At 73.8% G+C, this 54,772-nt stretch carries 51 protein-coding genes, 2 pseudogenes and 1 riboswitch; of the genes and pseudogenes, 26 read left to right on the top strand and 27 right to left on the bottom strand.

Going from position 1 to position 54,772, the window contains the following annotated elements; all coding sequences use genetic code 11:
- Nucleotides 1-208: 208 nt before the first annotated feature.
- Both prcB and BLW85_RS35335 read right to left on the bottom strand, forming a co-directional pair.
- On the bottom strand, nt 209-1,063 hold the full coding sequence (gene prcB / locus BLW85_RS35340; RefSeq protein ID WP_074996331.1) for a proteasome subunit beta: 855 nt from the start codon (nt 1,061-1,063) through the stop codon (nt 209-211).
- Between the two features lie 79 nt (nt 1,064-1,142).
- The gene (locus BLW85_RS35335; protein WP_079172533.1) at nt 1,143-2,666 is read right to left on the bottom strand and encodes a hypothetical protein; all 1,524 of its coding nucleotides are present in this window, start codon (nt 2,664-2,666) and stop codon (nt 1,143-1,145) included.
- Nucleotides 2,667-2,820: 154 nt separating this feature from the next.
- Between BLW85_RS35335 and BLW85_RS35330 the strand changes: the two genes are divergently transcribed.
- The gene (locus BLW85_RS35330; protein WP_071828551.1) at nt 2,821-3,192 is read left to right on the top strand and encodes a BlaI/MecI/CopY family transcriptional regulator; all 372 of its coding nucleotides are present in this window, start codon (nt 2,821-2,823) and stop codon (nt 3,190-3,192) included.
- A 51-nt stretch (nt 3,193-3,243) separates the two neighbouring features.
- Here the strand turns inward: BLW85_RS35330 and BLW85_RS35325 are convergent, their stop codons facing one another.
- A complete protein-coding gene (locus BLW85_RS35325; RefSeq protein ID WP_074995419.1) occupies nt 3,244-5,598 on the bottom strand; it encodes a glycoside hydrolase family 65 protein in 2,355 nt (784 codons plus the stop codon).
- Complete coding sequence (locus BLW85_RS35320; protein WP_074995416.1) at nt 5,595-6,335, bottom strand: beta-phosphoglucomutase family hydrolase; 741 nt, start codon at nt 6,333-6,335, stop codon at nt 5,595-5,597. Before BLW85_RS35320 ends, BLW85_RS35325 begins: the two co-directional genes overlap by 4 nt.
- Before the next feature lie 86 nt (nt 6,336-6,421).
- On the opposite strand from BLW85_RS35320, the gene BLW85_RS35315 reads away from it, so the two are divergent.
- From BLW85_RS35315 to BLW85_RS35295, 5 genes are all read left to right on the top strand, one after another.
- A complete protein-coding gene (locus BLW85_RS35315) occupies nt 6,422-7,084 on the top strand; it encodes a nucleoside/nucleotide kinase family protein (protein ID WP_074995413.1) in 663 nt (220 codons plus the stop codon).
- 77 nt (nt 7,085-7,161) lie between these two features.
- Nucleotides 7,162-8,079: a MurR/RpiR family transcriptional regulator gene (locus tag BLW85_RS35310; RefSeq protein WP_074995410.1), complete on the top strand. Its 918-nt coding sequence runs from the start codon at nt 7,162-7,164 to the stop codon at nt 8,077-8,079.
- Between the two features lie 338 nt (nt 8,080-8,417).
- Nucleotides 8,418-8,795 (top strand): hypothetical protein, encoded by a 378-nt coding sequence (locus BLW85_RS35305; RefSeq protein WP_107409236.1) that lies wholly within the window; start codon nt 8,418-8,420, stop codon nt 8,793-8,795.
- Between the two features lie 61 nt (nt 8,796-8,856).
- Complete coding sequence (locus BLW85_RS35300; RefSeq protein ID WP_079172532.1) at nt 8,857-11,310, top strand: SpoIIE family protein phosphatase; 2,454 nt, start codon at nt 8,857-8,859, stop codon at nt 11,308-11,310.
- Nucleotides 11,311-11,453: 143 nt separating this feature from the next.
- Nucleotides 11,454-12,194, top strand: coding sequence for a class I SAM-dependent methyltransferase (locus BLW85_RS35295; RefSeq protein WP_074995404.1), 741 nt, complete (start codon nt 11,454-11,456; stop codon nt 12,192-12,194).
- 25 nt (nt 12,195-12,219) lie between these two features.
- Here BLW85_RS35295 and BLW85_RS35290 read toward each other — a convergent pair whose 3' ends face one another.
- Complete coding sequence (locus BLW85_RS35290; RefSeq protein WP_070023358.1) at nt 12,220-12,702, bottom strand: flavin reductase family protein; 483 nt, start codon at nt 12,700-12,702, stop codon at nt 12,220-12,222.
- Nucleotides 12,703-12,959: 257 nt separating this feature from the next.
- Between BLW85_RS35290 and BLW85_RS35285 the strand changes: the two are divergent.
- Nucleotides 12,960-15,381, top strand: a pseudogene (locus BLW85_RS35285) (polysaccharide lyase 8 family protein).
- Here BLW85_RS35285 and BLW85_RS35280 read toward each other — a convergent pair.
- Nucleotides 15,368-16,210 carry an ATP-grasp domain-containing protein gene (locus BLW85_RS35280; RefSeq protein WP_074995402.1) on the bottom strand — a complete coding sequence of 281 codons (843 nt, stop codon included), beginning with the start codon at nt 16,208-16,210 and terminating at the stop codon, nt 15,368-15,370. The pseudogene BLW85_RS35285 and the gene BLW85_RS35280 overlap by 14 nt on opposite strands.
- A 474-nt stretch (nt 16,211-16,684) precedes the next feature.
- Here BLW85_RS35280 and BLW85_RS35275 point away from each other — a divergent pair, with 474 nt between their 5' ends.
- On the top strand, nt 16,685-17,758 hold the full coding sequence (locus tag BLW85_RS35275) for a CaiB/BaiF CoA transferase family protein (RefSeq protein ID WP_425275378.1): 1,074 nt from the start codon (nt 16,685-16,687) through the stop codon (nt 17,756-17,758).
- 43 nt (nt 17,759-17,801) lie between these two features.
- On the opposite strand, the gene BLW85_RS35270 is transcribed toward BLW85_RS35275, so the two are convergent.
- Entirely contained in the window at nt 17,802-18,917 is a 1,116-nt protein-coding gene (locus tag BLW85_RS35270) for a substrate-binding domain-containing protein (RefSeq protein WP_074995397.1), read from the bottom strand.
- Between the two features lie 183 nt (nt 18,918-19,100).
- On the opposite strand from BLW85_RS35270, the gene BLW85_RS35265 reads away from it, so the two are divergent.
- From BLW85_RS35265 to BLW85_RS38960, 3 genes are all read left to right on the top strand, one after another.
- Nucleotides 19,101-19,853: a TetR family transcriptional regulator gene (locus tag BLW85_RS35265; RefSeq protein ID WP_070023353.1), complete on the top strand. Its 753-nt coding sequence runs from the start codon at nt 19,101-19,103 to the stop codon at nt 19,851-19,853.
- A 167-nt stretch (nt 19,854-20,020) separates the two neighbouring features.
- The gene (locus tag BLW85_RS35260; protein WP_070023352.1) at nt 20,021-20,437 is read left to right on the top strand and encodes a Zn-ribbon domain-containing OB-fold protein; all 417 of its coding nucleotides are present in this window, start codon (nt 20,021-20,023) and stop codon (nt 20,435-20,437) included.
- 169 nt (nt 20,438-20,606) lie between these two features.
- Entirely contained in the window at nt 20,607-23,390 is a 2,784-nt protein-coding gene (locus tag BLW85_RS38960; protein WP_208624936.1) for an alpha/beta hydrolase, read from the top strand.
- A gap of 70 nt (nt 23,391-23,460) precedes the next feature.
- Here BLW85_RS38960 and BLW85_RS35250 read toward each other — a convergent pair whose 3' ends face one another.
- On the bottom strand, nt 23,461-23,850 hold the full coding sequence (locus BLW85_RS35250; RefSeq protein ID WP_070023350.1) for a PPOX class F420-dependent oxidoreductase: 390 nt from the start codon (nt 23,848-23,850) through the stop codon (nt 23,461-23,463).
- Between the two features lie 45 nt (nt 23,851-23,895).
- Nucleotides 23,896-25,074: a MalY/PatB family protein gene (locus BLW85_RS35245; protein WP_074995394.1), complete on the bottom strand. Its 1,179-nt coding sequence runs from the start codon at nt 25,072-25,074 to the stop codon at nt 23,896-23,898.
- Between the two features lie 174 nt (nt 25,075-25,248).
- Here BLW85_RS35245 and BLW85_RS35240 point away from each other — a divergent pair, with 174 nt between their 5' ends.
- A complete protein-coding gene (locus tag BLW85_RS35240; RefSeq protein ID WP_070023348.1) occupies nt 25,249-26,079 on the top strand; it encodes an SAM-dependent methyltransferase in 831 nt (276 codons plus the stop codon).
- Between the two features lie 54 nt (nt 26,080-26,133).
- Here BLW85_RS35240 and BLW85_RS35235 read toward each other — a convergent pair whose 3' ends face one another.
- The 3 genes from BLW85_RS35235 to BLW85_RS35225 all read right to left on the bottom strand — a co-directional run bounded on the left by BLW85_RS35235 (nt 26,134) and on the right by BLW85_RS35225 (nt 27,977).
- Nucleotides 26,134-26,319, bottom strand: a complete 186-nt coding sequence (locus tag BLW85_RS35235; RefSeq protein WP_070023347.1) for a hypothetical protein — start codon at nt 26,317-26,319, stop codon at nt 26,134-26,136.
- Nucleotides 26,320-26,526: 207 nt separating this feature from the next.
- Nucleotides 26,527-27,228, bottom strand: a complete 702-nt coding sequence (locus BLW85_RS35230) for a L,D-transpeptidase family protein (protein ID WP_070023346.1) — start codon at nt 27,226-27,228, stop codon at nt 26,527-26,529.
- 116 nt (nt 27,229-27,344) lie between these two features.
- On the bottom strand, nt 27,345-27,977 hold the full coding sequence (locus BLW85_RS35225) for a maleylpyruvate isomerase family mycothiol-dependent enzyme (RefSeq protein ID WP_070023345.1): 633 nt from the start codon (nt 27,975-27,977) through the stop codon (nt 27,345-27,347).
- 70 nt (nt 27,978-28,047) lie between these two features.
- Here BLW85_RS35225 and BLW85_RS35220 point away from each other — a divergent pair, with 70 nt between their 5' ends.
- Nucleotides 28,048-28,950, top strand: a complete 903-nt coding sequence (locus BLW85_RS35220) for a LysR family transcriptional regulator (RefSeq protein WP_074995391.1) — start codon at nt 28,048-28,050, stop codon at nt 28,948-28,950.
- A 101-nt stretch (nt 28,951-29,051) separates the two neighbouring features.
- On the opposite strand, the gene BLW85_RS35215 is transcribed toward BLW85_RS35220, so the two are convergent.
- The 4 genes from BLW85_RS35215 to BLW85_RS35200 form a co-directional block, all read right to left on the bottom strand.
- The gene (locus tag BLW85_RS35215; RefSeq protein ID WP_074995389.1) at nt 29,052-29,846 is read right to left on the bottom strand and encodes an SDR family NAD(P)-dependent oxidoreductase; all 795 of its coding nucleotides are present in this window, start codon (nt 29,844-29,846) and stop codon (nt 29,052-29,054) included.
- A gap of 69 nt (nt 29,847-29,915) precedes the next feature.
- Nucleotides 29,916-30,830 carry an SDR family oxidoreductase gene (locus BLW85_RS35210; RefSeq protein ID WP_070023342.1) on the bottom strand — a complete coding sequence of 305 codons (915 nt, stop codon included), beginning with the start codon at nt 30,828-30,830 and terminating at the stop codon, nt 29,916-29,918.
- A gap of 145 nt (nt 30,831-30,975) precedes the next feature.
- Entirely contained in the window at nt 30,976-31,605 is a 630-nt protein-coding gene (locus BLW85_RS35205; RefSeq protein ID WP_074995386.1) for an MBL fold metallo-hydrolase, read from the bottom strand.
- Complete coding sequence (locus BLW85_RS35200; RefSeq protein WP_070023340.1) at nt 31,605-32,693, bottom strand: S-(hydroxymethyl)mycothiol dehydrogenase; 1,089 nt, start codon at nt 32,691-32,693, stop codon at nt 31,605-31,607. Before BLW85_RS35200 ends, BLW85_RS35205 begins: the two co-directional genes overlap by 1 nt.
- A gap of 226 nt (nt 32,694-32,919) precedes the next feature.
- On the opposite strand from BLW85_RS35200, the gene BLW85_RS35195 reads away from it, so the two are divergent.
- On the top strand, nt 32,920-33,693 hold the full coding sequence (locus BLW85_RS35195) for an acyltransferase domain-containing protein (protein WP_074995384.1): 774 nt from the start codon (nt 32,920-32,922) through the stop codon (nt 33,691-33,693).
- A gap of 23 nt (nt 33,694-33,716) precedes the next feature.
- On the opposite strand, the gene BLW85_RS35190 is transcribed toward BLW85_RS35195, so the two are convergent.
- Nucleotides 33,717-34,022 (bottom strand): hypothetical protein, encoded by a 306-nt coding sequence (locus tag BLW85_RS35190; RefSeq protein WP_070023338.1) that lies wholly within the window; start codon nt 34,020-34,022, stop codon nt 33,717-33,719.
- Nucleotides 34,023-34,194: 172 nt separating this feature from the next.
- Here BLW85_RS35190 and BLW85_RS35185 point away from each other — a divergent pair, with 172 nt between their 5' ends.
- Both BLW85_RS35185 and BLW85_RS35180 read left to right on the top strand, forming a co-directional pair.
- The gene (locus tag BLW85_RS35185) at nt 34,195-34,560 is read left to right on the top strand and encodes a nuclear transport factor 2 family protein (protein WP_074995381.1); all 366 of its coding nucleotides are present in this window, start codon (nt 34,195-34,197) and stop codon (nt 34,558-34,560) included.
- 223 nt (nt 34,561-34,783) lie between these two features.
- A riboswitch (ZMP/ZTP riboswitch) is annotated at nt 34,784-34,864 on the top strand.
- Nucleotides 34,865-34,889: 25 nt separating this feature from the next.
- Nucleotides 34,890-35,750: a bifunctional 5,10-methylenetetrahydrofolate dehydrogenase/5,10-methenyltetrahydrofolate cyclohydrolase gene (locus BLW85_RS35180; RefSeq protein WP_074995379.1), complete on the top strand. Its 861-nt coding sequence runs from the start codon at nt 34,890-34,892 to the stop codon at nt 35,748-35,750.
- Between the two features lie 97 nt (nt 35,751-35,847).
- Here the strand turns inward: BLW85_RS35180 and BLW85_RS35175 are convergent, their stop codons facing one another.
- Nucleotides 35,848-36,873, bottom strand: coding sequence for an alcohol dehydrogenase (locus BLW85_RS35175; RefSeq protein WP_070023335.1), 1,026 nt, complete (start codon nt 36,871-36,873; stop codon nt 35,848-35,850).
- Between the two features lie 270 nt (nt 36,874-37,143).
- Here BLW85_RS35175 and BLW85_RS35170 point away from each other — a divergent pair, with 270 nt between their 5' ends.
- The 6 genes and pseudogenes from BLW85_RS35170 to BLW85_RS35145 form a co-directional block, all read left to right on the top strand.
- Entirely contained in the window at nt 37,144-37,674 is a 531-nt protein-coding gene (locus BLW85_RS35170) for a (2Fe-2S)-binding protein (RefSeq protein ID WP_074995377.1), read from the top strand.
- A complete protein-coding gene (locus tag BLW85_RS35165; protein ID WP_074995375.1) occupies nt 37,671-40,046 on the top strand; it encodes a xanthine dehydrogenase family protein molybdopterin-binding subunit in 2,376 nt (791 codons plus the stop codon). The genes BLW85_RS35170 and BLW85_RS35165 overlap by 4 nt, the downstream gene beginning before the upstream one ends.
- Nucleotides 40,043-40,897 (top strand): FAD binding domain-containing protein, encoded by an 855-nt coding sequence (locus tag BLW85_RS35160; protein ID WP_074996329.1) that lies wholly within the window; start codon nt 40,043-40,045, stop codon nt 40,895-40,897. The genes BLW85_RS35165 and BLW85_RS35160 overlap by 4 nt, the downstream gene beginning before the upstream one ends.
- 15 nt (nt 40,898-40,912) lie before the next feature.
- A complete protein-coding gene (locus tag BLW85_RS35155) occupies nt 40,913-41,788 on the top strand; it encodes an AAA family ATPase (protein WP_074995372.1) in 876 nt (291 codons plus the stop codon).
- Between the two features lie 3 nt (nt 41,789-41,791).
- Complete coding sequence (locus BLW85_RS35150; protein WP_074995369.1) at nt 41,792-42,970, top strand: vWA domain-containing protein; 1,179 nt, start codon at nt 41,792-41,794, stop codon at nt 42,968-42,970.
- 25 nt (nt 42,971-42,995) lie between these two features.
- Nucleotides 42,996-43,619: pseudogene (locus BLW85_RS35145) on the top strand (SRPBCC family protein); the annotation flags it as partial.
- Nucleotides 43,620-43,671: 52 nt separating this feature from the next.
- Here the strand turns inward: BLW85_RS35145 and BLW85_RS35140 are convergent.
- The 8 genes from BLW85_RS35140 to BLW85_RS35110 all read right to left on the bottom strand — a co-directional run bounded on the left by BLW85_RS35140 (nt 43,672) and on the right by BLW85_RS35110 (nt 49,807).
- A complete protein-coding gene (locus tag BLW85_RS35140) occupies nt 43,672-44,262 on the bottom strand; it encodes a GNAT family N-acetyltransferase (RefSeq protein WP_070023329.1) in 591 nt (196 codons plus the stop codon).
- Between the two features lie 23 nt (nt 44,263-44,285).
- Nucleotides 44,286-44,786, bottom strand: a complete 501-nt coding sequence (locus BLW85_RS35135) for a metallophosphoesterase family protein (protein WP_074995367.1) — start codon at nt 44,784-44,786, stop codon at nt 44,286-44,288.
- A 93-nt stretch (nt 44,787-44,879) separates the two neighbouring features.
- Entirely contained in the window at nt 44,880-45,773 is an 894-nt protein-coding gene (locus BLW85_RS35130) for a hypothetical protein (RefSeq protein WP_070023327.1), read from the bottom strand.
- Between the two features lie 94 nt (nt 45,774-45,867).
- Complete coding sequence (locus BLW85_RS35125) at nt 45,868-46,872, bottom strand: peptidoglycan-binding protein (RefSeq protein ID WP_074995365.1); 1,005 nt, start codon at nt 46,870-46,872, stop codon at nt 45,868-45,870.
- A 1-nt stretch (nt 46,873) separates the two neighbouring features.
- Entirely contained in the window at nt 46,874-47,020 is a 147-nt protein-coding gene (locus BLW85_RS39645; RefSeq protein ID WP_167381457.1) for a hypothetical protein, read from the bottom strand.
- A gap of 287 nt (nt 47,021-47,307) precedes the next feature.
- Nucleotides 47,308-48,315: a MarR family transcriptional regulator gene (locus tag BLW85_RS35120; protein ID WP_074995362.1), complete on the bottom strand. Its 1,008-nt coding sequence runs from the start codon at nt 48,313-48,315 to the stop codon at nt 47,308-47,310.
- 134 nt (nt 48,316-48,449) lie between these two features.
- Nucleotides 48,450-48,794 carry a GNAT family N-acetyltransferase gene (locus tag BLW85_RS35115; protein ID WP_070023324.1) on the bottom strand — a complete coding sequence of 115 codons (345 nt, stop codon included), beginning with the start codon at nt 48,792-48,794 and terminating at the stop codon, nt 48,450-48,452.
- Complete coding sequence (locus BLW85_RS35110; RefSeq protein ID WP_074995359.1) at nt 48,791-49,807, bottom strand: pirin family protein; 1,017 nt, start codon at nt 49,805-49,807, stop codon at nt 48,791-48,793. Before BLW85_RS35110 ends, BLW85_RS35115 begins: the two co-directional genes overlap by 4 nt.
- A 115-nt stretch (nt 49,808-49,922) precedes the next feature.
- Here BLW85_RS35110 and BLW85_RS35105 point away from each other — a divergent pair, with 115 nt between their 5' ends.
- The 4 genes from BLW85_RS35105 to BLW85_RS35090 all read left to right on the top strand — a co-directional run bounded on the left by BLW85_RS35105 (nt 49,923) and on the right by BLW85_RS35090 (nt 53,571).
- Nucleotides 49,923-50,408, top strand: coding sequence for a carboxymuconolactone decarboxylase family protein (locus tag BLW85_RS35105; RefSeq protein WP_074995356.1), 486 nt, complete (start codon nt 49,923-49,925; stop codon nt 50,406-50,408).
- A gap of 189 nt (nt 50,409-50,597) precedes the next feature.
- Nucleotides 50,598-51,215 (top strand): NAD(P)H:quinone oxidoreductase, encoded by a 618-nt coding sequence (wrbA, locus tag BLW85_RS35100; protein WP_070023441.1) that lies wholly within the window; start codon nt 50,598-50,600, stop codon nt 51,213-51,215.
- A gap of 191 nt (nt 51,216-51,406) precedes the next feature.
- Nucleotides 51,407-52,990: an MFS transporter gene (locus tag BLW85_RS35095; protein ID WP_079172530.1), complete on the top strand. Its 1,584-nt coding sequence runs from the start codon at nt 51,407-51,409 to the stop codon at nt 52,988-52,990.
- Nucleotides 52,987-53,571: a TetR/AcrR family transcriptional regulator gene (locus BLW85_RS35090; protein ID WP_079172529.1), complete on the top strand. Its 585-nt coding sequence runs from the start codon at nt 52,987-52,989 to the stop codon at nt 53,569-53,571. The genes BLW85_RS35095 and BLW85_RS35090 overlap by 4 nt, the downstream gene beginning before the upstream one ends.
- 38 nt (nt 53,572-53,609) lie before the next feature.
- Here BLW85_RS35090 and BLW85_RS35085 read toward each other — a convergent pair whose 3' ends face one another.
- Nucleotides 53,610-54,620, bottom strand: coding sequence for an SDR family oxidoreductase (locus BLW85_RS35085; RefSeq protein ID WP_074995351.1), 1,011 nt, complete (start codon nt 54,618-54,620; stop codon nt 53,610-53,612).
- Nucleotides 54,621-54,772 lie beyond the last annotated feature (152 nt).

Genomic DNA, 54,772 nt, shown 5'->3' with positions numbered 1-54,772 from the left:
TCGGCGGACGAGGCGCCGGCCCGGCCCACACCGCCGTCGCCCTGTCGTCGCCAGGAGACGGTGGCATGCGGCCCTCCCCCGAGCCCGTGCGTGCCCCGTGCCTCATCCGCCGTACGGCAATCTAGACGGCGGTGCCGCCCGCGTTCATTGCCCGGAGCAGGAAGTGTTCGGGGTTTGTTCGTTGCCGTTCGAATGTCGCCCGGGGGAGCTACGGCTCGACGTGCGGACCGTCCGGGCGGCCCGCGCGCTGGCCCACCATCTCCCGGCTCAGCTCCTCGGTCTGCGACTGCGGCATCCGTTCGAAGCCGTCCTCGGTGATGAACGAAATGATCGGGAAGATGCGGCGGTTGAGGTCGGGGCCGCCGGTGGCCGAGTCGTCGTCGGCGGCGTCGTACAGCGCGTGCAGCGCGGCGAGCGCGGCCTCGCGGCGCGGCAGGCCCGGCCGGTAGAGCTTCTTCAACGCGCCGCGGGCGTACGGGGATCCGGAGCCCTCCGCGTGGAAGCCGCGCTTCTCGTACAGGCCGCCGACCGCGTCGTAGGCGAAGATGCGGCCGCCCTCCCCCGTCGGCGCGGTCAGGTCGTAGCCCGCGAGCAGGGGGACGACGACGAGGCCCTGCATGGCCTGGGCGAGGTTCTGCCGGATCATGGCCGCGAGACGCGTGGCCTTCGCGGCGAGGGTCATCGGCGTGCCCTCGATCTTCTCGAAGTGGGTCAGCTCGACCTGGTAGAGCCGCACCATGTCGAGGGCGAGTCCGACGGTGCCGGCGAAGGCGACGGCGGTGTGCTCGTCGGCGGGGTGGACCTTCTCCAGATCGCGCTGGGCGATCAGGTTGCCCATGGTGGCCCGGCGGTCCCCGGCGATCAGCACGCCGTCGGCGTAGGTGAGGGCGAGCACGGTGGTGCCGTGCGGGAACCGGCCGGGGGCCGCGCTCGTCCCGGCGGGCAGCGGGGACACGGTGGGCAGCAGGCCCGGCCGGTGCGCGGCCAGGAACTCGGTGAAGGACGAACCCCCGGGCGTGAAGAACGCCTCGTCCGGCAGCCCCGCGGTGTCGTTCCCCGTCATCTGCTTCCCCTCCGTCGGCACGCGGTCTCCTCCGTTCCTACCTCGCCGGACGCACCGGAAACCCCACGGGGCGACGCCGTCACACACCGCTGCCCGGCAGCGTGTAGTACAGCCGCCGGCCCTCGGCCGGGACCCAGGCCCAGTCGCGGGCGTAGGCGGGCGGCCGGGCGCCTTCGGGAACCAGCGTGGCCGCCGGAATGCGCCGGGCGGTGCGGGCGATGGCGTCGGCGGTCGAGTTGGCGTTGGGTCCGCTGGTCGCGGCCGAGGCGCAGCCGGCGTAGAAGGCGACCGGCAGTGCCTCGTCGCCGGTGACCAGGCAGGGGGCGCGGACGCCGACCCGGTGCAGGGTGGCGGCGGTGCGCGACCAGGCGCGGTGGGCGGCGGTGGTGCCGCGCACCGTGTGGGTGAGCACGCTCAGTTGGGCGCCGAGGTGCAGCGCGAGGGCCAGGCACAGCAGGGTGCGGACGACCGGGCGCCAGGGCCCGCGCGGGGCGGTCGCGAGCCGCGGCAGCGCGGCGGCGACCGGGACCGCCAGCAGGGCGTAGGCGGGCAGCAGGAAGCGGGGGGCCGCGTAGCCGATGAGGAAGAGGTAGGGGAAGGCGGCCGACGCCGCGCAGGCGAGCGGCAGCGCGGTGGCCGCCGCGCGCCGGGCGCGGACCGCGAGGACCAGGGCGAGCAGCGCGAGCGGGGGCAGCGCGAACCACCAGGCGATGACGAGCGGGCTGGGCAGGGCGCCCGTGCACGGCCGGCACAGGGAGCGTCCGCCGAGGCTGCGCAGTTGGTCGGTCACGGCGACGTGCCAGCCGAGCCCGCCCTGGATCGCCGAGCCCTCGTGCAGCCGGTGGACGAGGCCGCCGTAGCCGACGTACGCCTCGATCACCCACTCGGCCACCCCGGCGGCGAGCCCCGCGAGCAGCGCGGCCGACCGCTTCCAGGAGCGGCGCGCCAGCGCGACGGCGAGCAGGGGCAGTACGGTCCAGACCGCGTCCACGGGACGCATCCAGCCCATCAGCGCGGTGCCGGCGGCGAGGCCCCCGAGCGCGGCCCGGTCGCGGCCCGTGGGCGGCGCGCCCGCGGATGACGTTCTCGCGGGCGGCTCGCCGACGCGTAGGAAGAGCCCGGTCGCCGTCAACGCCCCGATCGCCACCCAGTAGTTGGGCATGGCCTGGGGGCCGTAGAAGAGGGTGATCCACAGGGAGGCGAAGAGCGCGCCCGCGAGGGCGAGGACCCGGACCGGGAAGAGTCCGCGCCAGGCGCGCAGTGCCAGGTACAGGGCGAGGCCGGACAGGACGGCGAGGTAGCAGCGCAGCAGGACCGTCGAGGACGACCACGCGGTGACGGGTGCGACGAGCAGGGAGATGCCGCGGGCCCGGGGCGCGCTGAAGTAGGCCGCGGGGGCGTGCAGGCTGATCTGGCTGACGTACACCGTCTCGTCCCAGCCGAGTCCCATGCCGGGTCGTACCAGGAGCAGTTGGGCCAGGGTGAAGGCCGCGGCGACGGCCGCGAGCGGGACGGCGGCCCGCGGGCCGGGACCGCGCCCGGTCAGGTGCCGGGAGCGCGCGGCCCGCGTCCCGGCGAGTGCGGCATCCGTGCTGCCGGCCATCCTCACCCCTTCGCCCCGTGCGGGCAGAACCGGAGGGCACCACCACATCACGGAGCCGCCGCGGATCGGGGGCGGACCCGCCCACTTCCGCCCGGTTGGTGGGCGGACGGGCACGGCCCGCGGGCCCTGCCCCTACGCGCTGTAAGGTTGGGGCATGGCTAGGGCGGAACGGCGCAGCGCCGGTGAGCTGGAGAGTGAGGTGCTGGCCGCCCTGTGGGCCACCGATCGGCCGCTCACGCCGGCGGAGATCCAGACCGAGATCGGCGGTCTCGCGTACAACACCGTGCACACCATCCTCAAACGGCTGTACGACAAGGGACTGGTGCTGCGGGACGCGGACGGGCGGCGCGGCGCGTACCGCCCGTCGAAGAACGCGGCCGAGCTGACCGCCGAGGCCATGCGCCGGGCCCTGGACCGGGGCCCCGACCCGATCGCCGCCCTCCAGCAGTTCGTGACCGGTCTGAGCCGCGAGGAGGAGCGGGCCCTGCGCGAGCTGCTGGCGCAGGGCGGGGGCGACCCGGGCTGAGCGGTGCCGCCCCGGCCGAGCAGCGGCCCGGGGACACCACGGTCCGTTCCCTCATTCCCCGTGCGGCGTCCGGTGTCGCGGCTGCCGGGGGGCGGGGCGGCGGATGGCCGGGGGGACGGCCCGGACCGCGGGCTCGCTCGTGGTCACGGTGAGCGGCTCGCCGTGGTGGTGGAGGGTCAGTGGCGGCCCGTCGAGGAGGGCGTACGTGGTCTTGTCGGCGTCGATCTCCACCCGCAGCCGGCGGCCGCGGAACTCCAGGTGGAAGGCGAGCCGGGCCAGGCGTTCGGGCAGCCGGGGCGCGAACCGCAGCCGTTCGCCGTCGCGGCGCATGCCGCCGAAGCCCGCCACCAGGGCCATCCAGGTGCCGGCGAGCGAGGCGATGTGCAGCCCGTCGCGGGTGTTGTGCTCCAGGTCGCGCAGATCCATCAGGGCCGCCTCGGCCGTGTAGGCGTAGGCGAGGTCGAGGTGGCCCGTGCGGGCGGCGACGACGGCCTGGCAGCAGGCGGACAGGGAGGAGTCGCGCACGGTCAGCGGCTCGTAGTAGGCGAAGTCGCGGGCGATCTGCTCCTCGTCGCAGCGCTCGGCGAAGTACCCGTCGCAGGTGTACAGGGCCAGCACCAGGTCGGCCTGTTTGACGACCTGCTTGCGGTAGAGGTCGAAGTAGGGGAAGTGCAGCAGCAGCGGGTACTGGTCGGCGCGGGTGGCGTCGAAGTCCCAGCGCTGGTAGCGGGTGAACCCGGCATGCTGTTCGTGGACGCCGAGTTCGGCGTTGTACGGGACGTGCATCGCCGCGGCCGCGTCCCGCCAGGCCGCGCTCTCCTCCTCGTCCACCCCGAGCCGGGCGGCCTCGCGCGGATGGCGTTCGACGGCGTCGACGGCGGCCAGCAGGTTCTGCCGGGCCATCAGGTTGGTGTAGGTGTTGTCGTCGGCGACCGCGCTGTACTCGTCGGGGCCGGTGACGCCGTCGAGGTGGAAGACCCCGTGCACGTCGTGGTGGCCGAGCGAGCGCCACAACCGGGCCGTCTCCACAAGGAGTTCGACCCCGGCCTCGCGTTCGAAGTCGGTGTCGCCGGTGGCCTCGACGTAGCGGACGACGGCGTCGGCGATGTCGGCGTTCACGTGGAAGGCGGCGGTGCCTGCGGGCCAGTACGCCGAGCCCTCCGGTCCCGCGATGGTCCGCCAGGGGAACGCGGCCCCGGCCAGCCCCAGTTGGGTCGCGCGCTCGCGGGCCTCGTCCAGCGTGCTGTACCGCCAGCGCAGCGCCTCGGCGACGGCGGCGGGCGCGGTGTGGGTGAGCAGGGGCAGCACGAACATCTCGGTGTCCCAGAAGGCGTGCCCGTCGTAGCCGGAGCCCGTCAGCCCCTTCGCGGGGATGGCGCGCCGCTCGGCGCGGGCCCCCGCCTGGAGGACGTGGAACAGGGCGAACCGTACGGCCTGCTGGATCTCCTCGTCCCCGGTCACCTCGACGTCGGCGCGCGCCCAGAAGTCGTCCAGGCAGGCCTGCTGGTCGGCGAGCAGGCCGGGCCAGCCGTCGTGGGCGGCGGCCGCGAGCGCGGCGTCGACCTGGTCGGCCATGGCGGGCAGCGAGCGGGTGGCCGACCAGCCGTGGGCGACGAGCTTCTCGACCCGCAGCGTCTGCCCGGGCTCCAGCACCGAGGTCACGGTCAGCCGGGCCAGGTCGGTGCCGCTCTCGCTGCGGGTGGTGGTGCGCTCGGGCCCGCTGACGGAGTGGTCGGCGGCCACCGCGACCCGCAGGCCGCTGCGCCGGGTGCGGTGCACCAGGCGCAGCCGCTCGCCCGCGGCGAGGTGGTCCTCCTGTTCCAGGGGCGACTGGAGCGCCATCGCGGCGCGCGGGTCGCCGTCGCCGCCGGGCAGGCTTTCGTTGGCGACCAGTTCGGACTGGATCACCACCCGGGTACGGCAGTCGACGGCCTCCACCTCGTAGGCGACGGCGGCCACCGCGCGCTGGGTGAGCGAGACCAGCCGGGTCGAGCGGACCCGGACCGTGGAGCCGGCCGGCGAGGTCCACTCGCAGGTCCGCTCCAGCACTCCGCGGCGCAGGTCCAGCACCCGCTCGTGGGCGACGAGCCGGCCGTAGCGCAGATCGAACGGCTCGTCGTCGACCAGCAGCCGCAGGATCTTGCCGTTGGTGACGTTGATGACGGTCTGCCCCGACTCCGGATAGCCGTACCCGGCCTCCGCGTACGGCAGCGGGTGCACCTCGTGGACACCGTTGAGGTAGGTGCCGGGCAGGCCGTGCGGTTCCCCCTCGTCGAGGTTGCCGCGCCAGCCGACGTGGCCGTTGGAGAGCGCGAAGACGGACTCGCTCTGCGCGAGCACGTCGAGGTCGAGTGCGGTCTCCCGGACGGCCCACGGCTCGACGGCGTACGAACCCTGCGTGATCACCGCTCGTCCTCCAGTTCGGCGAGGTCCTCGACGACGACGCTCGCGCCGTGCGCGTAGAGCGCGTCGGTCTGGCCGACCCGGTCGACACCGACGACGTATCCGAAGCCGCCGGCGCGGCCCGCGTCCATGCCGGCCAGCGCGTCCTCGAACACGGCCGCCCGGGACGGTTCGACGCCGAGGTCGCGGGCGGCGGCCAGGAAGGTGTCGGGGTGCGGTTTGCCCGGCAGGTTCCGCTCGGCGGCCACCACGCCGTCGATCCGTACGTCGAAGTAGTGCTCGGCGCCCACCGACCGCAGTACGTCACGACAGTTGGCGCTGGAGGAGACGATCGCGGTGCGCAGCCCCTCGGTGCGGACCGCCGCCAGGTAGCGCAGGGTGCCCTCGTACGCCTCGACGCCGCCGGTGCGGATCTTCGCGAGGAGCAGCTCGTTCTTGCGGTTGCCGAGGCCGTGCACGGTCAGGGCGTCCGGCGGGTCGTCCGGGGTGCCTTCCGGCAGCCGGATGCCTCGGGAGTCGAGGAAGGCGCGCACCCCGTCGGCGCGCGGCCGGCCGTCGACGTACTCGTCGTAGTCGGCGACCGCGTCGAACGGCCGTGCCTGCTCGCCCCCCTGGGAGCGCAGGAACGCGTCGAACGTCTCCTTCCACGCGGCCGCGTGCACGACGGCCGTCTTGGTGACGACCCCGTCGAGATCGAAGAGACAGGCCTGGATGTCGTCGGGCAGACCGAGCTGAGTCATACCGAGCACTGTTCCCCGTGAGCGGCGGTCCAGTGAGTGGCGCACGCCACATGTTCCTGCGGCGCGAAGTGACAGACTCTGCTGTCGTGCCACCGACCTTCGACGACCTCCTCGCACGCGCCCGCGCACTCCCCCGTGCGGGCCGGCGCGCCGTGCTCGGCATCGCGGGCGGCCCGGGAGCGGGCAAGTCCACGCTGGCCGAGGGACTGGTGCGCGCCCTGAACGCCGACGGCCCCCCGTGGGCCGCCCACGTCCCCATGGACGGTTTCCACCTGGCGGACGCCGAACTCGACCGGCTGGGGCGCCGGGACCGCAAGGGTGCCCCGGACACCTTCGACGCGGCCGGGTACGCGGCGCTGCTGCGCCGGCTGCGCGAGGACGGCGACGAGGTGGTGTACGCGCCCGGGTTCGAGCGGGTCCTGGAGCAGCCGCTGGCGGGGGCGATCCCGGTGCCGCCGAGCGCCCGGCTGGTGGTGACCGAGGGCAACTACCTTCTGCTGGAGGAGGGTTCGTGGGCGCGGGTGCGGCCGTGCCTGGACGAGGTGTGGTTCTGCGAGCTGCCCGAACGGGAGCGGGTGAGCCGACTGGTCGCCCGGCACGAGCGGTTCGGCAAGGACCGCGCGGCGGCGCTCGCCTGGGTGCTGGGCACGGACCAGCGCAACGCCGATCTGGTGGCGACGACCCGCGGCCGGGCGGACCTGCTGGTCCCGGCGGACGTCCTGCCGTCACCGTCGTCGTCGCCCGGCTGAGGCCGCTGGTCAACCCGCTGGTCACGGCCTTGGGTGAGCTATGTTGAGTGCTCGTGGCAGACAAAGGAGACGGACCGGTGCCCTCGCCGCAGCAGGCCCGCGCACAGGCGTCGGCGATCACTTCGGGCAAGACCGCACCGCAGGCCGAGGCCGCCCCGACCTCCCAGCTCAGGGAGCTGTTCGACGGTCCCCGGCTGTCCCCCGGGCAGCGCCGGATCGCCCAGTACCTGATCGAGCACATCACCGAGGCCGCGTTCCTGTCCATCACCGAGCTGGCGGACCGGGTGGGGGTCAGCCAGCCGTCCGTCACCCGGTTCGCCGGTGCGGTCGGCTTCAGCGGCTATCCCGCGCTGCGCGAGCGGTTGCAGTCGATCGCGCTGAAGACCCTGGCCGGCGGGCCCGGCGACCCGAACCGCGCCAACGAGCTCCAGGCCGCCGTCGACGCCGAGATCCGGAACCTGGAGAACCTGCGGCGCGACTTCGCGGACCCGGACCGGGTGATCCACGTCGGCCGGGAGCTGTCCCGCTCCACCCCGCTGACCGTGCTGGGCCTGCGCATCTCGGAGTCGCTGGCCGAGTACTTCGGGTACGCGGCGCGCCGTATCCACCCTGATGTACGGCTGGTCACCCGGGGCGGCAGCGTGGCCTACGACGCGCTGCTGCAGTCCCGTGAGGCCGGCGGCAGCTGGGTGCTGGCGTTCGCGATGCCCCGGCACTCGCACGAGACCCTCCAGGCCATCCGGGTGGCGCACGACGCCGGTCTGAAGGTTGCCCTGATCACCGATCTCGCGCTCGGGCCGCTGGCCGACGAGGCCGACGTCACCTTCGCCACCGGCACCGGCTCCCGGCTGGTGTTCGACTCCTACGCCGCGCCCGGTGTGATGGCCGCCGCGCTGCTGCAGGCCATGACCGACGCCGATCCGGAGCGCACCCAGGCCCGGCTGGAGAAATACGAGCAGATCTCCGAGCAGCACCAGTTCTTCGTCAGGGACTGAGTCCGCCGCTCCCCGGCGCGGCGCCGCCGTTCTCCTCGACGGTGGGCCCCATCCGTGAAGATCTTGCGGTCACCCCCCACCCGCACCGGGATCTTTCACCCCATATCGCGCATGAATGTTTTCATACGTCTTGCAAAGTGATCGGTATATATAAATACTCGCCCGGGGCACCCGCGCGGACACCCCGGGGCCGGCCGTCACCTACCCAGGCCGGCGAGCGGGATGTCCGGTGGTGCGGCGTCCCTGCGCCGCACCCCGGGGCGGCCCCGGTCATCCCCTGGACCGGGGCCGCCCGCCCTCGTCGGACCACCCTCACGACGCGCAGACCGGAAGTGACCATGACCCTCACCAGCACGCGCATCAGCCCCGACTGGCCCTGCCAGGTCAAGACCCCGGGTTCGTACGACTGGGAGCGCTCGGCCGCCAGGTGGCTGCGCGAGCTGGTCCCCGCGCGCTACGCGAGCTATCCGGCCCTGATCCGCCACCCGGTGCTGCTCGCCCGGCACGCGCAGCTCCAGGTGCAGCAGGAGATCCGGGTGGCCCGCACCGCCCTCCAGACGGCGCGGGCCGAACTCCCGGTGCTCGGTCTGCCCGAGTCGGTCATCGAGCACACGATCAAGCTGTACGCGGCCGAGGTGCTCCAGCTCCAGCACATCGCCCGCAGCGTCCGCGCGGTCACCGAGGCCCTGGCGCGCCGCGGCGGCCACCCGGCCTGACGCACCGGCAGGGGCGTCCTCGCCGCTCCGCTCCTCCACACCGGTGATCGAAGGGTGCCGAATGTGCGATGCTCGTCGCGTGACGAGCGAGTCCGTTTCCCCGATGGGCGACCCCGGCACCGGCGCCGACAGCGCCGCGCTGGCCAGGGTCGTGGCCCGGCAACGCGCGGAGCTGGAGCGGCTGCGGGACCGCGCCGCGACGGCGGCGGTACTGGAGCGGGCCAAGGGCGCCCTGATGGCGCTCACCGGCTGTACCCCGGTCGCCGCCCACGACGAGCTGCGCCGCCGTGCCCGGGACAGCGGGCGCACCCTCGTCGAGGAGTGCTGGCTCGCCCTGGGCGCGCTCCCGCCGTCCAAGGAGGAGGCGGACCCCGCGGCCGCGTCCCCGCCCCCTCGCGAGACCCCGCCCGCCGGTGCCCCCGACCTCGCCGAGGCACTGAGCAGGATGGGCCGGGACCTGGTGCGCGTCGGTTCCCCGCAGGAACTGGCCGGGCGCCTCCTGGACCGGCTGGCGGCCGAGGTGCGGGCCGATGCCGTACTCCTCTACGAGCGGCAGGCCGAGGGCGGGATCGAACTGATCGGGCACGCGGGCGCCGAACCTCGGTTCGCCGCCCAGTGGCGGCATGTGCCCCCGCTGGCCGGGGTGCCCGCCTTCGAGGTGCTGGCGACGGGCGAGCCCCTCTGGCTGGAGGACCTGCCGGCCGACCGCACCCGGTACCTGCTCAGCGGCAGCCCGCCCGAGCGGTGGCCGACCCGGGCCTGGCTGCCGGTGCCGGCCGGGGGCGCCGGCCGGGTCGCCCTCGGGGTGCTGCGCCGGCACGACCAGCCGTTCGAGCCGCGCGAGCGCGAACTGCTGCGCGCCACCGCCCGGTTGTGCGCCGGCCGCCTGCGCGCCCTGGACGCCCCGCGGGAAGCCCCCGGCGAACTCGCTCTCACCGCGGCCGTGCAGGCGGTCTTCGAGGCGTTGCCGGGTGCCGCGGTCCTGCTCACCCCGCTGCGCGGCCCCACGGGCGAGGTGGAGGACTACCGCATCGACGCCGCCGCGCCGCGGACCGTCGACGTGTTCGGCCGCACCGGACGCGACATGGTCGGCCGGCGCATCCTGGAGAGCTACCCGTCCGTCGCGGGCGAACCGCTGTGGCGGGGCTATCTGACGGCCCTGGAGACGGGGGTGCCGTTCGAGGGCGAGCCGTTCGCCTACCAGTACGTGTCCGGCGGGGTGGCCGTGACCGCCACCTACTCGGTGCGGGCCGCCCCGCTGGGCGAGGGGCTGCTGGTGTCCTGGCTGCGGTACGACCCGACGGAGCGGCAGGAGCAGCGGCTGGCCGACGTGCAGCGGCTCGGCAACCTCGGCTGGGCGAACTGGAACCTGGTCACCGGGGAGATCTCCTGGTCCGCGCAGGCCTACGCCGTCCTGGGCCGCGACCCCGCGCGCGGGCCGCTGGAACTGGCGGAGCTGCCCGGATTGGCACTGCCCCAGGACGCGGACCAGCTGACCGCCGCGATCACCGGGCTGGTCCGCCGCGGCCGGGCCTTCGACGCGCCGTTCCGGGTCGAGGCGCCCGAGGGAGTACGGCATCTGCGGCTGGTGGCCGAGGCCGTCACCGAGCCGGACGGCACCCCGGCCGAGGTGCACGGCTTCGTCCAGGACCTCACCGCACAGCGCAGCGCGGAACTCGCCCTGGTCAAGAGCGAGCGCACGATGCTGCTCCAGCGCGGGGTGCTCCAGGCCGAACGGGCGCTGGCGGCCCGGCTCCAGCACGCCCTGCTGCCGCTGCCCAGCAAGCCGGTACGGCTGGCCGGGCTGCGCGTCGAGGTCGCCTATCTGCCCGCACAGGCCGGCATCCACGTCGGCGGCGACTGGTTCAGCGCCATCGAACTGCCGGACGCGGACGCGCTGTTCGTGGTCGGCGACGTGGCGGGCCACGGCATCGACGCGGTGGCCACCATGGCCCAGCTCCGGTTCACCGCCAAGGGGATGGTCAGCACCGGCACCTCCCTCACCGTCGCCCTGGCCCGGCTCAACCAGCTGCTGCTGCACTCCCGGGACGGCCGGCGCACCGCCACCATGATCATGGCCCGCTACGAGCCCGACCGGCAGCTGCTGACCTGGGCGCAGGCCGGGCACCCGCCGCCGCTGCTGGTGCGCGACGGCGAGGTGCGCTACCTCGACCGCCCCGTCGGCATGCTGCTCGGCGCCAGCGCCCGCCCCTCGTACGAGTCGGCGCAGCTGCGCCTGGCCCCCGGGGACCGGCTGCTGGTGTACACCGACGGCCTCATCGAGCGGCCCGGCGAGGGCCTGGACGTGGGGCTGGCCCGGCTGGCCGAGGCGGCGCGGGCCCACGGCGACGGCGGCGGGGACTCCCTGGACGCGCTGCTCGCCGCCATGGTCGCGGACGAGCGGCGCGACGACGTCTGCGTGCTGGACATCCGGATGCCGGCGCGCGCCGACGACCGCACCGAGGAACCGGTCGACGCGGCGGACCCGGACAGCTGGGAGGCCCCGAACGGCTAGGGTCTTTCGTTCGGACCGGCCCGGCCCGGCCCGAACGAGAGACACCGGTGCCGGCCGGCGGATCACGGGCCGGGCGGGGACGAGGGCTCGTCAGTGCCCTTATCGTGTTGACCGCCCCAGGCAGACGGTGCTGGAGTCGGCACGTGGACAGCATCCCCGCCAACAGGCGGTTCTGGAACCGGATCAGCGGCACCTACCAGCACGAGCACGACCCGCGCATCGGCGCCACACCCCGGCTGTGGGGCATGTACTCCATCCCCGACGCGCACCTGCACGCCCTGGGCGACGTCACCGGCAAGCGCGTCCTCGAACTCGGCTGCGGCGCCGGCCAGTGGTCCAGGGCGCTCGCCGCCGAGGGCGCCACCGTGGTCGGGTTCGACCTGTCCGAGGCCCAACTCGCCGCGGCCGCCGCCGCGATGGGCGCGGCCCGCTACCCGCTGGTGCAAGGCGCCGCCGAACGACTCCCCTTCGCCGCCGACAGCTTCGACCTGGTGTTCTGCGACTTCGGCGGGCTCAGCTGGGCGCCCCCGCACCTGGCCGTCCTACAGGCCGCACGCGTCCTGCGCCGAGGCGGACGCCTGGTGTTCAACGTCGCCAGTCCATGGTTCGAAGCCTGCTACGACGAAGCCGCCGGCCGCGTGACCACGACGCTCACGCAGGACTACTTCGGGCTGAACGCCATCGCCGAGGACGACGGCGCGACCAGCTATCAGCTCACCTACGGCGACTGGGTCAGGGTCCTGCGCGGCGCGGGGCTCGTCATCGACGACCTCATCGAGCCGCGGCCCGCCCCCGGAACACCCAACGGTTACAACGAGACCGATCCATGCGACTGGGCACACCGCTGGCCGGCGGAACTGCTCTGGGCAACCCACAAACCGTGAGTTCCGCCGCGCCGTCGGGGCGGGGTCAGTCCGCGGGGTGGCCGGCCTCGATGCCGATCGCGTCGGACAGCCGCAGCAGCGGGCCCGCGCGCCCCTCGCCCCACTCCAGCGGGTCGAGGACGAAGCCGACGTGGTCGCCGCCGTCGACGCGGTGCAGGATGGTGCCGACGCACCAGGCCGCCGCGTCCGCGAGGACCACGGCGCCGCCGGGCACCCGCACCAGGTCCAGCCCGGCGAACTTGTCGGTGTCATCGCCCGTCCGGCCGCCGAAGAGTTCCGCGAGGGCACGCTGGTCGCGGGTGAGCAGATGGACGGCGAGGCACTGTGCCGCGCGGGCGACGCGGTAGGTGCGGTTGGCCTTGGACAGCCACACGGCGAGCCGGGGCGGCTGGATGGAGCACTGCGCGGCGAAGCCGACCAGACAGCCCGCCCGCTCGCCGCCGGCCGCGGCCGTGACCACGCACATGTCGGGGTCGAGCCGCCCCAGGAAAACGTCCGCCCGCGTCATGCCGCTCCGCTCCGTCCACCGCCGCTCGGTCCCCGTACACCGATGTTCCCGCGCAGGGGGGTTCCCCGCGCGCCGTCCCCCAATCGCTCGGCATTGGACCGGCCCACCAATCCGCCGCCCCCTCCGCCGACCGCCCCGACCGCCCCGGCCACCCCGGCCACCCGAGTGGGCCGTACTCCTGTAGACAAAACGATCGAACGATCATCTGAGTCTTTCCTATTGATCGTTCAGGAAAGCGCGTGCTAGAAAGCGCCGTCATGACGACTCCTTGGTCACGCCGTGCTTTCCTGGCCGCCTGCTCCGGCAGCGCCGTCGCACTGGGACTGAGCGCCGCGCCCCCGGCCTTCGCGGCACCGGACGAGTTCGCCGCCCTGCGGACGAGGTGGCGCACCCTGATCCTCGGCGAAGGCTTCGACCCCGGCGCCGAGCCCTTCGCCTCCCGTCTGGCCGACCTGGGCCGCACGGCACGCCGGTACCTCGCCGCCATGGCCCCCGCCACCGGCTCCCTGTGGCCGGACCTCCCGTACGCCGACCCCGACCCGGACACCGACCAGGAATCGTTCACCTACTCCGGCAACATGAGCGCCAGTCACACCCGGCTGAGCACGCTCGCGCAGGCCTACGCCCAGCCGGGCACGGGACTGACCGGCGACACCGCCCTGCGGGACGCCGTGGTCACCGGCCTCGACCACCTCCACGACGACGTCTACAACGCGCACCAGCCCCCGTACGGCAACTGGTGGAGCTGGCAGATCGGCGCCCCGCAGGCGCTCCTCGACACATGCGTGCTGATGTACGACGCCCTGTCCGCCGAGCAGATCGCCGGCTGCACCGCGGCCGTGGACCACTTCGTGCCCGACTCCGCGGTGGCGGACTACACCGGCACCAGCACGGGCGCCAACCGGGTCGATCTGTGCCGGGTGCTGGCGCTGCGCGGGGTGGTCGGGGGCGACGCGGCCAAGGTGGCGCTGGCCCGCGACGCCCTCTCGCCCGTCTTCCCGTACGTCACCTCGGGCGACGGTCTGCACGCCGACGGTTCGTTCATCCAGCACACCTGGGTGCCGTACACCGGCTCCTACGGTGCGGTGTTCCTGGGCGGGCTCGGGATGCTGTTCGCGCTGCTGGCCGGCTCCGGCTGGGAGGTGACCGACGAGAACCGGCAGATCGTCTTCGACTCGGTCGAGAAGGCCTGGGCGCCGTTCCTCCACAACGGCCTGGTGATGGACGGTGTCGCGGGCCGGGCGATCAGCCGGGGCCTGTCGGCCGCGGACCCGCAGGCGATCCAGCAGGACGACCATCTGCGCGGCCACCCCGTCCTCGCCTCCGTGCTGCTGCTCGGACAGGGCGCGAGCGCGGCGGAGAACGCGCGCTGGCGCGGCCTGGTGAAGGGCTGGATGCGGCGCGACACCTACAGCCCGCCGCTCGCCGACCCGGTGCTGAGCCTGCCCAACCTGGCCCGGCTCAGCGATGTCGACACGGACCCGGCGGTGTCCGCGGTGCCGGAGCCGACCGGGCACCGGCTCTTCCCCGCCATGGCACGGGCCACCCACCGCCGGCCCGGCTGGGCGGCCTCGCTGAGCATGGCCGGCAAGCGGATCGCCTACTACGAGTGCGGCAACGGCGAGAACCTGCGCGGCTGGCACACGGGGGCCGGAATGCTCTACTGGTGGGGCGACACCTTCGCGGGCGGCCAGTACAGCGACGCCTTCTGGCCCACCGTGGACCCGTACCGGCTGCCGGGTACCACCGTCTCCCGGCGGGTGCTGGCGGACGGCGCGGGCGGCGACTGGGGCGCGGCCAGACCGGACGTGAACTGGGTGGGCGGCGCGACGGACGGGGAGCGGGCCGCGGTCGGGCAGCACCTCAAGGGCCTCCAGTCGACGCTGGTCGCGAAGAAGTCGTGGTTCTTCCTCGACGACACGGTGGTCTGCCTGGGTGCGGGGATCACCTGCACCGACGGAACGGTCGTGGAGACGACGGTCGAGAACCGGAACCTGGGGGCCGCGGGCGACGCCCCGTTCACGGTGGATGGCAGGGTGGAGCCGGTCGCCCACCCCTGGTCGCAGACGCTCACCGGCACCGGCTGGGCGCACATCGGCGGGCACGGCGGCTATGTCTTCCCCGGCGGCGCGACGGTGCGGGCGCTGCGCGACGCCCGGGACGGCAGCTGGAGTTCGATCAACACGGGCGGGTCCCCGACCGTGCTGAGCCGCACGTACCTGACGATGTACGTCGATCACGGCACCGATCCGGTGAACGCCTCGTACGCCTATCTGCTCATGCCGGGCGCGAGCGCCGCACGGACGCGGGCCCGGGCGGCGGAGCGCGACTGGCTGACCGTGCTCGCCAACACGGACGACCAGCAGGGCGTCTTTGTCCGCCCGCTCGGGTTCACCGGGGTGAACTTCTGGTTCGGCGGAACGGTCGGAACGCTCACCGCGAGCGACCCGTGTTCGGTGATGATCAGCGAGAACGGACGGCACGGCCGTGATCGCGGTGAGCGATCCGATGCTGATGAGCACGGGTCTGACCCTGACCTGGCGGCGGCCGGTCGCCGCGGTGACCTCCGCGCCGGCCACGGTCGTCTCGGCCACCACCGGCCGCTCCCTCACGCTCGCCTTCGGCGACCTCAGGGGCACGGCCGGGGTGAGCCAGCGGATCACCGTCAGGCTGGGGTGACCGCTCCCCGTACGAACCGGCTCAGGGACGCCGTGACCGCGCCGACGAAGGCGTCCCTGTCCCCCTCCGGCAGCGCGTCCAGCGACAGATAGGGGTTCAGGTCCTCCAGCTCGACCAGCAGCAGGGCGCCGTCCGGGGCGCGGCAGGCGTCGACGCGCTGGATGCCGTGGCCGAGGTCGTTCCAGTCGACGAAGCGCCGGGCGAACTCCAGGTCCGCGGCGGTCGCCGGGTACGGCTTCAGCTCCCAGCGGCGGCGCGGGTCGGGGGCGTACAGGGCGTACTGGAAGTCGTCGTCCACGAAGTAGAAGGAGATCTCGTGGACGAAGACGATGTAGGGCTGTACCAGCATGTCGTCCCCGGCGAAGGCGGCGACCCGGCCGGCGGGGACGATCCGCAGGCCGAGGGAGTCCGCGCCGAGCCGGGGCTTGCAGACGTAGCGGTCGACGGCCGGCAGCCGGTCCAGGTCAGCGGCCCGGCCGACGGTCGGGATCACCGGGTACCCGGCGTCGGTCAGGTCGAGCAGATACCGCTTGCCGGCCATGTCCGCCTTGCCGGTGAGCGGGTTGTACACCGGGGTGCCGCGCTCCAGCGCCCGCGCGCGGAAGGCGTCGTACGCCTGCTGGTAGCCGAGCACGGGCCCGCTGTTGCGCACCACGACCGCGTCGTACCCGTCCATCAGCGCCACCGCGTCCAGCGGATGGCACAGTGCCAGGTCGAAGTGGGCGCGCAGCCGGGAGGTGAGCAGGATGTCCTCGTCGCAGTAGCGGCGCCCGCGGGCCTGGTACGCCAGATCGGTGACGTAGAGAAGGCGGGGGCGGGCGTCGGGCATACGGGTCTCCTCGGGCGTGGTCGGGTGCTGGTGCCGGTAGGCGCAGAAAGGTTACGCCCGCATGATCGGCTTCGACCGGCCGGGGCCCGGCGCTCTGCGGCGGTGCCCTGCCGGAGACCTGGGGGCGCGCGGGGCCCGGAACCTAGCACCGCTCCGGGCCCCGCGCCATGGACGGATCGGAGTGTCCGGCCCCCCACCGGGGCGCCATCACGTCCAGTGCGTCCGGGGGCCGGCGGCCCGCACAATGTCGGCCTCGGTCGGCCGCCGCGCCCGGGAGACCAGGGCGTGCGGCCGTCGGAGCGCGTACGGTCCGGGCGAACAGGGCCGCGCCGCGCGCGAGTTCTCGTCCCGCACCACCACCGTGTACCCGCGTGGCTCCGACAGGAGGACATCGTGACCGCTTCCGTCCCGCTGCCGTTGAGCGGCGTCCTCGTCGCCGACTTCGGGCGCGTGCTGGCCGCGCCGTACGCCACCATGCTCCTGGCCGACCTGGGCGCGGACGTCATCAAGGTCGAGCATCCCGAGGGCGGCGACGACACCCGCGTCTGGGGTCCTCCGTACGCGCACGGCGAGGCCACCTACTTCCTCTCCGTCAACCGCAACAAGCGCTCCGTGGCGCTCGATCTGCGCGACGCGGACGACCGGCGGCGCGCCGGTGAACTGGCGCGCCGCGCCGATGTGCTGTTCGAGAACTTCCGGCCGGGGACGCTGGGGAAGTACGGGCTCGGCTACGCGGACGTGCGGGCCCAGAACCCCGGGATCGTCTACTGCTCGATCACCGGCTTCGGCTCCGGGCCGGGGGCCGCGCTGCCCGGGTACGACCTGCTGATCCAGGCCGTGGGCGGACTGATGAGCGTCACCGGGCCGGCGCCCGGGGAGCCGGTGAAGACCGGAGTGGCGCTGGTGGACGTGCTCACCGGGCTGCACGCGGCGGTCGGTGTGCTGGCCGCGCTGCGGCACCGGGACGCGACCGGCGAGGGGCAGCGCATCGAGGTCGATCTGCTCTCCACCCTGCTGTCGAGCCTGGTCAACCAGTCCGCCGGGTACACCCTGGCCGGCCGGGTGCCGGGCATCCTGGGCAACCGGCACCCGTCCATCGCGCCGTACGAGGTGTTCCGGGCCAAGGACCAGCCGCTGGTGATCGCCGTCGGCAACGACCGCCAGTTCGCGGCGCTCTGCCGCGGCCTCGGCGTGCCGGAGCTGGCCAGCGACCCGCGCTTCGCCGGCAACGCCGACCGGGTGGCCCATGTGGGCGAACTGGCCGGCATTCTCGGCGAGTTGCTGACGGCCCGCACGGCGGAGGAATGGTTCGGGCACCTCACTCCGCTCGGTGTCCCCTGCGGCCCGGTCAACGACCTCGGCCAGGCGTTCGCGCTCGCCGAGCGGCTCGGTCTGTCGCCCCGGGTGCCGGTGGCCGGCGGCGACGGCGACGCCCTGGACCTCGTCGCCAATCCGATCAACCTGTCCGGCACCCCGGCCCGTTACGACCGCCGGCCGCCCCGTCTCGGCGAGCACACCGGCGAGATCACCGACTGGCTGGACTCCTGAGCGCCCGCGGACACGTGGACACGGACCGGTCCGGTGCCGCCGCTCAGGACGCGTCGGCGGCCGCGCTCCGGGCACCGCAGGAGGCGCGGACGCGCAACTCCGGCAGCAGGTCGAGGTGTTGGCGCGGGCCCGGGAGCTGCCGGCCGGCGCGCTCGGCGATGCGGCGCAGCAGGATGCCGGTGGCGTGTTCGCCGACCGAGCGCTTGGGCGGGGCGACGGCGGTGAGCGGCACGTCGGCGAGCGCGGCGACCTGGTCGTCGTAGGTGATGAGGGCGAGGTCGTCGGGCACGCGCACGCCGTGCGCCTGGAGGCGGGGCACGAGCACGATGGCGTCCTCGTCGCTGTGCACCAGGGCGGCGCTGACCCCGTGGGCGCGGACCGCCTCGACCAGGTAGTCCACGCTGGTGTCGTAGTCGCCGTGCGCGCGCACGGTCGGGGCGCCCTGGTGGACCTCCAGGCCGCGGGCGCGGACGGCGGCCTGGAACCCGGCGCTGATCTGCGCGGCGTGCGGGCCTTCCTGGAGAACGGCGGTGATCCGGCGGTGGCCCAGGCCGGCGAAGTGGCCGACGGCGACGGCGGCGCCGTGGGCGCGGTCGGTGCGCACCCGGTCGAGGTCGGCCGCGGGGTTGCCGGGCGGGGCGGAGCGCTCGACCAGGACGACGGGCACTCCGCACTCGGTGAGCCACTTCTCCTGCCCGTCCGCGGGGACGCCGCCGAACCAGCTGGGCGCCACCAGCAGCCCCTGGGCGCCGCCCGCGATCAGGTGTTCCGCCTGGACCGAGTCCTCGGTGTCGACGTAGCCGGACACCCCGAGCACCAGGCGGCCGCCGTGGGCGGCGACGGCCTCGCGGGCGCCGGCGACGATGTCGGTGAAGATGGAGACGGTGGTCGGCACGATCATGCCGATCACCGCGCCCTCGGCCCGCTCGGTCGGCCGGCCGCGGGAGGCCGGGGCGGTGCCGTCGGCGTGATCGCCCGGCCAGACCACCGCGCCGTGCAGCCGCCGCAGCCGGCCTCCGGCGGCCAGGGTCTCGACGTCGCGCCGCAAGGTGACGGCGGAGACGCCGAGTTCCGCCGCCAGTTCGGCCACGCGGAGGCTGCCGCGCTCACGGACGAGTTCGAGCACCCGCTCGTGGCGCTGGTCGACGTGCGGTCGCATGGGCTCCCCCTGGGCGAAGATCCGAAGCGCTCACTCTACGCCCACTGCCGTATCGATCGAGTGCAATCAATTCGATCGCTCCGGTGTTCGGACGCACAGCGCGGGCAGCACTCAGTTCCCTCGTTTCTTCACAGTGACTGCACTGAGTGCCAAAAATTCCGGCCCGAATGCTACGTTCCCGCCATGAGCTCCAGCAGCACGGCGCCCGACGCCAAACCGCCGATGCGGGACGCCTTGGTCGCGGCGGCCTTCCGGCTCTTCCTGGAACGCGGCTACGAGCAGACCACGGTGGACGACATCGTCGCCCTGGCCGGGGTCGGCCGGCGTTCCTTCTTCCGGTACTTCCCCTCCAAGGAGGACGTGGTCTTCCCCGACCACGAGCGCTGCCTGGCCGACATGACCGCCTTCCTCGCCGCGAGCGGCCCGGAGCACGAGCCGGTGCGCCGGGCGTGCGACGCGGCCCGGCTGGTGCTCCGGATGTACGCGGAGAACCCGGCCTTCTCCGTGCAGCGCTACCGGCTCACCCGGAAGGTGCCGGGCCTGCGGGCGTACGAGCTGTCGGTGGTCTGGCGCTACGAGCGCGCGCTGGCCCGGTATCTGCGCGGCCGGTTCGCCGGGCGCCCGGACGGGACGCTGCGGGCCGATGTGATCGCGGCCGCGGTGGTCGCCGCGCACAACAACGCGCTGCGCTCCTGGCTGCGGTCGGACGGACAGGGCGACGCGGGCGCGGCCGTGGACCACGCGCTGGGGTACGTGCAGCGGGAGTTCGCGCGCCCACGGGACACGGGGCCGGCCGGACCCGCCGCGCGCGTCACCCCGTCGAACGACGGGCGGACCGCCTCCCCGGCCGACGACGTGCTGGTCCTCGTCACCCGCCGCGACGCCCCGCTGTGGCGGGTGGTGCAGGAACTGGAGGCGGTGCTGGACCGCACCTGACGGCCGCGCGGGCGGATCCGCGATTCTCCTTTCGGGGTACCGAGTGCCTTTACGAGTGACACTGAGTGCCATACGCTAGCGGGCGTGCACGGCGGCCGGGCCGCCGGCACACGCGTGCAACGGGACCTGCACGCGGGATTCCGGCCGAGCGCAGGGAGTTGACCAGGATGTTCCACCACTCAGCGAGCGCCCCGTCCGTGGTGGCCGGCTCCGCGGCGGGTGTTCTCGATCCCGTCGCCGCAGCCCCCAAGGACGCCCTCCTCTTCCAACGCTGCACCTGGTGCGGCACCGCGATGTTCCACCGGCTGCTGTGTCCGGTGTGCCGGGGCAGCGAGCTGCGCACCGAGCGCAGCGAGGGCGTCGGCACCGTCCGCCACTCCACCGTCGTGCACCGCAACACCCCCGCGGCGCGCAATGTGTCGCTGATCGAGATGGCCGAGGGGTTCGTCGTGCGGGGCCGGGTGATGGGTCCGCCGGTCGGCATCCACAGCGGCGACCGGGTCCGGCTGTCCACCGCCAAGGACCCGGTACGCGGCGAGCCGGTCTTCCAGCTGCTGGACGAGCCGTACCGGGCCTGGACCTGACGGCCGCGCACCCCTGCCTCCCCTCCCCCGATCGGCCCGTACCTCAGCCGCACCTGTGATCCGTTGCCGCTCTTTCACAGGCAACCCACAGCCACCGCGTTCCGTCCTCCGGGAACGAGGGGCTCCCGGGACGGCCGGGGCGCCCGAGGTCTGGGGTCGAGGAGGAACAGTGGTCCGTGCCCGGCGCATATGGGTCACCGCCGCCGCGTTATGCGCGGTGGCGGGAGCGTCTCCAGGGGTGGCCGCCGCCCGCAGTCAACCGCCGTCGGTCGCGGGGCCGTCGGCCTCCGTGGGCGGCGAGGCGCTGCCACCGGGCTGGCGGCTGACCGGCGGGGGCCCGGCGCCCCGGCTGGAGTGGCAGGCAGGCCGGCCGGTGCCGATGGGTGACGCGCGGGTGGAATTCCGGTCGGGGAACCGGCTGTTGGGGGTGCCTGAGCCCAGCGCCGACGGTCGCACCTTCCGGCTGCCGCTGGACGGACGGCGGCCGGCCGAGCTGCGCTCACTCGAAGTCTGGTCCGGCGGGCACCGGTTGGACGTCCGGGCGACCGGGGCGGCCTCCTCACCGACGGTCACGCCACCGCCGAAGCTGCCCGCGAACGGCGTGGACCCGGGCAAGCCGGGCACGTACCGCACCAGGACCGGCGAGTACAGCCTGAAGCCGGTCCGGCTGCCCGGCTTCAAGGCACCGGTGGAGATGCGCGCGGTGGTCGTCGCCCCCGTCGGCGCCCGGGGCGAGCGGCCGCTCGCGCTCTTCCTGCACGGCCGGCACTACACCTGCTACCGGGGCGACGAGATATCCGCCGACTGGCCCTGCAAGTCCGGCCACCAGCCGGTGCCGAGCCACCGCGGCTATCTGCGCGACCAGCGACTCCTGGCCTCGCAGGGCTATATGACGGTGTCGATCGCGGCCAACGGCATCAACGGCCAGGACGACGAGTCGGCCGAGGACGGCGGCGCCCAGGCCCGCTCCTCCCTCATCCGGCTCCATCTGGGCCAGTGGGCGCAGTGGGCCAGGCATCCCGCGTCGGCACCGGCGATCGTCCGTGACGCGCCCCGCGCCGACCTGTCCCGCGTACTCCTCGTCGGGCACTCCCGGGGCGGCGAGGGCGTCAACCGGGCGGCCCTGGACAGCCTTTACCCGCCGCCCGCCGACCAGGACGGCTACCACGGCCCGGTGGACTGGACCATCCGCGGCACGGTGCTCATCGGCCCCACCGTCTTCGGCCAGAACCCCGTGCCCGACGTGCCCTCGGTGACGGTCCTGCCCGGCTGCGACGGCGACGTCTCCGATCTCCAGGGCGAGGTGTACGTCGACGGGACGCGCGCGGTCAGCACCGGAACCGCGCTGCACAGTGCCGTGTACGTCGTCGGCGCCGACCACAACTTCTTCAACTCCGAGTGGACCCCGGGCACCTCCGCGGCGCCCTCCGAGGACGACTTCTACGACGATCCGGACCGGCCCGACCCGGTGTGCGGCGCGCACGCCGCGACCCGGCTCACCGCCGACCAGCAGCACCGGGCCGGAGCCACGTACATCGCGGCCGCCGCGCGGCTGTTCCTGGCCGGGGACGACCGGGTGCGGCCGCTGCTGGACGGCTCCGGCAAGCGGGCGCCGTCCGCCGACCCGGCGCGGGTCCTCAGCCACGCCGTGGGGGCCCGCCGCGGCGGCGGGTTGCTGCCGGACGGCAAGGTGTCGGTGACCGGTGGCCGGCTGTGCGACGCCGTCGACCCGAACCCGGCCAAGGCCTGTCTGGGCGAGGACGCCAAGGGGTACTCGCCACACTTCGCGCAGTGGGTCACCGGCCGGGAGACCGGCCGGCGCGCGGTCGCGCTGCGCTGGACGCACGAGGGCGCCCGCACCCGGCTGGCGCCCGGCCGGACGCTGTCGCTGTCCGGCGCCAAGGAGCTGGCGCTGCGGCTGTTCGTGCCGCCCAACTCCCGTGGCACGCGACTGGACGTGACCCTCACCGACACCAGCGGCCACCGGGCGACGCTGGGCCGGGTCCGCGCCGACGGACTGCCCGGCAGCGAGCGGACCGCCTCCTACTGGGCCCGCGAGATCCGCGTACCGCTGACGGCGGCCACCCGCGCGGGCCTCGACCTCGGGGCCGTCAAGTCCATGGAGCTGACCTCGCGTTCGCCGTCCGGCCGGGCCTGGCTGATGGACGCCTGGGGCTGGCGCCCGGGGACGCCCGAGGCCCGCGCGGCGGCCCTGCCCCGCGTGGACCTCGGCCGTGAGACGGTCGACGAGGGCGACTCGGGCGTGCGCACCTATCACGTCCCGGTGCGGGTGTCGGGCCACGGCAGCGGTCAGGTCCGCGTCTACGTCCTGGACCCGGCCACCGGTCAGGCCAAGGACCAACTGGTCACCGTGCACCCGGGCGGCCATGACATCGACGTGCCGGTCGAGGTGAAGGGCGACACCCGCTACGGCCCGGACCGGTCGTACGACGTCCTGGTCAAGGCGGTGCGCGGCGCCGTCGTCGGCTCCTACCAGGGCGGGATCACCGTGCACGACGACGATCCCGCCCCCACCATGACCGTGACCCCGCTCGCCGACCGGGTCACGGAGGGCCAGCCGCTGCGGTGGCGGCTCTCCCTGTCCGAGCCGGTCGACGTGGACATGGGCGCCGTCTTCGGCGTCGTCCGGCCCGCCTCCGGCGCCGAACTTTCCACCAAGGACGTCTCGGCCGCCTGGCTGCGCGACACCACCGGCCAGTCCCCCGACCCGGAGCGCCCGCTGTCCAAGGTGAACGGCCTCTACCTCTGGGTGGACGTCCCGCCGGGCCGGACCAGCACGGACATCACCCTGCCCACCGTCAAGGACAAGGTCGCGGAACCCGCGGAGTCGGTGACCTTCCGCCGGCTCGACGACATGACCAGCGAGCCGCTGCCCGACGGCCTGTCCTTCTCCGGCACGGTCCTGGACGGACCCGCCGGCCTCCGGCCGTAGTACGGAACCGTCACCCCGCCGGGCAGGACGCCGAATTCGCGTTCGGGCGCGCTGCCCGGCGGGCGGACGGTCAGTCCCCGAAGGTCACTCGAATGCCGACCGTGCCGTCCGAACCGCGGCGCAGGCGGCTGCCCAGCAGGATGAGACGGCCGACGAGGCCGTACTTGCGGGCGATCAGGGCGCGGTAGCGGGCGGTGGTGGCCGGGTCGGTGATCTCGGCGGTGGCCGCCACCTGGTCGCCGGTGGGATTGCCGCGCAGGTCGCAGGGGCCGACCAGGACGTCGGCGCGGCGCCGGATCCGCTTGACCTTGTGACTGTCGGCGGCCGTCCAGACGCCGAGCCCGTCCCCGTCGCGCACCACCCACACCGGGGTGGCGACCGGGGTGCCGTTCCCGCGGTAGCTGGTGAGCAGCAGGTACTTGCCGGCACCGAGTCGGGCCGGCAGCGCGTCGTCGTCCATGGCGGGGAGTCTAGGCCGCGCCGGACGGGGCCCGCCGCAGGTGGGTCACTTCACCGCGGCCGCCATCCGCCGTACCGCCTCGGTGAGGATCTCGGGCGAGGTCGCGAGGTTGAGGCGGACGTGGCCCGCGCCGCCGGTGCCGAACGGCGGGCCGGCGGTGAGGGCGATCCGGCCGCGGTCCAGGAAGATCTGGGCCGGGTCGTCGCCGAGGCCGAGCGCGCGGCAGTCGAGCCAGGCCAGATAGGTGGCCTCGGCGGGATGGACGCGGATGTCCGGCAGGTGCTCGGCCAGCAGGTCGGCGAGCAGGCGCCGGTTGTCGCTGATCCCGGCGAGGAGGGCGTCGAGCCAGTCGGTGGCCTCGCGCAGGGCGGTGGTGTGGGCGATGATGCCGAGATGGCTGGCACCGTGGCCCACCTCCTCGGGCATGCGGGCCAGTTCGGCGGCGGCGCCGGGGCCGGCCAGGGCGAGGGCGGCCTTGAGGCCGGGGAGGTTCCAGCCCTTGGAGGCCGACATCAGGGACAGGCCCCGGTCGGCGCCGGGTACGCCGAGGTAGGGCACGAAGGTGACGCCGGGGGCGACGAGCGGGGCGTGGATCTCGTCCGCGACGACCCGTACGCCGTGGCGTTCGGCGAGTTCGGCGACGGCCGCGAGTTCGGCGGCGGTGTGCACCGTGCCGGTGGGGTTGTGCGGGCTGCACAGCAGGTACGCGGCGCGGCCGCCGCCCGCCGTGGCCCGTGCGAACGCCTCCTCCAGCGCGGCCAGGTCGAGCCGCAGGTCCGCACCGAGCGGGACCTCCACCACCCGCCGGTCCATATGGGTCGCGAACAGGAAGAACGGCGGGTACACCGGCGGGTTGACGATCACCGGATCGCCCGGCCCGGTGACCAGCCTGAGCATCTCGACCACGCCGAGCATCACATCGGGAACGATCGCCGTGCGCTCCACGGCGATCCCGTCCCAGCCCCAGCGCCGGGCGGCGAAGCCGGCCAGGGCCTCGGCGTAGGCGGTGCCGGCCGGGTACCCGGTGTCGCCGAGGGCGAGCGCGTCGGTGAGCGCCCGGACGACGGGCGGGGCGAGCGGGACGTCCATCTCGGCCACCCACAGCGGGAGCACGTCCTCGGGGTAGGTGCGCCACTTCATGCTCGTACGACGGCGCAGCCGCTCCAGGCCGAGGGCGCGCAGCGGGTTCGGTTCTCCGGCGGTGTCGTGCGGGGAGCTGGTCATGGGGCACAAGATAAGGGGGGCGTGCGGTGAGCGGGAACGGGGCGGAGGGGCCGCCGGTGCCGGGGACGACGACCGGCCCCGGATTCGATGGAGCGGCGGCAAAGATCAAGTCATGGGATTAGATTGCGTATTGAAGGATCTATCCCTCCTCCAGGCACCCAGGAGCTGACGCACGTGACCGACAACCCCGCAGCCACCAATGACGTGGCGGTGTCGCTGCGCGCCCGCATCAACACCGGCCAGCCGCACACGGCGCGGATCTGGAACTACTGGCTCGGCGGCAAGGACAACTACGAGGTCGACCGCGCGGCCGGTGACCAGATCCGCCAACTGCATCCGGGCATCGGGGAGTACGCGCGTGCCGACCGGCTGTTCCTGGGCCGGGCGGTGCGGCACCTGGTCGGCGACGTGGGCATCCGCCAGTTCCTGGACGTCGGCACCGGGCTGCCCACCGCCGACAACACGCACGAGGTCGCGCAGCGGATCGCGCCGGAGTCCCGGATCGTGTACGTCGACAACGACCCGCTGGTGCTGGCGCACGCGCGGGCCCTGCTGACCAGCACGCCCGAGGGACGTACCGACTACCTGGACGAGGATCTGCGCAATGTGGACGCGATCCTCGAACACGCCTCGAAGACCCTGGACTTCAGCCGGCCGGTGGCGCTGATGCTGCTCGGCGTGGTCATCTTCATCGGCGACGACGAGGAGGCGTACGGGCTGGTGCGGCGGTTGATGGAGCGGCTGCCCGAGGGCAGCCATCTCGTGCTGTCGCACACCGTCACGCATCCCTCGATGCCGGATGTGGACGAGGCGGTCAAGTTCTGGAACGAGCACGGCACGCCGAAGTTGACCCAGCGCACCCCTCAGGACGTCACGCGGTTCTTCGACGGCCTGGAGCTGCTGGAGCCCGGCGTGGTCTCCTGCTCGCGCTGGCGCCCGGAGCACGCTCACGGGGCGGAGCCGGAGGAGGTCGCCATGTTCGGCGGGGTGGCCCGCAAGGGCTGAGACGGTCGGGTGACCCGCGACACCCGTCGGGTGGCGCGGGTGCGCGCCGTGAGGTCAGACGGACCGGCGCGGCCGTGGGGCCGCGGCGGCCCATTCCATCACGAGGCGCTGGTACTCCTTGCGCTGCTCGGTGGTCAGCGTCCCGCCCGACCGGCGCCACAGGGCCCGGATCTCCTCGTTGACCTCCGCGGCCGATCGCTCGGAGGCGGCTTCAACAGTGGTGGACATGTTGTGAAGCATATGCCGCTCGCCGTGAAGGCGCTGTGAGTAAGTACCCCTGATACGGACATTTCGGACCGTGTTGCTCATCACGTCGAGTGTCAAGGCGCGTACGGGAGTTCACACCCGCCCCTCACCCGGCGACCGCGAGCAGCGGTGGCCGGGGAGGGTGAGCGACGCCACAGCGCCGCTCGGCCGTTCGAGTGCGCCCCGGGCGAGCACGACGGCTCAGGTGCCGGGCTTGCGGCCGTAGACGAAGACGTCGTCGCCGTTGTGCAGCAGCGACCAGTACTTCTTGGCGTCCTTGCCGGTCATGTTGACGCAGCCGTGCGAGCCCGGCGGGTTCCACATGCTCAGGCCCACCGAGTGGAAGGCCTGGCCGCCGTCGAAGAACTGGCTGTACGGCATGGGCACACCGTTGTACAGCGACGAGACGTGGTCGATGTCACGCCAGTAGATCTTCTTCAGGCCGGTGCGGGTGACGTACCCCTTGCGGCCGGTGCGCACGGGCACCGGACCGTAGACGAGCTTCTTGCCGTCCTGGATCCAGCTGAGCTGGTGGGTCAGGTCCACGCACGCGATCCGGCCCTTGTTCACCGGGCACGCGCCGCTCTTGTTGGGGTTCTTGCCCACGGCACGCTGCTTGGTGATGAGGTCCATCACACCCCAGGTGACGTTCCCGGCGTAACCGATGGTGGGCGTGATGCCGTTCTTGGCCTGGAAGGCGCGGATGGCCTTGCAGTCGGCGGCGGACTGCCGGCCGTCGACCGGGCGGCCGAGGAACTTCTCCACCTGCTTCTGGTGCGGGCCCGTCGCGGTGGTGCAGTAACTCGCGGCCTGGGCCGGGGCCGCGGTGAGAGCCAGTGTGAGCGGCGCCACCAGGCCCGTGACGCCCAGCGCGACAACGGCTCGTCTACGTATGTCCCCCATGAGGGATCTTCACCTTCTCCCCAGTTCGCCCAGGGACATCCCCCGGGTGTTTCTGTGCGATTCCCACGATCTCGGACAAGTAGACCCCGGGGGAAATCGTGGGGTTGTGCTTCCGGTCACGCTGTGACGAAACGGTGAACTTCCTCACCCCGCAGCCGGCCGCCGGGGAGCCTGCGGCCGTAGGCGACGAGCAGCAGGTCCTGGGCCGCGCCGTGCAGGGGCGCACCGGTGCCGAAGGACCAGTCGAGGTCGTCGGCGCACAGCCGGACCCCGGTGAGGTCGGTGCCGAAGAACCGGAAGGCCCGTGGATCGACGGCGGCGAGGACGATGCGCAGCCGGTCCTCGGGGACGCGCCGGTCCAGGCCGAGGGCGACGGTGACGTCCAGCCCGTGGACGACGTCGTGGCCGAGGGCCGCGGCACGGCCGCCGACCGGGGGCGTCCAGGGGTGGTGGGCGTGGGCGCGCAGGAAACCGGCGAGTTCGCGGTCCGGGTACGCGGCCGCGTCCCGCCGGGCGAGCCGGTCGGTCGTACGGTGCAGACTGCCGCGCGCCCTGACCAGTTCCAGCAGCACCTTCGCCGTCGGGTGGCGGAATCCCGTCGACATGTGCGCGACCACCTCCCGTACCCGCCAGCCCGCGCAGAGACTGGGCGCCTCCCACTGCGCGGGACTGAACCCCTCGAAAAAATTGGCCAGTTCACGACGTTCGGCGGCGATGAGCGTGGCGATGTCGGCGGCTGCTTTCCCCATGTCTCCAGCATCGGCGGGCCGCCGCGAGAAGTCCAAGACATGATCCGTCTCCGAACTAGCATGAACGGTTATGGAGTTGAGGCAGCTGCGGTACTTCGTGGCGGTGGTGGAGGAGGGCGGTTTCACCCGGGCCGCAGAGCGGCTGCGGCTGGCGCAGCCGGGGCTCAGCGCGCAGATACGGCAGCTGGAGCGGGAGTTGGGGCAGCCGCTGCTGGACCGCTCCGGGCGGGCGGTGCGGCCGACGGAGGTCGGGGAGGCCGTGCTGCCGTACGCGCGGGCCGCGCTCGCGGCGGTCGAGGGGGTGCGGCAGACCGCCGAGGAGTACACGGGCCTGCTGCGCGGGCGGGTCGCGATCGGCCTCGTGCCCGGCACCCTCGCCCACGCCTTCGACCTGGCCGGACTGCTGGCCGCCTTCCACCGGGCACATCCCGGGGTGGAGGTCACCCTCACCGAGGACGTCTCGGACCGGATGCTGGCCGCGCTGCGCGGCGGCGCGCTGGACCTCGCGGTGGCCGGGGTGGCGGGACAGGACCCGCCGCCGGGCATCGCGTGGGAGGTGGTCATCGACGAGCCGCTGGTCGTTGCGGCCGTCCCCGACCACCCCCTGATGACCGGGCACCCGGGGGCACGGGCCGTCGCGCCGGCCGCGCTGGACGGACACCGGCTGATCGGGCTGCCGCACGGGACCGGGATGCGGACCGTCCTGGACCGGCTGTGCGCCGGGGCCGGGTTCCGGCCGCACATCGCCTTCGAGGCGGCGACCCCGGACGCGCTGGCGCGCCTCGCCGCGCGTGGTCTCGGCGTCGCCGTCCTGCCCGGCCGCGGCCCCCGCCCCGGCTTGCGCACCCTCGCCCTCGCGGACCCGCGCGCCCGCGGCCGGGTGGCCCTCGCCTGGCGCACCCCGGACCCGCTGAGCCCCGCCGCGCGGGAGCTGCTGCGCCGGCTGCGGCAGGGGATGCGCGCCGAGCGGTGACGGCCGCCCCCGGAGCCGGAGGGACAGCGGGGGCGGCCGGTGAAACGCCCGGGGAGGCGATCCGGTGGCCGGCGCCGCGACCACCCGACCGGCCCCGGCGGTCAGCCGCGCGGATGCCGCAGCGCCTGGTGGAAGCCGGTGTGCACCGCGGTGAGGCCGCCGTCGACCACCAGGGTGGTGCCCGTGATCCAGGCGGCGTCGCGGGAGGCGAGGAAGGCGACCGCGGCGGCGATGTCCTCCGGCTCGCCGACCCTGCCCAGCGGATACAGCCCGCGGACGGCCGCCACGTCGTCGTCGCGTCCCTCCCAGGCCGAGGTGCGCACCGTGCCCGGTGCCACCAGGTTCATCCGGACGCCCCGGGCCGCCACCTGCCCGGCGAGGGTGCGGGTGAGGGAGCCGAGACCGGCCTTGGCGGCGCTGTACGCCTGGTTGCCGAAGTCCTGGAGGCCGTTGACGGAGCCGATGCTCACGATGGCGCCGCGTCCGGACGCGGCCAGGTGGGGCAGGGCCGCGCGGCAGCAGCGGTAGGCGCCGGTCAGGGTGACGTCGAGGTCGCGCGCCCATGCCTCGTCCGAGCCGTCCTCGAAGAGCGGGGCGTCCGGGGAGCAGTGGGCGGCGCAGTTGACCAGCACGTCCAGGGAGCCGAAGGCGTCGACGGCACGGGCCACGGCCGCCTCCACGGCGGCGCGGTCGGCCACGTCGCACGCGAACGCCTCGGCCGTCAGCCCCTCTTGTCGCAGCGCGGCGGCGGTCCGCTCGGCCTCGGGCAGGTCCCGGTCGGTGACCAGGACGCCGCCGCCCTCCTCGGCGAGCCGCCGGGCGACGGCGGCGCCGATGCCGCGCGCCGCCCCGGTGACGAGAACTCCGTGTCCCGTAAAGCGGGTCTGATCGCTCATGGACCGACGGTACGGCCGTACCGCCGGTCTTTCACCGTCCCCGACCCGGCGAGGATTCCGGCTGCCCGTTCACCGGTAGCCCGTCGTGTCCGCCGGCCGGCCCGCGTCCTGGACCTCCGTCAGATACCGCCAGGCGTCGGGGCGGCTGCCGTCGAGGTCGGTGAAGCCGTACTCCCGGGCGAGGCCGCCGCTGGAGAGTGACCGGCCGTTGAAGCGGGCCACGTCGGGGTCGGCGGCCAGGGCGGCGACGGCCCGGCCGGTGAAGCGCGGGGTCTCGGAGATGGCGAAGTGCGGTTCGCGGGCGAGGGCGTCGCGCCAGTTGTCCTCGCGGACGCCGAACTGGTCCAGCATCAGCTCCGAGCGCATCCAGCCGGGGGTGAGGGCGACGGCCGTGGCACCGCGCGGACCCAGTTCGTGCCCGAGGGCGAAGGCCATGCGCAGGACGGAGGCCTTGGCGAGGTCGTAGAAGAGGTTCACCCGGTAGGTGTCCCGGTTGTAGTCGGCGGTGCCGTCGGTGACCTCCACGACCAGGCCGCCGGGCCGGCGCAGCAGCAGCGGCAGCGCGAAGTGGCTGGTGACGGCGTGCGTCTCGACCGCGAGCCGGAGGAGTTTCAGGCCGTTGTCGAGGTCGTGCTCCCACACCGGGGTGTCCCACTCGAAGAGCTTCTCGCCGCCCCAGATGTCGTTGACGAGGATGTCCAGGCGGCCCTGTTCGTCCGCGATGCGCTCCACCAGGCCGCGCACGGCGGCGTGCCGGAGGTGGTCGACCGCCACGGCGATGCCGGTGCCGCCGGCCGCGGAGACGAGGTCCGCGGTGTCCTCGACGGTCTCGGGGCGGTCGTACTCGGAGCGGTGGGCGCGGGTGCTGCGTCCGGTGACGTAGACGGTCGCGCCGGCCGCGCCGAGTTCCACGGCGATGCCCCGTCCGGCGCCCCGGGTCGCGCCCGCGACCAGCGCGACCTTGCCCTCCAGCTGTTTCGACATGTCCGGCCTCTCGTGCGGTGTGTGTGCTGACGTCGCTCAGCGTCACCGAGAAACCGGACGTCTTCTGTCGGGTTTCACCGGGCGGGTTCCCGCCGGCCGGACCGCTCACCGAAGTGTGGAGCCCGCGGGAACCCGCCGCACGGGCTCAGTGCCCGCGTTTGATCCATTCCTCCAGGTGGGGCGCCTCGTCGCCGATCGTGGTGGAGTCGCCGTGGCCGGTGAGGACCTTGGTCTCGGGCGGCAGGGTGAGCAGCCGCTCGCGGATGGACTCGATGATCGTCGGGAAGTGGGAGTACGACCGTCCGGTGGCGCCGGGGCCGCCCTTGAAGAGGGTGTCGCCGGTGAAGACGGTGCCGAGCCCGGGGTCGTAGAGGCAGACCGCGCCCTGCGCGTGCCCGGGCGTGTGCAGCACGGTCAGGTCGGCGCCGGCCGCCTCGATGACCTGCCCGTCCACGAGCAGCCGGTCGGGGTCGCGGTCGGGGTGGGTCATCTTCCACAGCGGCAGGTCGTCCGGGTGCAGCCAGATGACCGCGCCGGTGCGGTCGGCGAGTTCCGGGGCCGCGTCGATGTGGTCGTTGTGGGCGTGGGTGCACACGATGGCGGTGAGCCGGCGGTCGCCGACGGCGCGGGCGATGGCGTCGGCGTCGTGGGCGGCGTCGATGACGATCGCCTCCTCGTCGTCACCGACGATCCAGACGTTGTTGTCGACGTCCCAGGTGCCGCCGTCGAGGGTGAACTGGCCGGAGGTGACGAGGCGTTCGATGCGGGCGGCCATCACAGCACCACCACCGAACGCAGCACGTCGCCCTCGTGCATCCGCTCGAACGCCTTCTCCACCTCGTCCAGTCGGATGGTCTCGGTGACGAACGCGTCGAGGGGCAGCCGGCCTTGCAGATGCAGGTCGATCAGCATCGGGAAGTCGCGGGAAGGCAGGCAGTCGCCGTACCAGCTGGACTTGAGGGAGCCGCCGCGGCCGAAGACGTCCAGCAGGGGCAGTTCGAGCTTCATCTCCGGGGTGGGGACGCCGACGAGGACGACGGTGCCGGCCAGGTCGCGGGCGTAGAAGGCCTGCTTGTAGGTCTCCGGGCGGCCGACCGCCTCGATGACGACGTCGGCGCCGAACCCGCCGGTCAGCTCGCGGACCGCCTCCACCGGGTCGGACTGCCGGGAGTTGACGGTGTGGGTGGCGCCCAGGGTGCGGGCCTTCTCCAGCTTGCGGTCGTCGATGTCCACGGCGATGATCTTCGCCGCGCCGGCCAGGTTGGCGCCCGCGATGGCCGCGTCGCCGACGCCGCCGCAGCCGATGACCGCGACCGAGTCGCCCCGGCCGACGTTGCCCGTGTTGATGGCGGCGCCGATGCCGGCCATCACCCCGCAGCCGAGGAGACCCGCGACCGCCGGGGAGACGGACGGGTCGACCTTGGTGCACTGGCCGGCGGCGACGAGGGTCTTCTCCGCGAACGCGCCGATGCCCAGGGCCGGGGACAGCTCCTGCCCGGTGGACGCGAGGGTCATCTTCTGCTTGGCGTTGTGGGTGTTGAAGCAGTACCAGGGGCGGCCGCGCAGACAGGCCCGGCAGTTGCCGCACACCGCGCGCCAGTTCAGGACGACGAAGTCACCGGGCGCCACCTCGGTGACGCCGTCGCCGACCGACTCCACCACGCCCGCGGCCTCGTGGCCGAGGAGGAAGGGGAAGTCGTCGGAGATGCCGCCCTGCTTGTAGTGCAGGTCGGTGTGGCACACGCCGCAGGCCTGGACGCGTACGACGGCCTCGCCCGGCCCCGGATCCGGCACCACGATCGTCTCGACTCGTACGGGCTCGTTCTTGCCCGGTGCGATCACGCCGCGTACTTCCTGCGCCATGGTCCGTTCCTTCCATCGATTGCTTACGGTGCAGACCCTACGCGCGTCCGACCAGGGACGGGACGGGCCACGGCGTCGACCGTTGATCTTTCCACCGGTGGGCCGCCGTACCCGCCGGACGGAGCCCGCCGCGCCCGGCCGGCGGCCGACGGTGATGGCAATCTCTTTGCGGGCCGCAGGCAATCGCCTGGTGTGTGCGCTTGCCCGGCCGTGCCTCAATGGAGGCATGCTCGCTGATGGCCGCAAGGGACGTACCGCATTCCTGTTCTCGGCCGGTGACCCGCCGCCGCCCGGGACGGGCCGTGAACTGGCGGCGGCGTTCCCTCTGTTCGCGAAGACGCTGGACGAGGTGTGCGGGCGTCTGGGCCCGTATCTGCAACTGCCGCTGAAGAGCGTGATGTTCGCGGCCCCCGGCACCCGGACGTCGGCGCTGCTGGACCGGGTGCCGTTCGCGGGCCCCGCGGTCTTCGCGCTCCAGGTGGCGCAGTACCGGCTGCTGAGCGGCTGGGGGGTGCGGCCCGATGTGCTGTTCGGGCACGCGGCCGGGCGGATGGCCGCCGCGTACGCCGCCGGGGTCTTCTCCCTTCCGGACGCCTGCCACGCGGTCGGCACGCTGGCCCGGCTGCTGGACGGCGCGGGCGGCGACGGGGCGCCGGGCGAGGTCCTCGCCGCCTACGGCCGTACGCTCGCCACGCTCCGTCCCCGCCCGCCGCGGCTGCCCCTCGTCTCCGACGTCACCGCCCGCCCGGTGGCCGCCGAGACCGCCGATCCGGGGTTCTGGCTGCCCGTGGCGCCGTCCCGGTTCGCGGACGCGGCCGCCCTGCTGCACCGGGAGGGGGTGCGTACCTGGCTGGAGCTGGGCCCGGAGGACGGCCTCATCCGCGCGCTCCCCGGCTGCCTGCCGCCGGGCACCAGCGCCGGCTCGGCCCGTGCCGTGGCGCGGGACTGGGCGGTGCTGGCGGCGGACCGGGGCGAGCACCTCGGGAGCACGCGGGCCTGACGAGGACGGTCCAGGCCGGTGGGTCAGGCCTGTACGGCCGGCAGCAGGCCCGTCACCGGTGCCACGAGGTCGGTGATCTGGTGCAGTTCGCCGAGGCGGTTCAGCTCGCTCACCTGGTTCAGGGACTTGAGCTGCTCGGAGACCTTCGGCATCCGTGCCTGCTGCTCCGCGGGCAGGTCGCCGGCGGTGACCGTGTCGAGCACGGTCATGGGGTTGAGCCGCCCGGTGTGCGCGGCGCTCGCGTCGGCCGCGTTGGCGAGGGGGGCGGCCAGGCCGGTGACCCCGGCGGCGAGGCCGAGGGCGGCGACGATACGGCGTGTTGACTTCATGTCCTCAGCAACGGCGGCGGTCCCCGGCCGGACACGGGCGGTGGCCCCCGCTCACCCGTGAGGCGGAGCCGGCCCCGTGCGCTTGCCGAGGTGGCCGGGCCGGAGGAGCCTCGTAGAGGGGCCCCTTCGGCCCGGCCGCGCGGCGGGCCGCGAGCGCCTTGAGGAGGTCACCATGGGCAGCGCCACAGGCTCCGCCTTCGACACCGAGACACTGCGCCGGGGCATCGAGGGAACCACCGGGAACTCCCTGCTGGCCCTGTACGCGGACGACGCGGAGGTCCGCATCGTCGACCACAACACCCAGCCGAGCCATCCACGGGTCCTGCACGGCCGCGGTGAGATCGCCGCGTTGCTGGACGACATCTACGGCCGCGACATGACGCACAAGCTGGACCAGTGCGTGGTCCAGGGCGATCAGGCCGCGTTCACCGAGTCCTGCCAGTACGGGGACGGCACCCGGGTCCTCGCCGAGTCCATGATCACACTGCGGGACGGGAAGATCTCCCGGCAGATCCTGATCCAGGCATGGGACGAGTAGGCAGACGGTTTGCGCGGTTCCAGGTCAGCACCCGGCTGACCTGGTCGTTCTCGGCCCGCGCGGGCCTGGGACGGGCGCGGCCCCGGCGGCGGGGGCCGGTCTTGGCGGCGAGCCTGCCGGTGTCCGCGGCCCTGCTGCGGTCGGCGCTGAGGACGCTGCGCCCGCGGGCTCCGCTGGCGCGTGCCCGGCGCCGGCGGCGGCCGTGAGCGCCTCGGTTAGTCTGTACGCGGGCCGTGACTGGCGCTGAGGTGGAGCACCACCGGGGAGCGGTCCGTGGTGGATGCCGCGCGCCTGGGCGTAAGACTCGATCCAGCTCAGGAGTGTGCCGCATGACCCAGGCCCGTCTCATGGACGGAACCGCCCTCGCCCGCCGCATCGTGGAGGACGCCGCGCGCCGGGCCGCGGAACTCACGGCGCGCACCGGCGTCGTCCCCTGTCTCGCCACCGTGCTGGTCGGCGAGGACCCGGCGTCCGTCACCTACGTCCGGATGAAGCAGAACCGCTGCCGCAAGGCCGGCATCGCCTCCCGCCACGTGGCCCTGCCCGCCACCACGACCACCGATGAACTGGTGCGCACCCTGCGGGAGTTGTCGGCGGACCCGGAGGTGCACGGCATCCTGCTCCAGCACCCGATGGGCGAACACGTCGACGAGCGGGCCGCGTTCGAGGCGATCGCGCCGGAGAAGGACGTCGACGGCGTCACCTTCGCCTCCTTCGCCACCATGAGCTTCGGTCTGCCGGGCTTCGTGTCCTGCACGCCGGGCGGCATCCTGCGGCTGCTCGACGAGTACGGCGTCGACCCCGCCGGGAAGCGGGCCGTGGTGGTGGGCCGCAGCGCGATCCTCGGCAAGCCGGTGGGCATGCTGCTGCTGGCGCGGGACGCGACGGTGACGTACTGCCACTCGCGCACCCGGGATCTGTCGGCGGCGGTGCGCGAGGCGGACATCGTCGTCGCGGCGGTCGGCCGGCCGCGGCTGATCCGGGGCCAGGACATCAAGCCCGGCGCGGTCGTGATCGACGCCGGCTACAACCCGGGCAACGTCGGCGACGTCGACTTCGACTCGGCCGTGGAGCGGGCCTCGCTGATCACCCCGGTGCCGGGCGGCGTGGGTCCGATGACCATCGCGACGCTGCTGGAGCAGACGGTCACGGCCGCGGAGACGGCCGCCGCCCGCCTCGCGACGGCCTGAGGAAGGACGGCTCGGAGCGCCGGGCGCGACGTCCCGGCGCTCAGGGACCGGTCCGGCCCGCCCCCGTCAGCCCGTCCTGGGAGAGACCCCCGCCCGCTCACCCCATGGTGAGCACCATCCGGAACCGCGCCTTCCCGGCCAGCATCTTCTGGAACGCGGCGTCGGCGTCAGCGAGCGGGGTCTTCTCCGTCATGGGGCGGATGCCGTGCAGCACGCTGAAGGCCATGGTGTCCTCCACGTCCTTGGAGGTGCCGGACGGGTGGCCGCGGACGACGCGGCCGGCCATGAGGAGCTGGGCCGGGCTGATGTCCAGGGGCGCGGTGTCGGCGCCGATGGCGACCAGTTCCCCGCGGGGGGCCAGGCCGTCCACGGTGGCCGAGATGGCCTCGGAGTTCCCCGCGGTGGCGAGGACGACCTTGGCGCCGCCCAGGGCCTGCAGCGCCTCGGCGACCGGGGTGGCGGAGGTGCTGTCGACGTAGTGGTGGGCGCCGAGCTGACGGGCGAAGTCGGCCTTCTGCGCTCCCCGGGCGATCGCCACGGTCTCGAAGCCCATCGCGACCGCGTACTGCACCCCGAGGTGTCCGAGGCCGCCGAGGCCGAGCACCGCGACCAGGTCGCCGGGCCGGCCGGGGCTGCGGCGCAGCCCGTTGAAGGTGGTCACGCCCGCGCAGGCCAGCGGCCCGGCGTCGCTCGCGGCCAGCGCCTCCGGGATCCGGGCCAGGGCGTCGACGGGTGCGATCACCTTCTCGGCGAAGCCGCCGTCGTAGGTCCAGCCCGGCACCTTCAGGTTGTCGCACACGACGAAGTCGCCCTCGCGGCAGGGCCCGCAGTGGCCGCAGCTGCCGCCGAACCAGCCCACGGCCACCCGGTCGCCGGTCTGCCAGCCGCGTTCGCGCACGCCCTCGCCCAGTTCCTCGATCCGCCCGGCGATCTCGTGCCCGGGCACGTCGGGGAACGTCACACCCGGCAGCCCGCCGCCGACGAAGAGGGCGTCGCTGTGGCAGACGCCGCACGCCTCGACGGCGATCCGCACATGGCCGGGCCCCGGCCGCGGCACCTCGCGCTCGACCAGCTCGAAGGTGCCGTTCGGGGCGGCCACTTGGGCGACTCGATAGCTACTCATGGGTCTCTCCGGAGCAAGGGTGCGGGCGACGGGCACGGGCGATGGGGGCGCGGCACGGGGTACGGCGGCCGCCCCTCCCCCAGCAGACCAGTTCCGGCCCCGCCGCGCGCGCCGAACGACCGCTCCGGGCGATCCCGCCGACGGCGGTGGATGAACGCTCAACAAACCGGAGGGCGCAGCACTCGCCGGGCCTCCGGCACGGTCATAGAGTGACCTACATCACGCCGGACCGGCTGATTCCGTCTCCTGCCCGCACGGTCTGGAGGGCGCATGACCCACATCAAGGTGAACGTCGACGGCACGACGTACGAGGACGACGTGGAGCCGCGACTGCTGCTCGTCCACTATCTGCGCGACCGCCTCGGACTGACCGGCACCCCGATCGGCTGCGACACCTCGAACTGCGGGGCGTGCACCGTGGACCTGGACGGCGCGACCGTCAAGAGCTGCTCGGTGCTGGCCGTCCAGGCGGACGGCTGCGCGGTGACGACCGTGCAGGGTCTGGCGGAGGACGGCGGGTTCACGGCGCTGCAACGCGCCTTCCACGAGCAGCACGCCCTCCAGTGCGGCTACTGCACCCCCGGCATGATCATGGCGGCGCGCGATCTGCTCCGGGAGAACCCGCACCCGACGTCCGACGAGGTGCGCCACGCCCTGGAGGGCAACCTCTGCCGCTGCACCGGCTACCAGAACATCGTCCGCGCGGTGCTCGCCGCGTCCGGACGGCAGGACGGCTCCCCAGCCGCCGACCGTGCGCGGGACACCTCCGGACAGCAGGCCACCGAGGAGGTCACGGCATGACCGATCAAGCCGTAGCGGGCGAGGTCGGCGGGGAGGTCGGCCGCGCCCGGCTGCGCAAGGAGGACGCCCGGCTGCTCACCGGCCAGACCACCTGGACCGACAACATCCAGGTCGCCGGCATGCTGCACCTGGCCATTCTGCGCAGCCCCATGGCGCACGCCCGCATCACCCGCGTGGACGTCGCCCCCGCCCTCGAACGCCCCGGTGTCATCGCGGCGTTCAGCGGCGCGGACCTCGCCGAGGGACTGGGCTCGCTGCCCTGCGCCTGGCCGGTGACCGAGGACATCGTGCTGCCCGACCATCCGCCGATCGCGGTGGAGGAGGTCCGGTACGCGGGCGACCCGGTGGCGGTCGTGGCGGCCCGCGACCGGTACGCGGCGGCCGACGCGCTGGAGGCGATCGAGGTCGACTACGACCCGCTGCCCCCGGTCCTGGACCTGGAGGCCGCGCTGGCCGAGGGCGCCCCGCTGGTCCACTCCGACAAGGGCACCAACCGCTGCTACACCTGGCCGCTGGCCGCCGGGGAGAGCTTCGCGGCGGTGCGCGCCCGCGCCGAGGTCACCCTCAGGCGCCGCTACCACCAGCAGCGGCTGATCCCCAACGCCATGGAGCCGCGCGCGGTCGTCGTCACCCCGCTCGCCGCCTCCGGCGAGTACACCGTGTACTCGGCCACCCAGATCCCGCACATCCTGCGCATCATGCTGGCCACCGTGACCGGCATCCCGGAACACAAGCTGCGGGTGATCGCCCCGGACGTGGGCGGCGGCTTCGGCTCCAAGCTCCAGGTGTACGGCGAGGAGGCGCTCGCCCTCGCGGTGGCCCGCAGGCTGGGGCGGCCGGTGAAGTGGACCGAGTCCCGCTCGGAGGGCTATCTCGCCACCCACCACGGCCGGGGCATGATCCAGGACATCGAGGTCGCCGCCACCCGCGAGGGCCGGCTGCTCGGCCTCAAGGTGGACCTCATCGCGGACATGGGCGCCTATCTGATGCTGGTCACGCCCGGCATCCCGATCCTGGGCGCGTTCATGTACCCGGCGATCTACAAGATGGACGCCTACGAGTTCGGGTGCACGGGCGTCTTCACCACCCGCACCCCCACCGACGCCTACCGCGGCGCCGGCCGCCCGGAGGCCACGTTCGCCATCGAGCGGATCATGGACGAGCTGGCGGCGGAGCTGGGCCTGGACCCGGTGGAGGTACGGCGCCGCAACTGGATCCGGCACGAGGAGTTCCCCTACACCACGATCGCCGGACTGACCTACGACAGCGGCGACTACGAGGCGGCCACCGACAAGGCGCTCGCCCTGTTCGGCTACGACGACCTGCGCGCCGAGCAGCGCGCGCGCAACGAGCGCGGCGACCCCGTACGCCTGGGCATCGGCGTGTCCACGTTCACCGAGATGTGCGGCCTGGCGCCGAGCCGGGTGCTGCGCGACCTGAGGTACGGGGCCGGCGGCTGGGAGGCGGCGAGCATCCGGATGCTGCCCACCGGCAAGGTCGAGGTGGTCACCGGCACCAGCCCGCACGGCCAGGGCCACGAGACCTGCTGGAGCCAGATCGCGGCGGACGTGCTCGGCGTGCCGTTCGAGGACGTCGAGGTGCTGCACGGCGACACGAAGTCGTCCCCGCAGGGCATGGACACCTACGGCTCGCGGTCGCTGGCCGTCGGCGGCGAGGCCGTGCACCGGGCGGCCACCACGGTGGTGGAGAAGGCCCGCAAGGTGGCGGCGCACCTGCTGGAGGCGAGCGAGCAGGACCTGGAGTTCCGGGACGGCGTGTTCTCCGTGAAGGGCTCCCCCGAGGCCCGCAGGTCCATCCAGGAGATCGCCTTCGAGGCGTTCACCAACCACGACCTGCCCGACGGCGTGGAGCCGTCCATCAACGCCGAGCACGTGGTCGACCCGGAGAACTTCTCCTTCCCGCACGGCACCCATCTGTGCGCGGTCGAAGTCGACACGGAGACCGGGCAGACGCGGATCAGGTCGTACGTCTGCGTGGACGACGTCGGCCGGGTGGTGAACCCGGTGATCGTGGAGGGGCAGGTGCACGGCGGGCTCGCGCAGGGCATCGCGCAGGCGCTGTACGAGGAGGCGGTCTACGACGACGAGGGCAACCTGGTCTCCGGCAGCATGGCCGACTACCCCGTGCCGTCGGCCGTCGACCTGCCGGACTTCGTGACCGACCGGACCGAGACCCCCGCGACGTCCAACGCCCTCGGGGTCAAGGGCGTCGGCGAGGCCGGGACGATCGCCTCGACGCCCGCCGTGGTCAACGCCGTCGTGGACGCGCTGCGCCCGCTCGGCGTGACCGACGTACGGATGCCCTGCACACCCGAGCGGGTGTGGCGCGCGGTGAGGGAGGCGACGGCATGATTCCCCCGGCATTCGAGTACGCCCGCCCGCAGTCCGTCGAGGAGGCGGTACGGCTGCTCGGCGAGGCGGGTGACGAGGCGAAGGTGCTGGCCGGCGGGCAGAGCCTGCTGCCGCTGCTGCGGCTGCGGCTCGCCTTCCCCGAACTCGTCGTGGACGTGGGGCGCATTCCCGCGCTGCGCGGGGTGCGCGAGGACGGCGACACCCTGGTCATCGGCGCGCTCACCACCCACCACGACGTCATCCGCGACCCGCTGGTGCGCCGCCACGCCGGGCTGCTCGCGGCCGCCACCGCCACCGTCGCCGACCCTGCGGTACGGCACCGGGGCACGCTCGGCGGCTCGCTGGCGCACGCCGACGCGGCCGGCGACCTGCCCGCGGTCGTCCTGGCGCTGGACGGCGAGCTGGTCGCCGCCGGTCCGAACGGCCGACGCACCGTCCCGGCCCGGGAGTTCTTCGTCGACTACCTGCAATCCGCCCTCTCTCCCGACGAGTTGCTCGTCGAGGTGCGGGTGCCGAAGACGGACGGCTGGGGCTTCCACTACGAGAAGTTCCACCCGGTGGCGCAGGCCTGGGCGATCGTCGGGGTCGCGGCGCTGGTGCGGCGGGAGGACGGGCGGATCGCCGAGGCACGCGTGGGGCTGACCAACATGGGCGCGACCCCGCTGCGGGCATCCGCCGCGGAGGCGGCGCTGGCCGGCGCCGACGGGCCGGGCCCGGTGGCGCGGGCGGCCGGGGCCGCGGCCGAGGGCACCCGGCCCGGTCAGGACGCGTCGGCCTCCCCCGAGTACCGCGCGCACCTCGCCCGGGTCCTGACCGAGCGGGCGGTGCTGACCGCCGCCGGGATGAGGTGAGCGCCGATCATCCGGATGGACGACCCAGAGCAGGTGCGGGCCCGCCTGGAGGAAACGGGATACCTCGTGGACGACGGGCTGGCCGTCACCTGTTACCTGGCGCTGAGGCTGCACCGGCCGCTGTTCTGCGAGGGCGACGCGGGCGTCGGCAAGACCGCGCTCGCCTCCGCCCTCGCCGAGGCGCTCGGCGCCCCGCTGATCCGGCTCCAGTGCCACGAGGGCATCGACGCGTCCCAGGCCCTGTACGACTGGGACTTCCCGCGCCAGCTGCTGCACCTGCGGGCGGCGGAGGCGGCGGGCGTCAGGGACGCGGACCGGCTGGAGAGCGAGCTGTACGACCGGCGGTTCCTCATCGCCCGCCCGCTGCTCCAGGCGTTGCAGACCGAGCCGTCGGTCCTGCTGGTGGACGAGATCGACCGCGCCGACGACGAGTTCGAGGCCTTCCTGCTGGAACTCCTGTCCGAGTACGCGGTGACGATCCCCGAACTGGGCACGCTGCGGGCCGAGGTGCCGCCGGTGGTCGTGCTCACCTCCAACCGCACCCGCGAGGTGCACGACGCGCTCAAGCGGCGGTGTCTGTACCACTGGTTCGACCACCCCGGCTTCGCCCGTGAACTCGCCATCGTGCGCCGCCGGCTGCCCGGGGTGTCGGCCCGTCTCGCCGAACAGGTGACGGCCCTCGTCCAGGCCCTGCGCGAGGCGGACCTGGTGAAACCGCCGGGCGTCGCGGAGACCATCGACTGGGCCGAGGCCCTGGCGGCGCTGGGCGCCACCGAGACCGACGCGGAACTCGCCGTCACCACCCTGGGTTCCGTCCTCAAGTACCGCGAGGACATGGACCGCGCCCGGGGCCTGGACCTGACCGCGGTGCTGGCGGCGCGGGGGGTGTGAGCGATGGACACGTCCCCGGCCGCCTGGTCCTCCCCGCCGGGTCCGGCGGCGGCCGACGCCGTGCTGCTCGGGTTCGTGCGGGCGCTGCGGGCCTCGGGGGTCGAGGCGAGTGCCGAGCGGGGGTACGCGTTCCTGCGGGCGGTCACCGTGCTGCGGCCGGGGGTGCGGGCGGACGTGTACGCGGCGGGACGGGCCACGCTGTGCGGCGGTCCGGACGACCTGGAGCGCTACGAAAGGGTGTTCGCCGCCTATTTCGGGAGCGCCGACGGGCCCGCCGCCCGGCCCGTGCCGCGCACCGCTCCCCCGCCCCGGCCCCGGCCACGCGTCCGGGTCGGGCTCGCCGGCGACCGTTCCACCGGCGAGCGCGACCCGCTGGGCCCGCCCACCGCCACGCTCGCCAGCTCCACCGAGGTGCTGCGGCACCGTGACGTCGCCGCCCTGGACGACGCCGAGCGCGCCCAACTCCACCGGCTGCTGGCCGCGTTCGCGCTGCGGGGCGAGACCCGCCGGTCGGCCCGGCGGCGGCCGGCCCGGCGCGGGGACGTCGATCCGCGCCGGACCGTGCGCGAGCTGCTGCGGCGCGGCGGGGAACCGGCCCGGCTGCGCCGGCACGCCCGGGTCGACCGGCCGCGCCGGGTGGTGCTGCTGGTGGACGTGAGCGGTTCGATGGCACCGTACGCGGACGCGCTGCTGCGGTTCGCGCACGCGGCCGTGCGCGGGGGCCGCACGGAGGTGTTCACGGTCGGCACCCGGCTGACCCGGGTGACCCGCGAACTGTCCCACCGCGACCCGGACCTGGCGATGGCGGCGGTCGCGGCGGCCGTGCCCGACTGGCGCGGCGGCACCCGGCTCGGCGAGCTGCTGCGCGAGTTCCTGAACCGCTGGGGGCAGCGGGGCATGGCGCGCGGCGCGGTCGTGGTGCTGCTCTCCGACGGCTGGGAGCGCGACGATCCCCGGCTGCTCGGCGCCCAGATGCGCCGGCTGCACGCGCTGGCGCACCGGGTGGTGTGGGCCAACCCCCGCAAGGAGCGGCCGGGTTACGCGCCGACGGCGGCGGGGATGGCGGCGGCCCTGCCGAGCGTGGACGAGTTCGTGGCGGGGCACAGCCTGGCGGCGCTGGAGCGGCTCGCGGCGGTGGTGCGCGGGGCGCGGTCCGGCGCGGTGGCGGGGGTGGAGCGTTGATTCCCGGATGGGCAAGGAGCAAGTGATGGAGCTGCACCACGAGTTCACCGTTCCGGTGCCGGTCGAGGAGGCCTGGCCCGTGCTGCTGGACATCGAGCGGGTCGCGCCGTGTCTGCCGGGCGCGGTCGTGGAGGAGTACGACGGCAAGACCGTGACCGGCTCGGTGAAGGTCAAGGTCGGCCCGGTCACGGTGACCTATCGCGGCACCGCGGTGTTCGAGGAGCAGGACGCGGCGGCGCACCGGATGGTGCTGGTCGCGAACGGCCGGGAGACGCGCGGGCAGGGCACGGCCAGGGCGACGGTCACCGGCACGCTGAGTGAGCGGGACGGTGGTACGGCGGTGTCCGTGCGCACCGACCTCACGGTGACCGGGCGCCCGGCGCAGTTCGGGCGCGGGGTGCTGGCGGAGGTGGGCGACCGGCTGGTGAGCCGGTTCGCCGACTGTCTGGCGGCGCGGCTGGCCGAGCGGCCGGAGCCCGCCGAGGAGGCGGCCGCGTCCGAGCCCCCGCGGGCCGAACCCCGGGAGGCGGAAGAACCTCCGCCGCTCGATCTGCTGCGCACCGCGGGCGGGCCGGTGGCCAGGCGTGCGGCGCCGGTGGCGGCCGCCGTCGCGGCGCTGGTGCTGGTGGTGCTGCGCCTGCGGCGGCGGGGAAGGGCCGCAGGCGGCGCCGGTGAGTCCGGGCGGAGGCCGACCCGGCGCGTCACCCGGGGTCGCCGGCCACCCTGGCGTGCAGATGCTGGTCGTGCCAGCCGTCGGCGTGCAGCAGGGCGCCGCGCATGGTGCCCTCGAAGGTGAAGCCGGCCTTCTCGGCGACCCGGCAGGAGGCGGGGTTCGCGGTGGAGTGGCACAGCCGGACCCGGTGCAGGCCGAGGTCGCGCAGGGCCCAGTGGGTGAGCCGCCGGGTCGCGGCGACGGCGAGGCCGGCGCCGCGCGCCTCGGGGAGCAGCCAGTAGACGAGTTCGGCGGCGCCGCCGGCGAGGTCGACGCCGTTGAGTCCGATCAGCCCGATCGGGGTGCCGCCGCTCCTGGCGACGGCCCAGACGGCACCGGACTCGGCCCGCCAGCGCTCGCGCATCCGGGCGATCCGCCGCCGGGCGTCGTCCTCGTCGGCCACGGCGAACAGGTTCCACTGCCGGATCGCCGGGTCCTGCGCCGCGGCGAGCAGCGCGGCGGCGTCGGCCGGGCGCCAGGGCCGCAGCTGCACGCCGTCCGCGAGGCCGAGGACGGGCTGGTCGCCGCCGGCCATGCGGCCCGGCGGCACCACGTCGGGTATCCCTGAGCTGGAGATCATCCGGTGATGATCGCACGGTGGTGTCAGCGCGGCGGCAGCCGGTGCAGCGTCACCTCGGTGAGCGTTCCGTCGTGCGCCTCGGCCGTCAGATAGGTGCGGTAGGGCTCGCGGCGGCGGTCGGTCGGGGAGCCCGGGTTGAGCAGCCGCAGACCACCGGGGGCCGTGCTGTCCCAGGGGATGTGGCTGTGCCCGAAGACCAGCACGTCGAGGTCGGGGAACCGCGCGGCGCAACGGGCCTCGCGCCCCTGGGCGGGCCCGGTCTCGTGCACGACCCCGAAGCGCAGCCCGGCCAGCTCGGCGTACGCCACCTCGGGCAGCCGCGCCCGCAGCTCGGGCCCGTCGTTGTTGCCGTACACCGCGACCAGCCGGCGGCTGCGGCTCTCCAGAAGCTCGAGCGTGGCGGTGTCCACCCAGTCCCCGGCATGGAACACGACGTCGGCCCGCGGGAGTTCGGCCAGCAGTTCGCCGGGCAGTTCCTTGGCGCGCTTGGGCAGGTGCGTGTCGGACATGAGCAGCAGGCGCATCTCCTCAGCCTAGGTTCTCCCCGGTTCGCGACCGGTCCCGGACACGGCCACCGGGTCCGGGACCACCAGGCGGTGGCGAGGCCGTTTCCGGGGTCAGTGGAACCGGGTGGTGTACAGGCGGGCCTTGTAGATCTGGGCGCCGGCGCGGGTGCGGTCGCCGCCCGCGGAGAAGTGCACGGTGGGGCCGCCCCAGACGGAGTCGTCCCCGTCGGGGTCGGTGGTCCACATGCTCTGCCCGCCTTCGTGGCGCACATAGGACTTCGGGTACGGCATCGAGACCAGCGTGGTGAGCGCGCGGGTCTTCTTGTCGAGGGAGTAGACGTGGTGGCTGTCGGCGACCAGCAGGGTGCCCGGCCGGCCGTAGTCGGGCTGGAGGTCGTGGCCGTTGCCGGCGATGGCGATGTCCGGCCCCTGCTTGACCAGCCGGGCGGCACGCATGGTTCCGGTGACGCGGTAGCTGCGGACGACGGTGCCGCCGGTCACCCACAGCAGTCCGTTCTGGTCGTCCCACAGCACGGCGTGGGCCTTGGTGAACTCCAGCGTCTGCACCTCCTTCAGGGTGGCCGGGTCGCTGCTGGACGGCCCGAAGACGTGCAGCCGGTCCCGTGATCCGGCGACCACGACGGTGCCGGTCCCGGGCACCCGCTCGACGCAGTGCGGATAACTGGTGATGCGCGCCGACCACAACACGTCGGCGCGGGTGAGGTGCGCCTTGCCGGTCACGTTGACGATCGCGGCCCGGCCCTCGCCGGGTCTGCCGAAGGTCATCAGCGCGATCATGCCGTAGCGCTGGGTGTCCCGGAAGCGGATCTCGAAGGGGTGGTCCCAGCCGGGCGCGTTGCCCGTGCTGAAGCTCCACCGGACGTTGGCGTCGGTCCACTGGGCGGTCCGGTCGAAGAGCAGGATCCGACCGGAGTGCTGCTCGGTGATCGCCACCTTGTAGGTCGCCGCCGCGGCGGCGGCGGACGTGTCGGAAGAGGTGTCCATCTGACGTGCTCCTGGTCCGTGACGGTGGGTGAGGCCGGGCGCCGGACCGGAAGTCACCCTCGGTCGGTGGTCTTCCGGTCCGGCTGTCAGCGGGTCAGAAGGTGCCCGCGTTCAGGGCCTTCTGGAGTGCGCGGGTGGTCGCCGCGTCCCATTCGCCGCCGGCCGGTGCGGCCAGGTGGTTCTGGAGGGCGGTGACCGTCTTGGGACCCACGATGCCGTCGGCCGTCACCTTCAGGTACTTCTGGAGGGCGGTCACGGTGAGCGGTCCGAAGGCTCCGTCCACTTCCAGCCCGGCCTGCTCCCGGCTGTCGAGCGTGCGCTGGAGCGCCGCGCAGGTGGCCGGTCCGAACACCCCGTCGACGACCAGCGTGCCGGGGGCGGCGACGAGGGCCCGGGGCCGGATCGGCGCCTGTTTGCCGGCCAGCGCCGCCTTCATCATCGCCGCGGACTGCGGACCGAACTCGCCGTCCACGGGCAGGTGGTGGGCGCCCTGGAAGGTCCTGACCGCCTTCTGCGTGGCCGGCCCGAACTCGCCGTCCACGGTGAGCCCGGCCTTCTGCACGGTGTTCAGGTTCTTCTGGAGGGTGCTGACGGCCTTGCCCTTCGCACCCTGGCGCAGGATGCCGTCCCCCGACGGCATCGGCGCGCTTCCCCCCTGGTACGCGGGGCGGCCGTAGCCCACGACGCAGGAGGAGCCGCGCAGCCTGCGGCGGAAGGCGTTGGAGGTGTTGCCCTCCAGGGTGGTGATGGTGCGGTTGGAGTGCACCGCCTCGACGATGCCGACGTGGTCGATGGCTCCGATGGAGCGGGAGCCGGACCAGTCGAAGAACACGATGTCGCCGGGCCGGATCCCGCCGATGCCGTAGTGCCAGCGCCCCTTCTTCTGGAAGGCGCGGGCGTGGGCGGTGGTGAGGGCGTACTTGCCGCCCGTCGCGGACAGGTTGTCGGAGTGGGCCGCCACGTAGCTGACCGCCATGTCGCACCACGGGCCGGTGAAGCCGTACCACTTGGTGACCACATTGCGGTTGGAGCCGGGCGGGTGCTCGGTGGTGCCGAGCAGCGATCGCGCGGCGGCGAGCATGCCTTGGACGTCGCCCATGTCAGAACTCCACGTCTTCGGGAAGGGCCTGTATGTCTCCGGTCACCGCGTCATCGGGGTCCTGGCTGACGCCGGCCTGGTCGGGATCGACGTCGAAGACCCCCGCGCCGCCGACCGGATAGGGCGGGGTCTCCACGGGCTCGGTCATGAGCGTTCCTCCATGGGTGGGGTGTGCGGGTGTACGTGGGTGCCGGACGGCCGGCCCCGCGCGCGGCGGGTGCCGGACGGCCGGGCAGGAAGACGGACGGCCGACGACCGCCGCACACGCTGTCCGGCGTCGACCGGGCACCAGGATGTCGCCGCTGCCGCGCCCGATCGACCGGATTCGGCCCACGCCGAATAGCGGGCGAACTCCCCGAACACCCCTTGTTCGCCCGAATCGACCGCGCCCGGGAGCGACGGATCGGGAGGCCGGGTGCCGGCGCCGATGCCGTGTCAGCCCGCCGCCGCCCCCCACAGCTCCACCGCCGCGGACGTGGGGCTGTGGGAGACGGCGGCGCCCCGCCGGGTCGTGCGGATCAGTCCTGCTTCGCGCAGCAGGGTGGCGTGCTCGCTCGCCGTGGCCGGGGCGACGCCCGCCGCGCGCGCCAGCTCCTTGGTGGAGCAGCCGGGGCGCTCGATGACGGCGTAGAGCACGGCGGCGGCCCTGGTGGTGCCGAGCACCGAGCCGAGGGAGCCCGCCCCCGCCGTGCGCCACGGCATCTCCTCCGGGGCCAGTGCCGCGGCCAGGCCCCGGGGGCCGCCGGCCGGGTGGAGCAGGAAGGGCTGCGGCTCGGCATGGGGGCCGATGACCGGGGTGTCGGTCCCGAACACGGAAGGGACCAGCAGCAGGCCGCGCCCGGCGAGGTGCAGATCGCCGTCCAGGCCGGAGGGCATCGTGACCTCCAGGACGGGAGCGTCCCAGCGCGTCCAGCGCGGATTGATCCGGCCGAGCACCTCCCCCAGTCCGCCGCTCACCAGCTGCCGGGCCCTGGCCGCGGTGTCCGCCTCGGTGACGGCCGTGATCTCGTTCCAGTACGGGCGCAGCAGACGGTCGTGCACGTGCTGGAGGCTGTCGCACAGCCGCGCCAGCCGGTCCGGGTCGTCGGCCAGCTGCCGGGTCCAGGACGGCAGGCTCCGGTGCGCGGCGACGTCCGCCAGATCGGAGCGGATCCGGGAACGCGGCACCGCGCGCACCCGGTCCATCAGCTCATCGGCCGTGCCGGTGCCGGGCGGCGCCAGGAATGCGGGCATGATGCCCGAGCGCGGGACCAGGTCGAGCACCATCCGCGCCTCGGGGCGCAGCCGCCGCGCCATGTCCCGGCGCCAGGCGGACAGCCGTACCGGATGGTCCGCGAACTTCAACTTCCGTATCGCCACCACCAGTTCGCACAGCGGATTCGGCTGAGCGGCGATCTTCGTACGCGCGAGATCCTCGACAGTGAAATGAACACGGACCGGCACACATCCCCCCGATGGCACACAGACGGCAACATCCTCGCCCGTGCGGACATCGGGTGCACAGATCACTTCCGGGCAACCCCGCGCCGAACGGCGCGGGGTGCGCGCGTCACATCGCGGGCAGGCCCGGCGGAGCCCTACCGGCCGGCCAGCTCGGCCTTGAGCCAGTGGGTGACCTCGCCGGTGACCGGGTCGGCGATGTCGGCGAACTCCTCGTGCTTGCCGAGGAACTTGGCGACATAGGGGCAGACGGGCACGAACCGCTTGCCGCTCTCGCGCACATCGGTCAGCGCGTGCTCGACGAGGACGCCGGCCAGCCCCTGACCGGCGTAGGCCTCGCCGATCTCCGTGTGGTAGAAGACGCGTTGCGTCTCTCCCCGGTCGAGGTACTCGGTGAAGCCCGCGAGTTCACCGTCCACCAGGATCTCGTAGCGGTGCCGTTCGGCGGCGCGTTCGACGACGGGATGGGAAGTCCGGCTCATCGTGTCTTCTCGCTTCCTTCGGGGTGGGGGTGCGGCGGGTTGCCGCGCGGGGTGAGTGAGGCGTTGGGCAACGGCGGGGCCATGAGCCGGTCGGCGGGACAGCCCTCCACGCTCCCGAACCGGTCGGACGCGCTCTGCCACTCCTCCCGGGCCCGCACGATGTCGTCGTGGCTGCGGCCGATGAAGTTCCACCACATGACGATCTGTTCGCCGAAGGGCGTGCCACCGAGCAGTACCGTGCGGGCCGGGGCGTCCCCCGTGTTCACGAGGCGCAGCATGTCCGGTCCGGGTGCCAGGTAACCGAGTTCGGCCCGGCGCAGGGGCGTACCTGCCATGCGTACGTCACCCTGGTCGACGAGCAGCCCGTGTTCGAAGCGGGGGTCGATCTCCAGGGTGACGTCGGCGTGCGCGTCGAGGGTGATCTCGGCGCCGAGGAGCGGGCTGAAGGTGGGTACGGGCGAGGTGTCGCCGGCGAGGGTGCCGAGGAACACCCTGACCTCCGCGCCGTCCAGGGCGACGGGCCGCGGGACGTGGTGCTGGAAGTCCCGGGGGGCGTCGCGGTGTTCGGCGGGCAGCGCCACCCAGAGTTGCACGCCGTGCAGGACGGAGGTCCGCCGGGTGGAGACCTCCGAGTGGCTGATTCCGTGGCCGCCGGTCATCAGGTTCAACTCGCCCGGCCGGACCAGCGCGTGGGTGCCGAGGCTGTCACGGTGCTCGATCTCCCCGCTGAACAGCCAGCTGACGGTCTGCAGTCCGGTGTGCGGGTGCGGGGGGACCATCATCCCGCCCGAGACGGCGACGTCGTCGGGGCCGTAATGGTCGGCGAAGCACCATGCGCCGATCAGTGTCCGGCCGCGCTGGGGCAGCGTCCGCCGCACCGTCATCGCCCGCGGGCCCCCCAGGGGGACGTCCCTCGCGGAGAGGACCTCCACCCGCCGCTCGCCCGGCTCCGGCGCCGCGTCCGACGGCGTTCCGCAGCGCAGCTCGGGAGGCCGGGTCTCGATGTTGCTCACAACGCCACCCCTCGGTGATTGTTTCTCTTTCAACTATCATGCCACAGCCGAGTCCGTACGGTCACCGAACGCCGTGCACACGGCCCTTACGGCGACCCCTTCACCAGGAGACGACATGACCGAAGCACCGCCCGCGACCACCCGTCCGCGTGTCTACATAGACAAACAGACTCCCCAGGCGTACCGCGCCCTGGTGTCGGCCGCCGAGGCGGTGCGCACGGCCGCGGCGGAGTGCGGGCTGGACCGCAGGCTGGTGGAACTGGTGAACCTGCGCGTGTCACAGGTCAACGGTTGCGCCTACTGCCTCAAGGTGCACACCGCGGCGGCGCTGCGGGCCGGGGAGACCGCGCTGCGGCTGGGCGTGCTCGCCGCGTGGCGGGACACCGAGGTCTTCTCCCCGCGGGAACGGGCGGCGCTCGCGCTGGCGGAGGCGGTCACCCATCCCGCGGACGCCGCCGCACAGGAGGACGCCTACACCCTCGCCCGCGAGGCGCTGGACGACGACGAGACGTCCGCGGTGATCTGGGTGGCCATCACCATCAACTCCTTCAACCGCGTGTCCATCGTGAGCAAGCACCCGGTGCGCGACGACCCGAGCTGACATCCCGCACCGGAGGGCCGGCGGCACGATCTCCATCAGTTGAATGTTGTACCAACACGGGAGAATGGTTTAGCGTTCAACCATGCGCCATCCGCGCACGTCCCGCACCCCGCGGGACGCACCGCCGAACGAAAGCCACCCAGCACCATGGGCTTCTTCCGTCGCAACAACGAATCGGAGAACTCTCCCGTGACTTCCCCCGTCAAGCTCGCGGTCATCTACTACTCCTCGACCGGCTTCAGCGCCGAGATCGCGAAGGAGATCAGCAGCGCCGCGGAGAAGGCGGGCGCAGAGGTGCGCCTGCTGAAGGCCGCCGAGCTGGCGCCCGAGGCCGCCATCGCCTCCAACGACGCGTGGGCGGCCCACGCCGCGGCCAGCGCCGGCGTCCCGGTCGCCTCCCCCGCCGACGTCGAGTGGGCGGACGCCGTGATCTTCGGCTCGCCGACCCGCTTCGGCAACATCTCCTCGCAGCTCAAGCAGTTCATCGACACGCTCGGCGGCCTGTGGGCGCAGGGCAAGCTCGCCAACAAGGTCTACAGCGGCTTCGCCACCAGCGCCACCGCGCACGGCGGCCAGGAGTCCACGATCCTCGCGCTGTACAACTCCATCCACCACTTCGGCGGCATCATCGTCTCCCCGGGCTACACCGACCCGGTCAAGTTCGTCGACGGCAACCCCTACGGCACCTCCCACGTGGACGCCCAGGGCAACAACCCGGTCGGCGAGGAGACCCGCGACTCCGCCCGCCACCAGGCCGAGCGTGTGGTGCAGATCGCCGCCGCGCTCAAGGCCGGCCTGACCGCCTGACCCGCACACCGCGCCGGACCCCGGCCGGGCCGCAGGACGAACTCGTTCCCGCGCGGCCCGGCCGGGGTCGTCTTTTCCCAGCCCCACCCCTTCTCCGGCACCCCCGGCCGAGCCGTCGGCGTAACCGCTCCCACCCCGGGATACTCTTGTCATCGCTTGATGACATCAGCCGATGACAAGATTGGCCGCCCATGCCCTCCCCATCCCACGCCGCCCCCTCCCCCGGACGGCGGAGCGCCCTGACCCCCGTGCTGCTCTCGCTCGCGATGCTCGTGGCGGTCATCAGCAGCCTCGGCGCCCCGCTGATCCCCACCATCGCGGAGGTGGACGGCGTCTCCGTGGCCGACGCCCAGTGGTCGCTCACGGTCACGATGCTGGTCGGGGCGGTGGCCACCCCGGCCATGGGGCGGCTCGGCGACGGGCCGCACCGGCGCAGGGTGATCCTGGTCGGGCTGGCCGTCGTCCTCGTCGGCAGCGTCCTCGCCGCCCTGCCGCTGAGCTTCGCCTGGCTGATCGCCGGCCGGGCGCTCCAGGGCGCCGGCATCGGGCTCACCCCGCTGGCGATGGCGACCGTGCGGGACGCCCTGCCGGCCGAGAAGGCGCGGCCCGCGATAGCCACCCTGTCGCTCACCTCCGCCGTGGGCGTGGGCCTCGGCTACCCGGTGACCGGGCTGTTCGCCACGTATCTGGGCCTGCACTCCGGCTTCTGGTTCGCGGCGGTCGCCGCCGCGGCGGTCCTGGTCGCCTGCGCCCTCGTCCTGCCCCCGTCGCCGGCCCGCCCGTCCCACCGCCTGGACACCCCGGGCGCGCTGCTGCTCGGGCTCGGCCTCGGCGGTCTGCTGTTCGCGCTCAGCCAGGCCGAGCGCTGGGGCTGGACCTCGCCCCGGCTGCTGATCGTCGGCCTGGTGGCGGTCCTGCTCCTGGTGTGGTGGGTGCTGCACGAACTGCGCACCGCCCACCCGCTGGTGGACGTACGGCTGGTCAAGGAGCGGACGGTCCTCGCCACCGACCTCACCGCCGTACTCTCCGGGGTCGGCCTGTACGTGATGATGTCGGTGGTCACCCGCTACGTGCAGACGCCCCCGTCGGCCGGCTACGGCTTCGGCGCGACGGTCGTCGTCACCGGTCTGACCCTGGTGCCGTTCTCGCTGGCGAGTCTCGTCTCCGGGCGTGTCGTGCGGGTGCTGGTCCGGCGGGTGCCGCTGGCCTCGCTGCTGCCGCTGGGCTGCGTGGTCTCCCTCGTGGGTACGATCGTCTTCGTGTTCGCGAGGAACAGCCTGTGGGAGATGTTCGTCCTCATGGGCGTGATCGGACTCGGCGTCGGCTTCACCGTGTCGGTCATGCCGGCGCTGATCGTGAGCGCGGTTCCCGCGCACGAGACAGGCAGCGCCACCAGCTTCAACCAGGTGGTGAAGTACATCGGTTACTCGACCGGCAGCGCGCTCAGCGCGGTGGTGGTGACCTCGGCCGCCGGCTCCTCGACCGTGCCGCCGGACCGCGACTACGGCACGGCGGGCGTGCTGGACTGCGCTGTCTGGATCCTCACGGCCCTGGTCGCCTGGCTGCTGGTCCGCTCGCACCGCACGGCCGGCCGTACGGTGCCCGCCGCGCGGGGCGGACAGGCCAGGGAGGCCGCGGTCGTCGCGGCGGAGCCCGTGCAGGCGGCCGAGACCGACACCGCCGAGCCGGCGACCCCGGCCGATCAGCTCCTCCCCGGGGCCGCGCGGCGCACCGCCCGGCAGGACGTCTCCGGGCGCCCGGGAGCCGGCCGGTGACCGCGCGGACGTCCGGGACCGCAGGCCGGCGGCGCGACGCGGGGCGTACCCGCGAGGCGCTGCTGCGGGCGGCGACCGACCTCTTCTCCGAACGCGGCTTCGACCGGACCACCATCCGGGACATCGGCGAGCGCGCCGGTGTGGACCCCGCGCTGATCGCCCGCTACTTCGGGAGCAAGACCCGGCTCTACCTCGCCGCCCTGGAGGAGGAGCGCGGCGACGTGGTGCGGGACGTGCTGGACCCCGAGCGCCTGCTCGACATCGTGGACCGCGTGGAACGCCGCGGTCTGGTACCGCTGCTCCAGGTGGCCGTCGAGCCGCTGCGGGACGAGGCGGCGAAGGACGCCGCCAAGGCGGCGCTGCACACCCGTCTGGTGGACCCCCTGGTCAGACGATTCACCCGCGAGGGGGTGGACCGGCCCCGGCTGCGGGCCGAACTGGTCGTGGCCGCCGTGGTCGGTGTCGTCCTCGGCCACCGCTCCGGCGCCTTCGACGAACTCGGCGAGGCCGACGCGGCGGACGTCGCCGACCTGCTGCTGGACACACTGTCCGGCCGGTCCGGGCCGCCCGGCACCGCCTGAGCGGACGCCTCCCGTGCGCGGGCCGGGACGGCGGACGGCTAGGCGACGGCCCGCGTCACCCGGCGGACGGCCGTGACGGCGGCGACGGCGGCGGTGCCCGCGCCGAGGGCCGTGGCGGTGGGGTGCCGCAGCAGGGCCTCCTGCCAGGAGTGGGCGTGGGCGGTGTCGTCGAAGGCGCCGTGGGCCCCGTGGTCCGCGGTGGGCGTGCGGTCGACGGGGGTGAAGAGGTTGTCCTGGCCGGTGGGGGGGACGCTGTCGGTCTGCTGGGAGTCGTAGCCGGTGCGGGCCAGATAGCGGTCGAGCAGGGCCGGGAAGAGCCGGTTGGCCCAGATGGTGGCGACGGTGGACGCGCCGACGTAGTACTGCTTGCGGCGCGGGTGGTCGGCGGCGTACACCACGCCCCGGGCGGCCACCTCGGGCTGGTAGATCGGCGGCACCGGCATCGGGTGGCGGGGCAGGCGGGACCGCACCCAGTCGAACTGGGGGGTGTTGACGGCGGGCATCTGGGCGACCGTGACGCACACGCCGCTGCCGCGGTGCAGGAGTTCGGTACGCAGGGACGAGGTGAAGCCGTTGATGGCGTGCTTGGCCCCGCAGTACGCCGACTGGAGCGGGATCGAGCGCTCGCCGAGCGCCGAGCCCACCTGCACGATGGTGCCGCGGTCGCGCGGCAGCATCCGGGTGAGGGCGGCGCGGGTGCCGTTGACGAAGCCCAGGTAGGTGACCTCGGTGATGCGCCGGTACTCGTCCGGGGTGATCTGCTCGAAGGGCGCGAACACGGACGCGAAGGCGCAGTTGATCCATACGTCGATGGGCCCGAACTCCCGCTCGGCGGCCTCGGCGACGGACTCCGCCTGTGCCGCGTCGGCCATGTCGGCGGGCTGCACGAGGGGATGGCCGCCGAGCGCCGTCACCTCGTCGGCGGCCGAGTTGAGGCCGCCCTCGCCGCGCGCGACGAGGACCACGTTCGCCCCGCGCCGGGCATAGCGGCGGGCGGTGGCGCGGCCGATCCCGGCACTGGCCCCGGTGATGACGACGGTCTTGGGCATGGTCGACTCCCTGTTCCTCTCGGTGACTTCACTCCACGCGGCATGGCGCCGCCCGCTGCGTCGCGAGCTTCCATCCGGCCCGGGTGCGCCGTCCGCGCCGGGAGCGGCACCGCCGCCGCCCGGGCCGAGGCCGCCGTCGAGGCGCGTCCGTT

The sequence above is a fragment of the Streptomyces misionensis genome (assembly GCF_900104815.1).
In the GTDB taxonomy this organism is placed as follows: domain Bacteria; phylum Actinomycetota; class Actinomycetes; order Streptomycetales; family Streptomycetaceae; genus Streptomyces; species Streptomyces misionensis.
The sequence above is the reverse complement of the archived record's forward strand: the minus strand, read 5'-3'. Positions and strand labels throughout refer to the sequence as shown.

What these genes read in the sequence shown, in the direction of transcription:
- BLW85_RS35105 (WP_074995356.1), top strand. Translation starts at nt 49,923, where the DNA reads ATGACCGAAGCACCGCCCGCGACCACCCGTCCGCGTGTCTACATAGAC.
- BLW85_RS35185 (WP_074995381.1), top strand. Translation starts at nt 34,195, where the DNA reads ATGGGCAGCGCCACAGGCTCCGCCTTCGACACCGAGACACTGCGCCGG.
- BLW85_RS35335 (WP_079172533.1), bottom strand. Translation starts at nt 2,666, where the DNA reads ATGGCCGGCAGCACGGATGCCGCACTCGCCGGGACGCGGGCCGCGCGC.
- BLW85_RS35125 (WP_074995365.1), bottom strand. Translation starts at nt 46,872, where the DNA reads ATGGGCGACGTCCAAGGCATGCTCGCCGCCGCGCGATCGCTGCTCGGC.
- BLW85_RS35275 (WP_425275378.1), top strand. Translation starts at nt 16,685, where the DNA reads ATGCTCCTGGCCGACCTGGGCGCGGACGTCATCAAGGTCGAGCATCCC.
- BLW85_RS35205 (WP_074995386.1), bottom strand. Translation starts at nt 31,605, where the DNA reads ATGGCCGCCCGCATCGAACGCCTCGTCACCTCCGGCCAGTTCACCCTC.
- prcB (WP_074996331.1), bottom strand. Translation starts at nt 1,063, where the DNA reads ATGACGGGGAACGACACCGCGGGGCTGCCGGACGAGGCGTTCTTCACG.
- BLW85_RS35135 (WP_074995367.1), bottom strand. Translation starts at nt 44,786, where the DNA reads ATGCGCCTGCTGCTCATGTCCGACACGCACCTGCCCAAGCGCGCCAAG.
- BLW85_RS35290 (WP_070023358.1), bottom strand. Translation starts at nt 12,702, where the DNA reads ATGACGCGGGCGGACGTTTTCCTGGGGCGGCTCGACCCCGACATGTGC.
- BLW85_RS35130 (WP_070023327.1), bottom strand. Translation starts at nt 45,773, where the DNA reads ATGGACACCTCTTCCGACACGTCCGCCGCCGCCGCGGCGGCGACCTAC.
- BLW85_RS35195 (WP_074995384.1), top strand. Translation starts at nt 32,920, where the DNA reads ATGCTCGCTGATGGCCGCAAGGGACGTACCGCATTCCTGTTCTCGGCC.
- BLW85_RS35300 (WP_079172532.1), top strand. Translation starts at nt 8,857, where the DNA reads ATGTGCGATGCTCGTCGCGTGACGAGCGAGTCCGTTTCCCCGATGGGC.
- BLW85_RS35175 (WP_070023335.1), bottom strand. Translation starts at nt 36,873, where the DNA reads ATGAGTAGCTATCGAGTCGCCCAAGTGGCCGCCCCGAACGGCACCTTC.
- BLW85_RS35115 (WP_070023324.1), bottom strand. Translation starts at nt 48,794, where the DNA reads ATGAGCCGGACTTCCCATCCCGTCGTCGAACGCGCCGCCGAACGGCAC.
- BLW85_RS35330 (WP_071828551.1), top strand. Translation starts at nt 2,821, where the DNA reads ATGGCTAGGGCGGAACGGCGCAGCGCCGGTGAGCTGGAGAGTGAGGTG.
- BLW85_RS35150 (WP_074995369.1), top strand. Translation starts at nt 41,792, where the DNA reads ATGGACACGTCCCCGGCCGCCTGGTCCTCCCCGCCGGGTCCGGCGGCG.
- BLW85_RS35225 (WP_070023345.1), bottom strand. Translation starts at nt 27,977, where the DNA reads ATGGGGAAAGCAGCCGCCGACATCGCCACGCTCATCGCCGCCGAACGT.
- BLW85_RS35305 (WP_107409236.1), top strand. Translation starts at nt 8,418, where the DNA reads ATGACCCTCACCAGCACGCGCATCAGCCCCGACTGGCCCTGCCAGGTC.
- BLW85_RS35215 (WP_074995389.1), bottom strand. Translation starts at nt 29,846, where the DNA reads ATGAGCGATCAGACCCGCTTTACGGGACACGGAGTTCTCGTCACCGGG.
- BLW85_RS35220 (WP_074995391.1), top strand. Translation starts at nt 28,048, where the DNA reads ATGGAGTTGAGGCAGCTGCGGTACTTCGTGGCGGTGGTGGAGGAGGGC.
- BLW85_RS35260 (WP_070023352.1), top strand. Translation starts at nt 20,021, where the DNA reads ATGTTCCACCACTCAGCGAGCGCCCCGTCCGTGGTGGCCGGCTCCGCG.
- BLW85_RS35235 (WP_070023347.1), bottom strand. Translation starts at nt 26,319, where the DNA reads ATGCTTCACAACATGTCCACCACTGTTGAAGCCGCCTCCGAGCGATCG.
- BLW85_RS35200 (WP_070023340.1), bottom strand. Translation starts at nt 32,693, where the DNA reads ATGGCGCAGGAAGTACGCGGCGTGATCGCACCGGGCAAGAACGAGCCC.
- BLW85_RS39645 (WP_167381457.1), bottom strand. Translation starts at nt 47,020, where the DNA reads ATGACCGAGCCCGTGGAGACCCCGCCCTATCCGGTCGGCGGCGCGGGG.
- BLW85_RS35140 (WP_070023329.1), bottom strand. Translation starts at nt 44,262, where the DNA reads ATGATCTCCAGCTCAGGGATACCCGACGTGGTGCCGCCGGGCCGCATG.
- BLW85_RS35190 (WP_070023338.1), bottom strand. Translation starts at nt 34,022, where the DNA reads ATGAAGTCAACACGCCGTATCGTCGCCGCCCTCGGCCTCGCCGCCGGG.
- BLW85_RS35320 (WP_074995416.1), bottom strand. Translation starts at nt 6,335, where the DNA reads ATGACTCAGCTCGGTCTGCCCGACGACATCCAGGCCTGTCTCTTCGAT.
- BLW85_RS35170 (WP_074995377.1), top strand. Translation starts at nt 37,144, where the DNA reads ATGACCCACATCAAGGTGAACGTCGACGGCACGACGTACGAGGACGAC.
- BLW85_RS35210 (WP_070023342.1), bottom strand. Translation starts at nt 30,830, where the DNA reads ATGTCGAAACAGCTGGAGGGCAAGGTCGCGCTGGTCGCGGGCGCGACC.
- BLW85_RS35155 (WP_074995372.1), top strand. Translation starts at nt 40,913, where the DNA reads ATGGACGACCCAGAGCAGGTGCGGGCCCGCCTGGAGGAAACGGGATAC.
- BLW85_RS35230 (WP_070023346.1), bottom strand. Translation starts at nt 27,228, where the DNA reads ATGGGGGACATACGTAGACGAGCCGTTGTCGCGCTGGGCGTCACGGGC.
- BLW85_RS35165 (WP_074995375.1), top strand. Translation starts at nt 37,671, where the DNA reads ATGACCGATCAAGCCGTAGCGGGCGAGGTCGGCGGGGAGGTCGGCCGC.
- BLW85_RS35160 (WP_074996329.1), top strand. Translation starts at nt 40,043, where the DNA reads ATGATTCCCCCGGCATTCGAGTACGCCCGCCCGCAGTCCGTCGAGGAG.
- BLW85_RS35270 (WP_074995397.1), bottom strand. Translation starts at nt 18,917, where the DNA reads ATGCGACCGCACGTCGACCAGCGCCACGAGCGGGTGCTCGAACTCGTC.
- BLW85_RS35265 (WP_070023353.1), top strand. Translation starts at nt 19,101, where the DNA reads ATGAGCTCCAGCAGCACGGCGCCCGACGCCAAACCGCCGATGCGGGAC.
- BLW85_RS35250 (WP_070023350.1), bottom strand. Translation starts at nt 23,850, where the DNA reads ATGGACGACGACGCGCTGCCGGCCCGACTCGGTGCCGGCAAGTACCTG.
- BLW85_RS35245 (WP_074995394.1), bottom strand. Translation starts at nt 25,074, where the DNA reads ATGACCAGCTCCCCGCACGACACCGCCGGAGAACCGAACCCGCTGCGC.
- BLW85_RS35085 (WP_074995351.1), bottom strand. Translation starts at nt 54,620, where the DNA reads ATGCCCAAGACCGTCGTCATCACCGGGGCCAGTGCCGGGATCGGCCGC.
- BLW85_RS35180 (WP_074995379.1), top strand. Translation starts at nt 34,890, where the DNA reads ATGACCCAGGCCCGTCTCATGGACGGAACCGCCCTCGCCCGCCGCATC.
- BLW85_RS35095 (WP_079172530.1), top strand. Translation starts at nt 51,407, where the DNA reads ATGCCCTCCCCATCCCACGCCGCCCCCTCCCCCGGACGGCGGAGCGCC.
- BLW85_RS35280 (WP_074995402.1), bottom strand. Translation starts at nt 16,210, where the DNA reads ATGCCCGACGCCCGCCCCCGCCTTCTCTACGTCACCGATCTGGCGTAC.